Annotated in this window: 59 protein-coding genes (1 of these 59 only partly in view); 41 read left to right on the top strand and 18 right to left on the bottom strand. The window is 62.9% G+C overall.

The window, feature by feature from the left end; genetic code table 11:
- On the top strand, positions 1-261 hold the 3' portion of the coding sequence (locus M8523_RS15960; protein ID WP_282585880.1) for an ABC transporter substrate-binding protein. It extends 1,305 nt beyond the left edge of the window; the window shows 261 of its 1,566 coding nt (coding positions 1,306-1,566); its start codon lies off the left edge, out of view; the stop codon is at positions 259-261.
- A gap of 6 nt (positions 262-267) precedes the next feature.
- Here M8523_RS15960 and M8523_RS15955 read toward each other — a convergent pair whose 3' ends face one another.
- On the bottom strand, positions 268-624 hold the full coding sequence (locus M8523_RS15955; RefSeq protein WP_282585879.1) for a lysozyme inhibitor LprI family protein: 357 nt from the start codon (positions 622-624) through the stop codon (positions 268-270).
- A 29-nt stretch (positions 625-653) separates the two neighbouring features.
- Positions 654-2,033 carry a glutamate--cysteine ligase gene (locus M8523_RS15950; RefSeq protein WP_282585878.1) on the bottom strand — a complete coding sequence of 460 codons (1,380 nt, stop codon included), beginning with the start codon at positions 2,031-2,033 and terminating at the stop codon, positions 654-656.
- 175 nt (positions 2,034-2,208) lie between these two features.
- Between M8523_RS15950 and M8523_RS15945 the strand changes: the two genes are divergently transcribed.
- Complete coding sequence (locus M8523_RS15945; protein WP_282585877.1) at positions 2,209-2,490, top strand: hypothetical protein; 282 nt, start codon at positions 2,209-2,211, stop codon at positions 2,488-2,490.
- A 115-nt stretch (positions 2,491-2,605) separates the two neighbouring features.
- Entirely contained in the window at positions 2,606-2,761 is a 156-nt protein-coding gene (locus tag M8523_RS15940; protein WP_282585876.1) for a Flp family type IVb pilin, read from the top strand.
- 31 nt (positions 2,762-2,792) lie between these two features.
- On the opposite strand, the gene M8523_RS15935 is transcribed toward M8523_RS15940, so the two are convergent.
- Entirely contained in the window at positions 2,793-3,692 is a 900-nt protein-coding gene (locus M8523_RS15935) for a LysR family transcriptional regulator (RefSeq protein ID WP_282585875.1), read from the bottom strand.
- Positions 3,693-3,851: 159 nt separating this feature from the next.
- On the opposite strand from M8523_RS15935, the gene M8523_RS15930 reads away from it, so the two are divergent.
- From M8523_RS15930 to M8523_RS15785, 30 genes are all read left to right on the top strand, one after another.
- Positions 3,852-4,175 carry a DUF1127 domain-containing protein gene (locus M8523_RS15930; protein WP_282585874.1) on the top strand — a complete coding sequence of 108 codons (324 nt, stop codon included), beginning with the start codon at positions 3,852-3,854 and terminating at the stop codon, positions 4,173-4,175.
- Between the two features lie 125 nt (positions 4,176-4,300).
- Positions 4,301-5,290 (top strand): 4-hydroxy-3-methylbut-2-enyl diphosphate reductase, encoded by a 990-nt coding sequence (gene ispH / locus M8523_RS15925; RefSeq protein WP_282585873.1) that lies wholly within the window; start codon positions 4,301-4,303, stop codon positions 5,288-5,290.
- A gap of 117 nt (positions 5,291-5,407) precedes the next feature.
- Positions 5,408-6,373 carry a homoserine kinase gene (locus M8523_RS15920; RefSeq protein WP_282585872.1) on the top strand — a complete coding sequence of 322 codons (966 nt, stop codon included), beginning with the start codon at positions 5,408-5,410 and terminating at the stop codon, positions 6,371-6,373.
- Between the two features lie 9 nt (positions 6,374-6,382).
- On the top strand, positions 6,383-6,886 hold the full coding sequence (locus M8523_RS15915) for a ribonuclease H family protein (RefSeq protein WP_282585871.1): 504 nt from the start codon (positions 6,383-6,385) through the stop codon (positions 6,884-6,886).
- A 241-nt stretch (positions 6,887-7,127) separates the two neighbouring features.
- Positions 7,128-7,622, top strand: coding sequence for a hypothetical protein (locus tag M8523_RS15910; RefSeq protein ID WP_282585870.1), 495 nt, complete (start codon positions 7,128-7,130; stop codon positions 7,620-7,622).
- A gap of 546 nt (positions 7,623-8,168) precedes the next feature.
- On the top strand, positions 8,169-8,540 hold the full coding sequence (gene rpsL / locus M8523_RS15905) for a 30S ribosomal protein S12 (RefSeq protein WP_282585869.1): 372 nt from the start codon (positions 8,169-8,171) through the stop codon (positions 8,538-8,540).
- A gap of 19 nt (positions 8,541-8,559) precedes the next feature.
- The gene (rpsG, locus tag M8523_RS15900; RefSeq protein ID WP_282585868.1) at positions 8,560-9,030 is read left to right on the top strand and encodes a 30S ribosomal protein S7; all 471 of its coding nucleotides are present in this window, start codon (positions 8,560-8,562) and stop codon (positions 9,028-9,030) included.
- 18 nt (positions 9,031-9,048) lie between these two features.
- Complete coding sequence (gene fusA / locus M8523_RS15895; RefSeq protein ID WP_282585867.1) at positions 9,049-11,124, top strand: elongation factor G; 2,076 nt, start codon at positions 9,049-9,051, stop codon at positions 11,122-11,124.
- Positions 11,125-11,177: 53 nt separating this feature from the next.
- On the top strand, positions 11,178-12,368 hold the full coding sequence (gene tuf, locus M8523_RS15890) for an elongation factor Tu (RefSeq protein WP_282585866.1): 1,191 nt from the start codon (positions 11,178-11,180) through the stop codon (positions 12,366-12,368).
- 57 nt (positions 12,369-12,425) lie between these two features.
- Positions 12,426-12,734, top strand: a complete 309-nt coding sequence (rpsJ, locus tag M8523_RS15885; RefSeq protein WP_131118053.1) for a 30S ribosomal protein S10 — start codon at positions 12,426-12,428, stop codon at positions 12,732-12,734.
- 55 nt (positions 12,735-12,789) lie between these two features.
- Positions 12,790-13,512 (top strand): 50S ribosomal protein L3, encoded by a 723-nt coding sequence (gene rplC, locus M8523_RS15880; RefSeq protein WP_282585865.1) that lies wholly within the window; start codon positions 12,790-12,792, stop codon positions 13,510-13,512.
- A 5-nt stretch (positions 13,513-13,517) separates the two neighbouring features.
- The gene (gene rplD, locus M8523_RS15875; RefSeq protein ID WP_282585864.1) at positions 13,518-14,138 is read left to right on the top strand and encodes a 50S ribosomal protein L4; all 621 of its coding nucleotides are present in this window, start codon (positions 13,518-13,520) and stop codon (positions 14,136-14,138) included.
- The gene (locus tag M8523_RS15870) at positions 14,135-14,431 is read left to right on the top strand and encodes a 50S ribosomal protein L23 (RefSeq protein ID WP_282585863.1); all 297 of its coding nucleotides are present in this window, start codon (positions 14,135-14,137) and stop codon (positions 14,429-14,431) included. Before rplD ends, M8523_RS15870 begins: the two co-directional genes overlap by 4 nt.
- Positions 14,432-14,453: 22 nt before the next feature.
- Positions 14,454-15,290 carry a 50S ribosomal protein L2 gene (gene rplB / locus M8523_RS15865; protein ID WP_282585862.1) on the top strand — a complete coding sequence of 279 codons (837 nt, stop codon included), beginning with the start codon at positions 14,454-14,456 and terminating at the stop codon, positions 15,288-15,290.
- Between the two features lie 3 nt (positions 15,291-15,293).
- Entirely contained in the window at positions 15,294-15,572 is a 279-nt protein-coding gene (rpsS, locus tag M8523_RS15860) for a 30S ribosomal protein S19 (protein WP_282585861.1), read from the top strand.
- Between the two features lie 3 nt (positions 15,573-15,575).
- Positions 15,576-15,959, top strand: a complete 384-nt coding sequence (gene rplV / locus M8523_RS15855; RefSeq protein WP_282585860.1) for a 50S ribosomal protein L22 — start codon at positions 15,576-15,578, stop codon at positions 15,957-15,959.
- A 10-nt stretch (positions 15,960-15,969) separates the two neighbouring features.
- Positions 15,970-16,701 carry a 30S ribosomal protein S3 gene (gene rpsC / locus M8523_RS15850; RefSeq protein ID WP_282585859.1) on the top strand — a complete coding sequence of 244 codons (732 nt, stop codon included), beginning with the start codon at positions 15,970-15,972 and terminating at the stop codon, positions 16,699-16,701.
- 31 nt (positions 16,702-16,732) lie between these two features.
- A complete protein-coding gene (gene rplP / locus M8523_RS15845) occupies positions 16,733-17,146 on the top strand; it encodes a 50S ribosomal protein L16 (RefSeq protein WP_282585858.1) in 414 nt (137 codons plus the stop codon).
- 12 nt (positions 17,147-17,158) lie between these two features.
- A complete protein-coding gene (gene rpmC / locus M8523_RS15840) occupies positions 17,159-17,371 on the top strand; it encodes a 50S ribosomal protein L29 (protein WP_282585857.1) in 213 nt (70 codons plus the stop codon).
- A 4-nt stretch (positions 17,372-17,375) separates the two neighbouring features.
- Positions 17,376-17,636 (top strand): 30S ribosomal protein S17, encoded by a 261-nt coding sequence (gene rpsQ / locus M8523_RS15835; protein WP_282585856.1) that lies wholly within the window; start codon positions 17,376-17,378, stop codon positions 17,634-17,636.
- 270 nt (positions 17,637-17,906) lie between these two features.
- Positions 17,907-18,275 (top strand): 50S ribosomal protein L14, encoded by a 369-nt coding sequence (gene rplN / locus M8523_RS15830; protein WP_282585855.1) that lies wholly within the window; start codon positions 17,907-17,909, stop codon positions 18,273-18,275.
- Positions 18,275-18,589: a 50S ribosomal protein L24 gene (gene rplX / locus M8523_RS15825; protein WP_282585854.1), complete on the top strand. Its 315-nt coding sequence runs from the start codon at positions 18,275-18,277 to the stop codon at positions 18,587-18,589. The genes rplN and rplX overlap by 1 nt, the downstream gene beginning before the upstream one ends.
- Positions 18,582-19,238, top strand: a complete 657-nt coding sequence (gene rplE / locus M8523_RS15820) for a 50S ribosomal protein L5 (protein ID WP_282585853.1) — start codon at positions 18,582-18,584, stop codon at positions 19,236-19,238. Before rplX ends, rplE begins: the two co-directional genes overlap by 8 nt.
- Positions 19,239-19,278: 40 nt before the next feature.
- Complete coding sequence (gene rpsN, locus M8523_RS15815) at positions 19,279-19,584, top strand: 30S ribosomal protein S14 (protein WP_282585852.1); 306 nt, start codon at positions 19,279-19,281, stop codon at positions 19,582-19,584.
- Between the two features lie 12 nt (positions 19,585-19,596).
- Entirely contained in the window at positions 19,597-19,995 is a 399-nt protein-coding gene (gene rpsH / locus M8523_RS15810) for a 30S ribosomal protein S8 (protein WP_282585851.1), read from the top strand.
- 24 nt (positions 19,996-20,019) lie between these two features.
- Positions 20,020-20,553, top strand: a complete 534-nt coding sequence (rplF, locus tag M8523_RS15805) for a 50S ribosomal protein L6 (protein ID WP_282585850.1) — start codon at positions 20,020-20,022, stop codon at positions 20,551-20,553.
- 10 nt (positions 20,554-20,563) lie between these two features.
- The gene (rplR, locus tag M8523_RS15800; protein WP_282585849.1) at positions 20,564-20,917 is read left to right on the top strand and encodes a 50S ribosomal protein L18; all 354 of its coding nucleotides are present in this window, start codon (positions 20,564-20,566) and stop codon (positions 20,915-20,917) included.
- A 341-nt stretch (positions 20,918-21,258) separates the two neighbouring features.
- Positions 21,259-21,471 (top strand): cold-shock protein, encoded by a 213-nt coding sequence (locus M8523_RS15795; RefSeq protein ID WP_282585848.1) that lies wholly within the window; start codon positions 21,259-21,261, stop codon positions 21,469-21,471.
- Between the two features lie 118 nt (positions 21,472-21,589).
- Positions 21,590-21,883, top strand: coding sequence for a 30S ribosomal protein S21 (gene rpsU / locus M8523_RS15790; RefSeq protein ID WP_282585847.1), 294 nt, complete (start codon positions 21,590-21,592; stop codon positions 21,881-21,883).
- Positions 21,884-22,022: 139 nt separating this feature from the next.
- Positions 22,023-22,148 (top strand): hypothetical protein, encoded by a 126-nt coding sequence (locus tag M8523_RS15785; RefSeq protein WP_282585846.1) that lies wholly within the window; start codon positions 22,023-22,025, stop codon positions 22,146-22,148.
- A 235-nt stretch (positions 22,149-22,383) separates the two neighbouring features.
- Here M8523_RS15785 and M8523_RS15780 read toward each other — a convergent pair whose 3' ends face one another.
- The 4 genes from M8523_RS15780 to M8523_RS15765 all read right to left on the bottom strand — a co-directional run bounded on the left by M8523_RS15780 (position 22,384) and on the right by M8523_RS15765 (position 28,516).
- Complete coding sequence (locus M8523_RS15780; protein WP_282585845.1) at positions 22,384-23,160, bottom strand: SDR family NAD(P)-dependent oxidoreductase; 777 nt, start codon at positions 23,158-23,160, stop codon at positions 22,384-22,386.
- A gap of 76 nt (positions 23,161-23,236) precedes the next feature.
- Complete coding sequence (locus M8523_RS15775) at positions 23,237-26,335, bottom strand: efflux RND transporter permease subunit (protein ID WP_282585844.1); 3,099 nt, start codon at positions 26,333-26,335, stop codon at positions 23,237-23,239.
- 13 nt (positions 26,336-26,348) lie between these two features.
- The gene (locus M8523_RS15770) at positions 26,349-27,419 is read right to left on the bottom strand and encodes an efflux RND transporter periplasmic adaptor subunit (RefSeq protein WP_282585843.1); all 1,071 of its coding nucleotides are present in this window, start codon (positions 27,417-27,419) and stop codon (positions 26,349-26,351) included.
- Entirely contained in the window at positions 27,416-28,516 is a 1,101-nt protein-coding gene (locus M8523_RS15765; protein WP_282585842.1) for an efflux RND transporter periplasmic adaptor subunit, read from the bottom strand. The genes M8523_RS15770 and M8523_RS15765 overlap by 4 nt, the downstream gene beginning before the upstream one ends.
- Before the next feature lie 100 nt (positions 28,517-28,616).
- Here M8523_RS15765 and M8523_RS15760 point away from each other — a divergent pair, with 100 nt between their 5' ends.
- Positions 28,617-29,186, top strand: coding sequence for a TetR/AcrR family transcriptional regulator (locus M8523_RS15760; protein WP_282585841.1), 570 nt, complete (start codon positions 28,617-28,619; stop codon positions 29,184-29,186).
- Between the two features lie 94 nt (positions 29,187-29,280).
- Complete coding sequence (locus M8523_RS15755; RefSeq protein WP_282585840.1) at positions 29,281-29,772, top strand: hypothetical protein; 492 nt, start codon at positions 29,281-29,283, stop codon at positions 29,770-29,772.
- Positions 29,773-29,788: 16 nt separating this feature from the next.
- On the opposite strand, the gene M8523_RS15750 is transcribed toward M8523_RS15755, so the two are convergent.
- The 3 genes from M8523_RS15750 to M8523_RS15740 all read right to left on the bottom strand — a co-directional run bounded on the left by M8523_RS15750 (position 29,789) and on the right by M8523_RS15740 (position 34,557).
- The gene (locus M8523_RS15750) at positions 29,789-31,393 is read right to left on the bottom strand and encodes a gamma-glutamyltransferase family protein (RefSeq protein WP_282585839.1); all 1,605 of its coding nucleotides are present in this window, start codon (positions 31,391-31,393) and stop codon (positions 29,789-29,791) included.
- Positions 31,394-31,731: 338 nt separating this feature from the next.
- Complete coding sequence (locus M8523_RS15745; protein ID WP_282585838.1) at positions 31,732-32,130, bottom strand: GFA family protein; 399 nt, start codon at positions 32,128-32,130, stop codon at positions 31,732-31,734.
- Positions 32,131-32,142: 12 nt separating this feature from the next.
- Positions 32,143-34,557, bottom strand: coding sequence for a GcvT family protein (locus tag M8523_RS15740; RefSeq protein WP_282585837.1), 2,415 nt, complete (start codon positions 34,555-34,557; stop codon positions 32,143-32,145).
- A 270-nt stretch (positions 34,558-34,827) separates the two neighbouring features.
- Here M8523_RS15740 and M8523_RS15735 point away from each other — a divergent pair, with 270 nt between their 5' ends.
- Entirely contained in the window at positions 34,828-35,127 is a 300-nt protein-coding gene (locus M8523_RS15735) for a hypothetical protein (protein ID WP_282585836.1), read from the top strand.
- A gap of 7 nt (positions 35,128-35,134) precedes the next feature.
- On the opposite strand, the gene M8523_RS15730 is transcribed toward M8523_RS15735, so the two are convergent.
- A complete protein-coding gene (locus M8523_RS15730; RefSeq protein WP_282585835.1) occupies positions 35,135-36,526 on the bottom strand; it encodes an RsmB/NOP family class I SAM-dependent RNA methyltransferase in 1,392 nt (463 codons plus the stop codon).
- A 212-nt stretch (positions 36,527-36,738) separates the two neighbouring features.
- On the opposite strand from M8523_RS15730, the gene M8523_RS15725 reads away from it, so the two are divergent.
- Positions 36,739-36,978 carry a DUF1674 domain-containing protein gene (locus tag M8523_RS15725; RefSeq protein WP_282586031.1) on the top strand — a complete coding sequence of 80 codons (240 nt, stop codon included), beginning with the start codon at positions 36,739-36,741 and terminating at the stop codon, positions 36,976-36,978.
- Positions 36,979-37,051: 73 nt separating this feature from the next.
- Here the strand turns inward: M8523_RS15725 and M8523_RS15720 are convergent, their stop codons facing one another.
- The 5 genes from M8523_RS15720 to acs all read right to left on the bottom strand — a co-directional run bounded on the left by M8523_RS15720 (position 37,052) and on the right by acs (position 41,748).
- Entirely contained in the window at positions 37,052-37,945 is an 894-nt protein-coding gene (locus M8523_RS15720) for a hypothetical protein (RefSeq protein ID WP_282585834.1), read from the bottom strand.
- Positions 37,942-38,337, bottom strand: coding sequence for a phage holin family protein (locus M8523_RS15715; protein WP_282585833.1), 396 nt, complete (start codon positions 38,335-38,337; stop codon positions 37,942-37,944). Before M8523_RS15715 ends, M8523_RS15720 begins: the two co-directional genes overlap by 4 nt.
- A 12-nt stretch (positions 38,338-38,349) precedes the next feature.
- Entirely contained in the window at positions 38,350-38,988 is a 639-nt protein-coding gene (locus tag M8523_RS15710) for a hypothetical protein (RefSeq protein WP_282585832.1), read from the bottom strand.
- 80 nt (positions 38,989-39,068) lie between these two features.
- Entirely contained in the window at positions 39,069-39,584 is a 516-nt protein-coding gene (locus M8523_RS15705; protein WP_428350734.1) for a L,D-transpeptidase, read from the bottom strand.
- A 205-nt stretch (positions 39,585-39,789) separates the two neighbouring features.
- A complete protein-coding gene (gene acs / locus M8523_RS15700) occupies positions 39,790-41,748 on the bottom strand; it encodes an acetate--CoA ligase (protein WP_282585830.1) in 1,959 nt (652 codons plus the stop codon).
- 333 nt (positions 41,749-42,081) lie between these two features.
- Between acs and M8523_RS15695 the strand changes: the two genes are divergently transcribed.
- The 4 genes from M8523_RS15695 to M8523_RS15680 are packed head-to-tail and all read left to right on the top strand — an operon-like array spanning position 42,082 to position 46,064.
- Entirely contained in the window at positions 42,082-43,221 is a 1,140-nt protein-coding gene (locus M8523_RS15695) for an ABC transporter substrate-binding protein (protein WP_282585829.1), read from the top strand.
- A gap of 1 nt (position 43,222) precedes the next feature.
- Positions 43,223-44,140: a hypothetical protein gene (locus M8523_RS15690; RefSeq protein ID WP_282585828.1), complete on the top strand. Its 918-nt coding sequence runs from the start codon at positions 43,223-43,225 to the stop codon at positions 44,138-44,140.
- A complete protein-coding gene (locus M8523_RS15685) occupies positions 44,128-45,030 on the top strand; it encodes an ABC transporter permease (RefSeq protein WP_282585827.1) in 903 nt (300 codons plus the stop codon). The genes M8523_RS15690 and M8523_RS15685 overlap by 13 nt, the downstream gene beginning before the upstream one ends.
- Positions 45,027-46,064 (top strand): ABC transporter ATP-binding protein, encoded by a 1,038-nt coding sequence (locus M8523_RS15680; RefSeq protein WP_282585826.1) that lies wholly within the window; start codon positions 45,027-45,029, stop codon positions 46,062-46,064. The genes M8523_RS15685 and M8523_RS15680 overlap by 4 nt, the downstream gene beginning before the upstream one ends.
- Before the next feature lie 138 nt (positions 46,065-46,202).
- Here M8523_RS15680 and M8523_RS15675 read toward each other — a convergent pair whose 3' ends face one another.
- The gene (locus M8523_RS15675; protein ID WP_282585825.1) at positions 46,203-52,631 is read right to left on the bottom strand and encodes a hypothetical protein; all 6,429 of its coding nucleotides are present in this window, start codon (positions 52,629-52,631) and stop codon (positions 46,203-46,205) included.
- A gap of 272 nt (positions 52,632-52,903) precedes the next feature.
- Positions 52,904-55,867 (bottom strand): autotransporter domain-containing protein, encoded by a 2,964-nt coding sequence (locus M8523_RS15670; RefSeq protein ID WP_282586030.1) that lies wholly within the window; start codon positions 55,865-55,867, stop codon positions 52,904-52,906.
- Between the last annotated feature and the right edge of the window lie 308 nt (positions 55,868-56,175).

The following is a 56,175-nucleotide window of genomic DNA, read 5'->3' as shown; positions in this document are numbered from 1 at the left end:
GCCGCCTGGAACGAGACCTCCTGGAAGCGTCCGGACTTCGACAAGATCCTGCTGGCGGCCCGAACCGAGGACGACGTGGTCAAGCGCAAGGCCATGTATTTCGAGCTTCAGAAGATGATCTCAGACGACGGGGGCGCCGTGATCCCCATGTTCATCGACTATCTCGAAGGCGGCGGTTCCCGGGTGAAGGGGATGAAGCCGCATCCGTTGTTCGATCTCATGGGTCAGCGGATCGGCGAGAAGGTCTGGCTCGCGTTCTGAAGTGCATCAGAACGGACCGCGTGCCGCCACAGCATCGATCACTTTCTGCAGCCGCTCGATGCGTGCCGCGTAGGTCGTCCGCAAGCACGTTGTGTCGTCCTTGCAGGTGTGGCGATGTTCGAGCCAGGTCGACTGGCCATCCTGAAGGTCGCCACGGACGCCCATGCCGGCGAGACCCATGGCGACCTTGTAGAGCGTCACCATGCGGGCATCGTCCTGAACGAGCTTGATGTCGGCGCAGATGGCCTTCTCGTCGACCGTCGCGGCCTTGGCGCAATCGATGAAGCCATCGGGGGCCGCGACGGCCTGGGTCAGCCCGCCGAGCAGGAAGCCGGCCGCGAACAGATGCTGGATGAAGCGCATGGGGCCACCTGGAAAGTGTCGGGAGGAAGTCAGAAGATACAGTGATCGAACACCGGCCCGACGCTGCCGTTCCAGGCGCCGCGATAGAGCGCGAGAAGCTCCTCCGCCTGGGTCCGGCCATCGACGATCCGATCGAGCGGGTCGAGGAAACCCGTCTCGTCGCGGCCCTGGAGATCGCACCGGCCACGGCGGGCGAGACCGGCGCGGGCCAAGCCGAGCAACTCGCGCGCGATGGCGCGTGCCGGTATGCCGCGGACGACCGCATCGAGCCCGAGGCGCGGTACGTCGTCACGCAAGGTCTGGCGATCGGCGGCGGTCCAGTCCTTGACGATCTCGGCCGCTCCATCGAGGGCCTCGTCGTCATAGAGAAGTCCGACGAACAGGGCCGGGAGCGCGTTGATCATGGCCTGAGGTCCAACATCCTCGCCTCGCATCTCGAGGTAGCGTTTGAGGCGCACCTCGGGGAAGATGGTCGACAGATGATTGGCCCAGTCCGACAAGGTCGCGCGTTCGCCGGGCAGGGCGGTCAGGCGTCCGTCGAGAAGATCACGAAAGCTCAAGCCCGCGACGTCGTGATAGGTCTCGCCGCGCTTGACGAAATACATGGGCACGTCGAGCGCATAATCGACATAGCGCTCGAACCCGAACCCATCTTCGAACGCGAACGGCATCATCCCGGCTCGTGCGTTGTCGGTGTCGCGCCAGATCTCCGATCGTGCCGATAGGAAGCCGTTCGGGCGGCCGTCGGTGAAAGGCGAATTTGCAAAGATCGCGGCCGTGATCGGCTGCACGGCGATCGACACGCGGAGCTTTCGCACCATGTCGGCTTCACTGCTGAAATCGAGGTTGGCCTGCACGGTCGCGGTGCGGAACATCATGTCGAGGCCACGGCTGCCGACCTTCGGCATGTAATTCGCCATGATGCGGTAGCGCCCCTTGGGCATCACGGGCGTCTCAGCGAGCGACCATTGCGGCGACATGCCGAGCGTTAGAAACCGGATGCCGAGCGGTTCACCCACGCTGCGGACGTCTTCGAGATGGGTCGCGAGTTCCGCGGCCGTCTCATGGATGCTGTCCACCGGAGCCCCGGAGAGTTCGAACTGGCCACCAGGTTCGAGCGAGATGGCTCCCCCGCCGACGGCATCGAACAAACCGATCGTCTGACCGGCCTCAATGATCGGTTCCCACCCAGACCGGGCCTGCAGTCCCGCGAGGAGGTCGGCGATACCGCCGCGGCCCGCCCCATCGCCCCTATACGGGACGGGCTGTCGGGTGGCCGATCGGAACGGCACCTTTTCGTGCTCTGTCCCGACACGAAATCGCGCGGGCGGCTTACAGCCCTGCTCGAACCATCGCACGAGCTCGTCACGCGACTCGATCGGCGTCAGATCATTGACGTCACGGGCCATTCTACACTTTCACCGCTCGATTGACGCCGCCTCCGAAATCCGTCGCGGTCTCGTGGCGCGCCTTTAGATAGGCACTGGGAAGAAAAGTGGCAACGACCCTTGCTTCCGGAAACGGTTCACCTACCGTTCATAGGGGCGTCGAGACAGTGAGGAACCGCTCGGCGTCGCGTTCCGCATGGCTGTATCGCGGGACGTCGGCCGGCGCGGCCGTCATGGTTCTGGGGAGACAATTATGGTTTCGATTCGTAAATCGCTTATCCTGGCTTGTGCCGTATCGGTGCTTGGCCTCGGCTCCGCTTTCGCTCAGACCGATCCGAATGCAGCCCCAGCCGCCCCTGCGGCAGGCGCCGCCGCGGCTCCTGCGGCTGATGCGGGTGCAGACGCGACCGCCGCGCCCAAAAAGATGATGAAGAAGAAGCACATGTCGAAGAAGATGATGAAAAAGAAGACCATGTAAGCTGAGTCGACCTGGAGGCCCGTTCCATCTGGAACGGGCCTTTTTGCTTTGCCTGTGTTAACGGAAGCGTCGGACTTGGCTGCTAGACTGCGCCCAGACGGGGGTCAGCGGCGTGATGAAACGATTTCTCGCAGACCGGACAGGCGCGACAAGTCTCGAATATGCCATGATCGCGGCCGTGATCTCGATCGTCATTGTCGCGGCGAGCACTGAAATCGGCATCAAACTCAACGCGAAATTCTTCGGCCCCGTCGTGGGCGGGCTGAACTGAGCGGATCCCCGTGGGTGAGTGCCCGGCAGATTCAGGCGTAGGCCAGGTCAGGCACGTCGCTCGACTGCGCACCCGACATATTATCGAGGCTGGAGACGATCAGCGCCGCGAGGGCGTCGGCCAAGGGTGAGGATTCGACCGTGTTCCTCAAGAGAGCGATCTTGCAGGAGGGAAGCGCGGGAAATCCGTCTGAAGGGCCGAGTACCCGCATGCCGGGCCGGAGTGCGCTTTCGGGCAGGACCGAGACGGCCAGTCCGGCCAGGACCGCGGCACCCACGGCCGTCGAGTTCCAGCTTGCGTAGAGCACCCGGAATGGCTTGCCGACGTCTTCGAGCCGCAGCGTCGCGGCATGTCGCCAGGTACAGTCGAGACGCCCGAGTGCCAGCGGCAGCGGCGTCGACTCATGCACGGAGTGCCGGGACGAGGTGACCCAGAGCAATCGCTCGGTGCGGATGATGCTGACGCGCCCCCGGCTCTCGACATGGGTGATGATCGCGAGGTCGAGATCGGCGGCCGCGATTCGGCTGACGAGCATCGGGGTAGGTTCGCACACGACCGTGACCTCGACGCGAGGGTTCAAATCGGAGAACCGCACCAGGATTTCTGGAAGGTAGCGATCGGCGTAATCATCCGGCAGGCCAAGCCGCACGTGTCCGGCAAGCTCCTGGTCTGCGAAACTCGCCAAGGCTTCGCCGTTGAGCCGAACGATGCGCCGGGCATAATCGGCGAGCCGGATCCCGTCCTCGGTCAGTTTCGAGGCCCGTCCATCCCGAGCGAAGATCGCACGGCCGATCCGTTCTTCCAGTTTCTTCATCTGCATGGAAACCGCCGATTGGGTTTTGTGGACGGCCTCGGCGGCGCGCGTGAACGAGCCTGTGTCGACGATCGCCACAAAGGTGCGAAGCTGGTCCATGTCGAGAAGGGTGGCCATCTGTGCCCTGCCGTCATTATCGATGTGAGTCGTTGATATCAGCTATCGTGAACATTCGCTATTTTGATGGTTCCTGTTGGCTTAGATCAAGCTGGGCGCCACGCACAGCCTTCCCGCACCGGGCAGGCGATCGGCGCCCGCAATCCAGGAGTTCGTCTCATGGCTCGCCCCGCCACAGTTCTGGGGATATTGGTTCGTCCCTTCGCCTCTCTCATGACCGCTAGCAAGCTGGTTGGAACGATCCTGTCGCGCCGTCTCGTGATGGGCCAGCTGGGCCAAATGGACGACCGGATGCTCAAGGACATCGGCCTCACCCGCCATGATGTGTGGTCGGCCATGGCAGAACCGCTTTTCCGTGATCCCACGGTCGGGCTTGTCGCGCGCGCGCGGGAGAGCCGGCTGGCCACCAAGGCGAATTTACGTGAGAAACTCGCGCACGCGCGCCTGGTCGAGACCTGGGAGCGCGAAAACCGCGCCGCGTGAGGAACGGGCCGGCCGCATGCGCGACCGGCCTGCTTTCACGCCCTGCCGTGCCCATAGTCGTGCTCAAGCTTGACCGCCGGACCGCATTCCAGCACAAGTCGTCGCAATTGACAGAGTGTTGGACCATGACAAAACCGCCGCTGCATATTTTGCTTTGCGCCCCGCGCGGCTTCTGCGCGGGCGTCATCCGGGCGATCGATGCGGTGGAGCAGGCTCTGTCGATCTATGGTCCGCCCGTCTACGTGCGGCACGAGATCGTGCACAACAAGTATGTCGTCGAGAGCCTCAAGAAGAAGGGCGCGATCTTCGTCGAGGAATTAAACGAGATTCCCGACACGGAAGCGCCGGTCATCTTCTCCGCCCATGGGGTACCGAAGTCGGTTCCGTCCGAGGCGGCGGACCGCAAGATGTTTGCGATCGACGCAACCTGCCCACTGGTGACAAAGGTGCACCGTGAGGCCGAACTGCACTATCGTCGTGGCCATCGCGTGCTTCTGGTCGGTCATGCCGGCCATCCCGAGGTCGTGGGGACGCTGGGTCAACTTCCGGCTGGGGCCGTGATCCTGGTCGAAAACCTCGAAGACGTTCATCGCCTGGCCGATGAAAGAGGCGATGAGTTGCGGCAGCAACCGCTCGCCTTCGTCACCCAGACGACGCTGTCGGTCGACGACACGCAGGGCATCGTCGACGCGCTGAAGTTGCGCTTTCCGGCCATCGTCAGCCCGCACAAGGAAGACATCTGCTACGCGACCACCAACCGACAGGAAGCCGTGAAGCAGATCGCCCACAAGGTGGACGCGTTGCTGGTCGTGGGGTCTGCCAATTCCTCGAACTCACAGCGCCTGAAAGAGGTTAGCGAGCGGGAAGGCTGCAAGAACAGCCAGCTCGTGCTGCGGGCGAGCGACATCGACTGGGCGCCGCTCGGTGACATCAAGACGATCGGCATCACGGCCGGCGCTTCGGCGCCGGAAGTTCTGGTCGAGGAAATCATCGACGCCTTCGCGGAGCGCTACGAGATCGACGTTGAAACGGTGTCGACCGTCCAGGAGAACATGTTCTTCCCGCTGCCGCGCGAATTGCGGCCCTTGACGCAGGGTACCCCGGCGCTGGCGTGAGTAGGCTGTCCCACTCTGCATCCGCTTGGATTGAATCGGCAGCGTTGATGTTTCCTAAGATCGAGCGGGCCCGATCGTGGCTTCGGCCACGCAAGGCTGTGTAGGGCGGGACCGGCCATGGCTGTCTACACCGACGTGTCCGCCGCGGACCTGACCGCGTTTCTCGAAGCCTATGACCTCGGCACGCTTCTGTCCTTCAAGGGGATCGCCGAGGGTGTCGAGAATTCAAACTTCCTGCTGCAGACGAGCCGTGGCGCGTTCATCCTCACGCTTTACGAGAAGCGGGTTGATGCCGAAGACCTGCCCTTCTTCATCGGCCTGTTGGGTCATCTCTCGGCCAAGGGGCTGAATTGCCCGCAGCCGGTGCGTAACCGGTCGGGCGATGTGCTCGGTCGCCTGTGCGGCCGGCCTGCGGCGATCGTCACCTTTCTCGACGGGATCTGGATCGCCAATCCCCAGGCCCGGCACTGCCAAGCGCTCGGCGAGGTTCTGGCGCGCCTGCACCTGGCGGGCGCGGATTTTCCCATGCGCCGCGCCAATGCCTTGTCGGTGGACGGCTGGAAACGGCTTTCCGCACAGGCCGCACCGCGGGCCCATGAAGTGGCCGCCGGGCTTGCGGCGGAAATCGAGACAGACCTCGCCGACCTTTCGGCACGCTGGCCACGTGACTTGCCGGCGGGTGTGATCCACGCGGATCTGTTCCCGGACAACGTGTTCTTTCTCGGCGAGACCCTCTCCGGACTCATCGACTTCTATTTCGCCTGCACGGACGCATTTGCGTACGACTTGTCGATCTGCCTGAACGCCTGGTGTTTTAGCGCGGCCGGAGCCTTTGACGCGGCCAAGAGCGAGGCGCTGCTCGCGGGCTATCAGTCGATTCGGCCGCTGACTCTCGCAGAGCGGCAGGCCCTGCCGGTGCTGGCGCATGGGTCGGCTCTGCGTTTCATGCTCACCCGGCTGGTCGATTGGCTCAATGTGCCGCCCGGCGCGCTGGTGAGGCCGAAAGACCCGCGCGAGTATCTCGGAAAGATGCGGTTTCACCGCACCGTCGAAGACTCGCGAATCTACGGCCTGCCGGGTTAAAAGCCTCCGATGACCTGGATCGCCTATACGGACGGTGCCTGCGCACCCACGAACCCCGGACCCTGTGCCTGGGGCCTCTACCTCATCCCGCCCGGGAGCCAGAGCGGGACCGAACACCATGGTTTCATCGGGCATGGCACCAACCAGATCGCCGAATTGACGGCGGCGATCGAGGGCCTTTCCCGTGTTCCGGCCGGAGCCCCGGTCGAACTCGTGTCCGACAGCCAGTATGTGCTGAAAGGCCTGACGGAGTGGCGTAAGGGCTGGGAACGCAAGGGGTTTCGCAATGCCAAGGGCGAGCCGGTGGCGAACCTGCCCCTGTGGAAGCAACTCTTCGCCCTGGCCGACGCCCGCAAGGTGACGGCCCGCTGGGTGCGGGGCCATAACGGCGACCTGCACAACGAGCGCGTGGATGGGCTCGCCAACAAGGCCCTACGCGAAGCGCGCGAGGGCGGAGGCCCGAAGGTGCCTGCACCAGGCCTATTGGCGGGGCGGCAAGGAACGCTGCTCTGAGGCCAGGAAGAGCGTGCACTGTCGCGCTCGTTGAGTTTCACGACCTGCGTTTTGATGCGCCCCACAAGCGTCTGCCGGTAGTCCGGCTTGCGCGCGGTTTCGCCCTGATTGACCCCGATGCCGACCGCCAAGACATTAAGGATAATTAAAAACCGGAATCCGGTCGAACCGTTTACAGCCTCGCCGGTTGATTGCACCATACGGATACGACCACTTCACGGGTCTTGTTACGGATGGATGGATGACGGGTTTCTTCGCACCTCAGCGTGAGACAGTCGACAACGATGACTTCCGGTCATCCGTCGGCAGCGACCGGCTACCCGAAGAGATCCTGCTGCCGATCATCGCCGGAGCCTACGCCCGAGGCGTCGCCGACACATTGGAGCTGCTTGGCATCCCGGCGCTCTTCTTCGACGGCGACGGCCGTGTCTTGCACGCCAACAGCGCCTCGAATCCATTTGTAGACGGGCCGCTGCGGTTGCGGACGCACCATCTGATCGCTCGCGACGCGGCCGACAATCATGCTCTTTCAGAGCTTATTGCTGTCGCATTGAAGCCCTCTTCAAGCCTGACCCCGACACTTCTGCCGAAGGCTGGCCTGACGATCTATGCTTTGCCATTGCCGGATCATCTTCGCACGGCTGGGCAAATGGTTCGGGCCATACTTCTGATTTCAAACGCCGACGATTCCGCAGTCGCCATGTTGGCCCGGCGAATGGCGACGTTCCGGATCTGACACGAGATCGCCAGCTCCAATGCCGGCCGGATTTCTATTCCCATAAACTGAGCACGACGCATGAGCCGAGTGCTTCACTGGCTGACGGCCGATCTCTACCTTCATGGGGGCAAATGGGAGCCGTGATCGGCTCCCGGCTATAGCGCCATGATCGCAACCCAGACCCAAGCGGACGCGAAAGCCACAGAAAACCGTTGACGACGCTTCAATCTCACATTAATAACCGCGTCACATTCGACGGGCTGTAGGCATCTCTCGATCCGGAACGACGCGTTCCCGACCTAAAGAACCTAAACGCTGTCGGCGTCTCCTGCGACTGAGTAAGGTCACCTCCGGCTTCAGAGTCGGAGCATGAGGCAAGAACAAGGAACCGCAAGGGGCCTTGGTCCTCTGCATTGCGGCGCGTCCGGTCTTAAACGGCCGGGAGCGCGGTTTTGCTTTGTGTTGTCGTCACATCAAGGCTTGGCCGGCTTTGGTGTGTTGATGTTTGGGCCAGGGGTTTCGGCCCCGAACCGGGGCGAAACACCCCTCAACAGGGCGGAATTGATGCCGACGATCAGCCAGTTGATCCGCAACCCGCGGGTCGCATCCGTGGTGCGGAATAAAGTTCCCGCGCTGCAGCAGAGCCCGCAGAAGCGTGGGGTTTGCACACGTGTTTATACGACGACCCCGAAGAAGCCGAACTCGGCGCTTCGTAAGGTTGCCAAGGTTCGTCTGACGAACGGCTTCGAAGTGATCGGTTACATTCCGGGTGAAGGCCACAACCTTCAGGAACACTCGGTGGTCATGATCCGCGGTGGCCGCGTGAAGGATTTGCCGGGCGTGCGCTATCACATTCTCCGCGGCGTGCTCGACACGCAGGGCGTGAAGAACCGGAAGCAGCGCCGCTCCAAGTACGGCGCGAAGCGTCCGAAGTAACGAATTTCAGGAACCGACCATGTCCCGTCGCCATAGCGCAGAAAAGCGAGAGATCATCCCGGACGCCAAGTTCGGTGATGTGATTCTCACAAAGTTCATGAACTCGATCATGTACGACGGGAAGAAGTCCGTCGCCGAGCAGATCGTCTACGGTGCTTTCGAGCAGATCGAGACGAAGCTGCGTGTCGAGCCTTTGCCGATCTTCCAGCAGGCGCTCGAGAATGTCGCGCCGGCCATCGAGGTTCGGTCGCGGCGCGTCGGAGGCGCGACCTACCAGGTTCCGGTCGAGGTTCGTCCCGAGCGTCGCCAGGCTCTGGCGATCCGCTGGCTGATCACGGCGGCCCGGGCCCGCAACGACAAGACAATGGTCGACCGTCTTTCGAACGAGTTGATCGACGCGTCAAACAACCGCGGCAACGCGGTCAAGAAGCGTGAAGATACACATCGCATGGCGGAGGCGAATCGCGCCTTCTCGCACTACCGCTGGTAAAGCACCAAGGATCTCCCCATGCCTCGCACCCATAAAATCGAGGACTACCGCAACTTCGGCATCATGGCCCACATCGACGCGGGCAAGACTACGACGACCGAGCGGATCCTCTATTATTCCGGCAAGTCGCATAAGATCGGCGAAGTCCATGATGGCGCTGCCACCATGGATTGGATGGAGCAGGAGCAGGAACGCGGCATCACGATCACCTCGGCTGCCACGACGACTTTCTGGAACGACCATCGCCTGAACATCATCGACACGCCCGGTCACGTGGATTTCACGATCGAGGTGGAGCGCTCGCTCCGCGTGCTCGACGGCTGCGTTTGCGTGCTTGACGGCAACCAGGGTGTTGAGCCGCAGACCGAGACCGTTTGGCGCCAGGCCGATAAGTATCACGTGCCCCGCATCGTGTTCGTCAACAAGATGGATAAGATCGGCGCCGACTTCTACAAATGCGTCGATGACATCAAGACCCGCGTCGGCGGCCGGGCGATCTGCATTCAATTGCCGATCGGTTCCGAGTCCGACTTCAAGGGCATCATTGACCTCGTCCGCATGAAGGCTGTCGTTTGGGACAACGAGAACCTCGGCGCGACCTTCCATGACGAAGAGATCCCGGCTGACCTCAAGGAGAAGGCGGACGAATATCGTCTTGCGCTGCTCGAAGCCGCCGTGGAACTCGACGACGACGTCATGTCCGCCTATCTCGACGGCACCGAGCCGGACGAGAAGACCCTCAAGCGCCTGATCCGGAAGGCCGTGCGTTATATCACCTTCATTCCGGTGCTGTGCGGAACCGCGTTCAAGAACAAGGGCGTGCAGCCGCTCCTCGACGCCGTCGTGGATTTCCTGCCGTCGCCGCTCGATCGCGAAGCCATCAAGGGTATCGACGTCAAGACCGAAGAGGAAGTCGTGCGCCTGCCGGGTGACGACGAGCCTTTCTCGATGCTCGCCTTCAAGATCATGGATGATCCCTTCGTTGGCACGATAACGTTCTGCCGCGTCTATTCGGGCATGGTCGAGACCGGCACGACGGTCATGAATTCGACCAAGGACAAGAAGGAACGCGTCGGTCGTATGCTTCTCATGCACGCGAACAACCGCGAGGACATCAAGGAAGCCTATACGGGCGACATCGTCGCGCTGGCCGGCCTCAAGGATACCCGCACGGGTGACACGCTCTGCGACATGCAGAAGCAAGTCATTCTCGAGCGCATGGAATTTCCTGAGCCTGTCATCGAAATCGCGATCGAGCCGAAGTCTAAGGCAGACCAGGAGAAGCTAGGCGTCGCTCTGTCGAAGTTGGCCGCGGAGGATCCGTCCTTCCGCGTGTCGACCGATCAGGAATCCGGCCAGACCATCCTCAAGGGAATGGGCGAGCTCCACCTCGACATTAAGGTCGACATTCTGCGCCGTACCTACAAGGTCGACGCCAATATCGGCGCCCCGCAGGTGGCCTATCGCGAGAAGCTGACGCGCCGTGTCGAGCAGGACTACACCCACAAGAAGCAGACCGGTGGTACGGGTCAATTTGCGCGGGTGAAGATCATTTTCGAGCCGAACGAGGCCGGAAAAGGCAATCTGTTCGAGTCGAAGATCGTCGGCGGCGCGGTGCCGAAGGAATACATCCCCGGCGTCGAGAAGGGCATCAACAGCGTGATGGGGTCCGGCATCCTGGCGGGTTTCCCGGTGGTCGACACCAAAGCGACTCTCATCGACGGCGCGTTCCATGACGTCGACTCGTCAGTGCTCGCCTTCGAAATCGCGTCCCGGGCAGCCTTCCGAGAAGCTCTGCAGAAGGGCGGGTCCGTTCTTTTGGAGCCCATCATGAAGGTCGAGGTCGTGACGCCGGAGGATTACACGGGTTCGGTCATCGGCGACCTGAACTCGCGTCGTGGGCAGATCCAGGGCCAGGACATGCGCGGCAACGCGAATGTCATCAACGCCATGGTGCCGCTCGCCAATATGTTCGGCTATGTGAACACGCTCCGGTCGTTCAGCCAGGGTCGTGCCACTTTCACGATGCAGTTCGATCACTACGAGCAGGTCCCGGCGGGTGAAGCCGCCAAAGTTCAGGCGAAATACGCCTGAACCTCTTCCAATCCACCCAGTTGAGCCTGACCAAGGTTTAAGAGGAGCCATCGATGGCTAAGGAAAAATTCTCCCGCAATAAGCCGCATTGCAACATCGGCACCATCGGTCACGTCGACCATGGCAAGACGTCGCTGACGGCCGCCATCACCAAGGTGCTGGCCGAGTCGGGCGGCGCCACGTTCACGGCCTATGATCAGATCGACAAGGCGCCGGAAGAGAAGGCGCGCGGCATCACGATCTCGACGGCTCACGTCGAGTACGAGACCAAGAATCGCCATTATGCCCACGTCGACTGCCCTGGCCACGCCGATTATGTAAAGAACATGATCACGGGCGCTGCGCAGATGGACGGCGCGATCCTGGTCGTGTCCGCCGCCGATGGCCCGATGCCGCAGACCCGCGAGCACATCCTGCTCGCCCGGCAGGTCGGCGTGCCGGCCCTGGTCGTGTTCCTGAACAAGGTCGACATGGTCGATGACGAGGAGCTCCTTGAGCTCGTCGAACTTGAAGTACGCGAGCTTCTGTCGAAGTACGAGTTCCCCGGCGACGATATTCCGATCACCAAGGGCTCGGCTCTCTGCGCTCTTGAGAACAAGCAGCCTGAGATCGGCCATGACGCCGTCCTCAAGCTGATGGAAACCGTCGACGCCTACATTCCGCAGCCGGAGCGCCCGAAGGATCAGCCCTTCCTGATGCCGGTGGAAGACGTGTTCTCGATCTCGGGTCGCGGCACGGTGGTCACGGGCCGTATCGAGCGCGGCATCATCAAGGTCGGTGAGGAAATCGAGATCGTCGGCATCCGTCCGACCGTCAAGAGCACCGTCACGGGCGTCGAGATGTTCCGCAAGCTGCTCGATCAGGGTGAGGCGGGCGACAACGTCGGCTGCCTGCTGCGCGGCACCAAGCGTGAAGACGTCGAGCGCGGCCAGATTCTGTGCAAGCCCGGCTCTGTGAAGCCGCACACCAAGTTCAAGGCCGAGGCTTACATTCTCACCAAGGACGAGGGTGGCCGTCACACGCCGTTCTTCACCAACTACCGTCCGCAGTTCTACTTCCGGACCACGGACGTGACCGGGATCGTGACGCTGCCGGAAGGCACCGAGATGGTGATGCCGGGCGACAACATTTCGATGGACGTGGCACTCATCGTGCCGATCGCGATGGAAGAGAAGCTCCGCTTCGCCATCCGCGAAGGCGGCCGCACCGTCGGTGCCGGCGTCGTTGCATCGATCATCGAATAAGAGGCGATCGAGGGAGCGGGAGTTGCTCCCGCTCCACCTTGATCAAAGGATGAAAAAATGAACGGTCAAAACATCCGCATCCGCCTCAAAGCCTTCGATCATCGCGTCCTGGACGCGTCGACGAAGGAAATCGTGTCGACCGCGCGTCGCACGGGAGCCCAGGTTCGCGGACCCATTCCGCTGCCGACCCGGATCGAGAAGTTCACGGTCAACCGTTCGCCACACGTGGACAAGAAGTCGCGTGAGCAGTTCGAGATCCGAACCCACAAGCGCGTGCTCGACATCGTCGATCCGACCCCGCAAACGGTCGACGCGCTGATGAAATTGGATTTGGCTGCCGGCGTGGACGTCGAGATCAAGCTCTGATCCCTGATTTGGACCGACACCTCTCATAGCGATGTGTCTTGAAGGATTTCTGACAATGCGGTCAGGTGTTATCGCCCAGAAGGTCGGCATGACCCGCATCTTTACGGATGCAGGCGAGCATGTTCCGGTTACCGTGCTGAAGCTCGAAGGCTGCCAGGTCGTCGCGCATCGCACGGAAGAGACGAACGGATATACGGCGCTGCAGCTAGGCTTCGGCAAGGCCAAGGTCAAGAATGTGTCGAAGGCCGAGCGTGGCCATTTCGCTGTTGCCAGCGTCGAGCCGAAGATGACGGTCGCGGAATTCCGTGTTTCGCCCGATCAGATGATTCCGGTCGGCGCCGAGATCACGGCCGACCATTTCGTCGAAGGCCAGTTCGTCGATGTCACCGGCACGGCGACCGGTAAGGGTTTTGCGGGCCCTATGAAGCGTTGGAACTTCGGCGGCTTGCGGGCGACGCACGGCGTGTCGCTGTCGCATCGCTCCCATGGTTCGACCGGCGGCCGTCAGGATCCGGGCAAGACCTTCAAGAACAAGAAGATGGCCGGACATCTCGGGACCGACCGGATCACGACGCTCAACCTGCGGGTCGTCAAGGCCGATGTCGAGCGTGGCCTTTTGCTCGTCGAGGGCGCCGTTCCGGGCGTTGCCGGCGGCACCATCTTCGTGCGCGACGCGATCAAGCGTCCGATGCACAAGGACGCCCCCAAGCCGGGCAAGTTCAAGACGGCGTCGAGTGCTGCCGCGGCCTCCGATGAACCCATGACCGCGGAAGGCTGAGAGCGATGAATATCGATATGACCTCCCTCGATGGACAGTCGGCCGGTACGGTCGAATTGTCCGATGCGATCTTTGGGCTCGAGCCGCGCCCGGATCTGATCGCCCGCATGGTGCGCTACCAGTTGGCCAAGCGTCGTGACGTGGCGCACGAGACCATGGGCCGCGCGGACGTGTGGCGCACCGGCAAGAAGATGTACAAGCAGAAGGGCACGGGTTCGGCTCGTCACGGCTCGGCGCGCGTTCCGCAGTTCCGGGGCGGCGGCAAGGCTCACGGCCCCGTTGCGCGGTCCTTCGCGCATGACCTTCCAAAGAAGGTGCGGGCGCTCGCGCTGAAGCACGCCCTTTCGGCCAAGGCCCGAAGCGGCGAGATCATCGTGTGGGACAAGGCCTCGCTTGACGAGGGCAAGACGAAGCTCCTGAAGGAGCGGTTTGGCGTTCTGGGGCTGACCAACGCCCTGATCATCGACGGCGCGGAACTGCAGCAGAACTTCTCGCTCGCGGCGCGCAACATTCCGCAGATCGATGTGCTGCCGGTGCAGGGCATCAACGTTTACGACATTCTGCGTCGCCAGAAGCTGGTTCTCACCCGGGCTGCCGTGGACGCTTTGGAGGCACGCTTCAAATGAGCCACGCACTGACCCATTATGACGTCATCGTCGCCCCGGTCATCACCGAGAAGGCGACTCTGGCGTCCGAACTGAACCGCATGACCTTCAAGGTGCACAAGGACGCGACCAAGCCGCAGATCAAGGCGGCGATCGAGGCCTTGTTCAACGTCAAAGTCGAAGGCGTCAACACGCTCGTCCGCAAGGGCAAAACGAAATTCTTCCGTGGCCGCCGGGGTACCCAGGGCGACGTGAAAAAAGCGATCGTGCGCTTGGCCGAAGGCCACTCGATCGACGTCACCACGGGCCTCTGAGGAGAGGGCAAGGAACGCTGTCATGGCACTGAAAACATTTAAGCCAGTCACGCCAAGCCTGCGCCAGCTGGTGATGGTTGACCGGTCCGGTCTCTACAAGGGCAAGCCGCTCAAGACCCTCACCGAGGGCAAGTCGGAGGCCGGCGGCCGTAACAATACGGGTCGGGTCACGGTCCGGTTCCGGGGCGGCGGTCATAAGCAGACCTATCGCATCATTGATTTCAAGCGGCGCAAGCTCGACATCCCGGCGACGGTTGAGCGGCTGGAATACGATCCGAACCGCACGTCCTTCATCGCCCTCATCAAGTATGAGGATGGCGAGCAGGCCTACATCATCGCGCCACAGCGCCTGAATGTCGGTGACAAGGTCGTGGCCGGCGCTCAGGTCGACGTGAAGCCAGGCAATGCCATGCCGCTAGCGGCAATTCCGGTCGGCACGATCGTGCACAACGTCGAGATGAAGATCGGCAAGGGTGGTTCGATCGCCCGGTCGGCCGGCACCTATGTGCAGATTGTCGGACGCGACCAGGGCTATGTCAGCATCCGGCAGGCGTCCGGCGAGACGCGTCTCATTCACGGCCAGTGCTTTGCCACGATCGGTGCGGTCTCGAACCCCGATCACATGAACATCAGCCACGGTAAGGCGGGCCGGTCGCGCTGGCTCGGGCGTCGTCCGCATAACCGCGGCGTCACCATGAACCCGATCGACCATCCGCACGGTGGTGGTGAAGGACGCACATCGGGCGGCCGTCACCCCGTGACCCCGTGGGGCAAGCCGACCAAGGGTAAGAAGACGCGCACCAACAAGCGGACGACGACATTCATCGTGCAGTCCCGTCACAGCCGCAAGAAGGGCTAATCCATGTCACGCTCGATCTGGAAGGGTCCGTTCGTCGACGGGTATCTGCTGAAGAAAGCCGATACGTCGCGCGCTTCGGGCCGCAGTGAAGTCATCAAGATCTGGAGCCGTCGTTCGACGGTTCTGCCGCAATTCGTGGGTCTCACGTTCGGCGTCCATAACGGTCACAAGCACATTCCCGTGCAGGTGAACGAGGACATGATCGGTCACAAGTTCGGCGAGTTCGCGCCGACGCGAACGTTCCACGGTCATACCGCGGATAAGAAGTCGAAGAGGGGCTAGAGCATGGGCAAGCAGAAAGCACCCCGGACGCTCGGCGAGACGGAAGCCAAGGCGGTGGCGCGGATGATCCGCATCAGCCCGCAGAAGCTCAACCTTTTGGCGCAGCTCATTCGCGGCAAGAAGGTCGACACGGCCCTGGCTGACCTCCAGTTCTCCCGCAAGCGGATCGCGCTCGACGTGAGGAAGACGCTCGAGAGCGCCATCGCCAATGCCGAGAACAACCATGACCTCGATGTCGACGATCTCGTCGTCGCCGAGGCCTATGTGGGCAAGGCGCTCGTCATGAAGCGCTTCAGCCCCCGCGCCCGCGGCCGGGCGGGTCGGATCGAGAAGCCGTTCTCGAACCTGACCATCATCGTGCGCGAAGTCGCGCAAGAAGCGGCCTGAGGACAGGATCATGGGTCAGAAAGTCAATCCGATCGGCCTGCGTCTCGGCATCAACCGGACCTGGGACTCGCGTTGGTTCGCGAACAAGAACGAATATGCCAAGCTGCTTCATGAGGACATGAAGATCCGCGAAGTGCTGATGGGCGCCCTGAAGCAGGCGGCTGTCTCGAAGATCGTCATCGAGCGTCCGCATAAGAAGTGCCGCGTCACGATCCAGTCGGCACGTCCGGGTGTGGTGATCGGCAAAAAGGGCGCCGACATCGACAAGCTCCGCAAGATGGTGTCGAAGCTCACGACCTCGGAAGTGGTGATCAACATCACGGAAGTGCGTAAGCCCGAGATCGACGCGACGCTGGTCGCCGACTCGATCGCGCAGCAGCTCGAACGCCGCGTCGCGTTCCGTCGCGCCATGAAGCGGGCCGTGCAGTCGGCCATGCGGCTCGGCGCGCAGGGGATTCGCATCAATTGCTCGGGTCGCTTGGGCGGCGCTGAAATCGCTCGCCTCGAATGGTATCGCGAAGGTCGGGTGCCATTGCACACGATGCGCGCCGATATCGACTACGGCGTGGCGACGGCGAATACGGCCTACGGCACCTGCGGCATCAAAGTGTGGATCTTCAAAGGTGAGATCCTCGAGCACGATCCGATGGCCCAGGACAAGCGGATGGCTGAACTCGACCAAGCGGGTGGCGGTGGCGGTGAGCGCCGTCGGCGTGATCGCGACAATCGCAGCGCGGCCTGACCGCAGCGCATAAGAACAGAGAAACAAACCCATGCTGCAACCCAAGCGAACAGTCTTCCGAAAGGCGTTCAAAGGCCGCATCAAAGGCGCGGCCAAGGGCGGCTTCGAGCTCAACTTTGGCCAGTTTGGCCTGAAGGCGCTTGAGCCGGAGCGCGTCACGGCACGTCAGATCGAGGCGGCCCGACGTGCTTTGACCCGTCACATGAAGCGCGCAGGACGTGTGTGGATTCGGATCTTCCCGGATCTGCCGGTTTCGAAGAAGCCGACCGAAGTCCGCATGGGTAAAGGCAAGGGCGCCCCTGAGTTCTGGGCGGCCCGGGTCCATCCCGGCCGCATCATGTTTGAACTTGATGGCGTGCCGGTGGAAACAGCCCGCGAAGCGCTGCTGCTCGCGGCCGCGAAGCTGCCGATCAAGACCAAGTTCATCCAACGTATCGCCGAATAAAGGAGACAGGTGATGAAATCCACGCAGCGCCTGTCCGACATCAAGGTGATGACGGAAGACCAGCTTTCGGAAGAAGTCCTGAAGCTGAAGAAGGAACAGTTCAATCTCCGCTTCCAGCGCGCCACAGGCCAGCTGGAAAACAGCTCTCGCGTTCGGGTGGTTCGCCGCGATATCGCGCGGGCGAAAACCTTCGCTGCGCAGAAGCGCAGCGTGAAGAACGGGTGAAGCGATGCCGAAGCGAATTTTGCAGGGCGTTGTCGTCAGCGACAAGCAAGAGAAGACAGTGGTCGTGAAGGTCGAGCGCCGCTTCACGCATCCGCTTCTGAAGAAGACCGTCCGCCGCACCAAGAACTACCATGCGCATGACGAGAATCGGGTGTTCAAGGTCGGCGATATGGTGTCGATCGAGGAAACGCGTCCGATTTCGAAATTGAAGCGCTGGGCGGTTTTGCCGTCTGCGGCTGGCGGATCGAGCGAGACACAGGCGTAAAACTCGTGTAAGAGGCAGGCCTTCAGCCTGCTTTCAGGTCAATTTGTCCCTCCTTTGCGAGAGCAGGGGAGGGCGTGTTGCTTGTGAAAGGTGAGGTCGAGGCTCTGCCCCACGACCGCATTCGGCACCTTGCGGTGCCACCTTCCCCGTTCGCGGCGGAAGGAGGGGCGGAATTCCTAGGTCGGGTGACCGGCGCGGGACAACAATCATCTGAGTTTCCCTCCGCCGCCTCGCTGCGGTGGGGTCCGGGAATATTGAAAGGCAAATGCCATGATTCAGATGCAGACAAACCTGGACGTCGCGGATAATTCCGGCGCGCGCCGCGTTATGTGCATCAAGGTGCTGGGTGGTTCCAAGCGGAAGTACGCCGGCGTGGGTGACATCATCGTCGTCTCCATCAAGGAGGCTATTCCACGCGGTCGCGTGAAGAAGGGTGATGTGATGAAGGCCGTGGTGGTGCGAACCGCCAAGGACATCAAGCGTCCCGACGGGACCGTGATCCGTTTCGACACGAATGCGGCCGTGCTGGTGAACAACCAGTCGGAGCCCGTGGGAACCCGCATCTTCGGACCGGTGCCGCGTGAACTGCGCGCCAAGAACCACATGAAGATCATCTCGCTCGCCCCGGAGGTGCTGTAATGGCCGCCAAGATCAAGAAGGGCGACAAGGTCGTCGTGCTGGCTGGTCGCGACAAGGGTCGCGATGGCGAAGTGCTGGAAGTCTTCCCCAAGGAAGAACGGGCTCGCGTCGGCGGCATCAACATGGTGAAGCGCCATACGAAGCAGAGCCAGACGGAGCAGGGCGGCATCATTTCGAAGGAAGCCCCGATCCATCTTTCGAACCTCGCGCTGGCCGATAAGAACGGCAAGCCTGTTCGTGTTGGGTTCAAGATATTGGAAGATGGCCGCAAGGTTCGTGTTGCGAAGAAGTCGGGAGAGTTGATCGATGGCTGAGGCTCAAACCGCCAAGCGCGCGAGTTCTGCGCCCGCGCCCGGTAAGATCGCTCGTGGTTCGGTCGGCCAGTTCGACACGTCGATCGCTGCCGCGCCGCCGGAAGGCTACACGCCGCGCCTAAAGAAGCTCTATCTCGATGAGATTCGCCAGAAGCTGATCGAGGAGTTCGGCTACAAGAACGCGCTCGCCGTCCCGAAGATCGAAAAGATCGTACTGAACATGGGCGTTGGCGAAGCTGTGAGCGACACCAAGAAGGTGTCGACCGCAGCCGCTGACCTTGCCCTGATCGCCGGTCAGAAGCCCGTCATCACGCATGCCCGCAAGGCGATCTCGACCTTCAAGGTGCGTGAGAACATGCCGCTCGGTGCGAAGGTCACCTTGCGACATACCCGCATGTATGAGTTCCTCGACCGGCTGACGACGATTGCTCTGCCTCGCGTCCGAGACTTTCGTGGGCTGAACCCGAAGAGCTTCGATGGCCGCGGCAATTATGCGATGGGCATCAAGGAACACATCATTTTCCCTGAGATCGACTACGACAAGACGGAGTCGGTGATCGGGATGGACGTGATCATCTGCACCACGGCGAAAACCGACGACGAAGCGCGTGCGCTTCTGCGTGCATTCAACTTCCCGTTCCGGCAGTGAGCTTCACCGAAGTTCAGACGCGGACACCAAGGAAAGACTGATGGCAAAGAAAAGCTCGATCGAAAAGAACAACAACCGCAAGGCACTGGTGGCGCGGTTGGCGCCCAAGCGCGATGCCCTGAAGAAGACCGCCGCAGACCAGAGCCTGTCGATGGAAGAGCGTTTCGAGGCCCGCCTGAAGCTCGCGGAAATGCCGCGGAATTCTGCGGTGACTCGGATCCGCAACCGTTGCGAGGTCTCGGGTCGCTCGCGTTCGGTCTACCGTAAGATGAAGATGTCGCGCATCGCGTTGCGGGAGTTGGGCAACAAGGGCCTGATCCCCGGTCTCGTGAAGTCCAGCTGGTAAGGGAGCGCAGCCATGTCGGTGAATGATCCCCTGGGCGATATGCTCACCCGCATCCGCAATGCCGGAATGCGCAAGAAGGGCAAGGTGTCGACTCCCGGCTCCAAGCTTCGTGCCAACGTGCTCGACGTGCTGGAGCAGGAAGGCTACATCCGTGGCTATTCGCAGACCGACCTCGGAAATGGGCGGACCGAATTCGATATCGAGTTGAAGTATTTCGACGGCCAGCCGGTCATCAAGGATATTCAGCGCGTCTCCAAGCCCGGCCGTCGCGTCTATTCGGCCGTCGATCAGATGCCGCGCGTTGCCAACGGCCTCGGCATTACCATCATGTCGACGCCCAAGGGCGTCATGGCCGATCACGTCGCCCGCGAGAACAACGTCGGCGGTGAAGTCCTCTGCAAGGTCTTCTGACCACGGCCGATAAGGAATTGAACAATGTCTCGAGTCGGTAAGAAGGCCGTGCCGGTGCCGAAAGGCGTCACGGCCAAGGTCGAAGGCCAGAAGGTATCGGTCAAGGGCGCGAAGGGCGAATTGTCCTTCGTGGTCCATGACGATGTGTCTGTCGAATTCGCCAATGATGAAATCAAGGTCGATCCGCGCTTTGAAACCAAGCGCGCTCAAGCCCTTTGGGGCACGTCCCGGGCGATGATCAACAACATCGTGACGGGTGTGAGCGCGGGGTTCCAGAAGCGCCTCGAAATCACGGGCGTGGGCTACAAGGCGGCTGTCGCGGGTAAGAACCTGCAGCTGTCCCTTGGCTATAGCCATGATATTACGTTCCCGATCCCCGATGGGATTGCGATCGTGGCTCCGCGCCCGACCGAACTCGCCATCAGCGGGATCGACAAACGCGCCGTCGGCCAGTTGGCCGCGGAAATCCGCTCGCTGCGTCCGCCGGAGCCCTACAAAGGCAAGGGTGTCAAATACGCTGGCGAGTTCATCTTCCGCAAGGAAGGCAAGAAGAAGTAAGGAGGCCGTCATGACGAAATTGGATCCGGCGGCCCGACGCGCAAACCGCGTCCGCCGCGCCATCAAGGCGACAGGCCGATTGCGCCTTTCGGTGCACCGTTCCTCGAAGCAGATTTACGCGCAGATCATCGACGACGCCAAGGGTGAAACGCTGGTGTCCGCCTCCTCGTTGGAGAAGGCAAATCGAGAGCAGCTCAGGACTGGTGCGAATATCGAGGCGGCGAAAACTGTGGGCGAGCAGCTTGCAAAGAAAGCGGTCGAAAAGGGGATTGCCGAGGTCGTATTCGATCGCGGCCAATACATGTACCACGGTCGCATCAAGGCCTTGGCCGAGGGCGCACGTGAGGGTGGACTGAAGTTCTAGCAGGCGTTCTCTGCGGAGACCTTCAGACGAGGCTGCTTTTGTTATCCAGGAAGCCCGCGACTTCGGTCTGCGGGCTTCTTTCGTTTCGCCGGCCAACGCGTCGACGGCGAGGGTGGCATTGCTTGCAAGGAAGCCGAAGCCAAAATGGACGTCATTGGCGTCTTGATTTCTCCTCGATTCGCGCTTACGTGTTACATATCGATTCTAGGCTGAACGTTCAGGCCTTCGCGTTTCAAACCTAGTTTGTACGCTTGCTATGACCTCCTCCGACTTATCGACATAGCCCTAGCTGGGAGAATATCCCGGTTAGATCTTTAACCTATGCCAACAAGGAGTTCGTCATGAGCACCGGCACAGTCAAGTGGTTCAACCCGACCAAGGGTTTTGGTTTCATTGAGTCGTCCGAGGGCGGCCAGGACGTTTTCGTCCATATCAGCGCTGTCGAGCGGGCCGGCATGGCTACCCTGAACGAGGGCCAGAAGGTCAGCTACGAACTCGTCGCCGACAAGCGCACGGGTAAGAAGTCGGCGGATCAGCTTCAAGCATTGTCGTGATTCTTTCCCTGTCCGTCACTGATGCAGTGGCGGCGGGGTATGTGTTTCACTAGAATGCAATAGAGGGAGCTGGGAGTGATCCCAGCTCTTTTTTAGTTCAGACCACCTTGGAGATCTCGTGCAAGTTCTTGTTCGTGACAACAACGTCGATCAGGCCCTGAAGGCGCTTAAGCGCAAGATGCAACGCGAGGGCGTGTTGCGTGAGCTGAAGCGTCGGCGTGCCTATGAGAAGCCTTCGGAAAAGCGCGTCCGTGAAGCTGCCGAAGCGGTCCGTCGTGCTCGCAAACTGGCCCGCAAGCAGGCTGAACGTGAAGGTCTGGTGCCGGCGCGCAAGCGTCCTGAGCGCCCTGCTTTTCCGGGTCGTGGCCCGTCGACCCCGATGGCAGCCTCTTCCCCGTTTGGTAGCCGTTAGACGTTCTGAAGTCGCGACCTGGCTTGCACCGACCGCGCTGCGTCGGCATCGGTGCACCATAATTCCACGCGGTCGTGCTTTCCGTTCTGACGGTTTGGCGACTGCGAGGCTCCGTATCAAGCATTGAGGGAGGAACCCGGTGTCCAAGGAGCAACGCAGCAACAAGGAAAAGAAGAAGCCGAAGAAGGACAAGCCTAAGGCCGAAGCGGCGGTGTCGCCTTTCGCTAAGGGGCAGACGGGTCAGAGCACCTCTAAGAAGGGCTGAGATCCGGCTTTCTGGCGAACGGCTCTTGAGCAGCCAGCAGGATCCGGGCGGCTCGATTCACGAGGTTGCGAAGTTTTAGGCATCTCTCTCGCGAGAATGGCCTCAATTTATAATTGAGTTATCGGCGGGCCTATGCAAGGGCATAAACCCGCGATCCTTACGGCTCCCCGCGTTGCGCGCGGGCAGCGTTTTGTGTCGATCGGGTTGGCGCCCTGCAGGGCCGGGCCCTTCAACCTCATTTCACCGCGATCCCCGCCGTCAGGCCGCCATCGATCAGATAGTCGCCACCCGTGCAGAAGCCGGCGCGTGGCCCGGCCAAAAAGGCGATCATCTCGGCCACCTCCTCGGCTTCGGCGATGCGGCCGAGAGGATGCGCGTCTCCGAAGCGGCGGAACACCGCGTCGAGATCGGCATCGTCCCCGTCGAAATGCTTCGCCGCGACCGCCAACATGGGGGTTCGTACCGATCCGGGGCTGACCGAATTCACACGAATCTTGTCCTGCGCGTGGTCGAGCGCCATGGCGCGCGTGAGGGCATGGATGGCGCCCTTGGTGGCCGCATAGGCAGCAACCCCTTTCTGGCACGCGTGTCCTTGGACAGACGCCAGATTGACGATGGATCCTCCGCCGCGCTTCCGCATCTCCGGGATCCCGAAATGCCCCGTGAGATAGATCGAGCCGACATTGACGCTGAAGCAGCGTGTCCATGTTGCGATATCCGTGTCCTCGACCGTTCCGAACGGATGGATCGCGGCCGCATTGACCAGGATGTCGAGGCCGCCGAAACGCTCAACCGCCCGTTGAACGCAGAATGCGACCTCGTCTGGCACGGACATATCGGCCCGCTGAACTTCCACGGGAGGAACTGTCGCCCGCAGCGCTTCGTTTGCCGTCTCGTCGATCCCGCATGCGAGCACGTTTGCACCGGCCTCGATCAGCCGTCGCGCGGTTGCTGCCGCGACCCCGGATGTGCCGGTGATCAGCGCAACTTTGCCTTCCATGTCACGTGGCATTCACTTGCTCCTTGGGTCGAACTACATCCGGCATGAAGGCGGGACGCCCATTTGGCAAGACCGGCCGACGCCCACGTCACGGCGCCGGATGCGCGGCGGCGGCCAGTGGGGCATCGACCCGCGGGCGAGCGCCGCGCGGTGGTGCCTTGACCCGGAACCAAGTCACATAGAGGGCGGGCAGGAAGAACAACGTGAGGAAAGTGGCGGCCACGATTCCACCGATCATCGCGTAGGCCATGGGACCCCAGAAAACCTGCGGGGCGATCGGGGCCATGCCGAAGCTGGCCGCCGCCGCCGTCAGCAGAATGGGTCGCATGCGGTGCTGCGTTGCTTCCACGACCGCCGTCCATTGATCCTTGCCTTCCGCCAGCACCTCGTCGATCTGCGCGATCAGGATGATCGAGTTGCGGATGATGATGCCAATGAGCGCCAGGATGCCCAGGATGGCGACAAAGCCCATCGGTTTGCCGGACAGAAGAAGGGCGGCCACGACGCCGATGAGTCCGAGCGGCGCCACGCTGACCACCAGAAATAGTTTCTGGAAGCTCTGCAGCTGCACCATGATGAAGAACGCCATGGTGAGCAGCATGATCGGAGCTACGGCCACGATCGGTCCCTGACCTTTGGCGCTTTCCTCGACCGCGCCGCCGGTCACGAGCTTGAAGCCATTCGGCAGCTTGGCCGCGAACTCGTTGATGGCGGGTTCGAGCTGTTGCACCGCTGTGGCGGGCTGGGTCACGTCGTGCATGGCGGCCCGAACCGTGATTGTCGGCAGGCGGTCGCGGCGCCAGACGATCGGGGGTTCGAGATCATAGTGGAATGTCGCAAACGAGAGGATCGGGACCACCTTGCCGGTGCTGGTCGAGATCTGGAGGCTCTGCAGCGTCTCGATCCGGTTGCGCTCGCTGGCCTGGGCACGTCCGACCACGTCGATCAGATAGATGCTGTCGCGGATCTGGGTGATCGACGAACCGCCCACGATGCCGTTGAGCACCGTCGCCACATCTGACGAAGTGATGCCGAGCTGGCGGGCTTTGTCCTGAGCGATGTCGAGCCGGATCACCTTACCGGGCTCGTTCCAGTCGAAGGTCGGGGATTCGAGGTGTGGGTTGCCGCTCATGAGCTTGGCGAGGTCGAGGGCTTTTGCGCGGAGCAGCGGGATGTCGGGTCCGCTCAAGCGATATTGCACGGGACGCCCGACCGGCGGACCGAGATCGAGGGGGTGGATGAAGACATCCGTACCGACGAAATCATCCGCGGCGATCTTCTGCAGCCGCGTGAGAACGCGGCCGCGCGCCTCAATGGATTTTGCAACGACGACCATCTGGCCGAAGAACGGATTGGCGAGCTGTTGGTCGAGCGGCAGATAGAAGCGGATCGCTCCCTCGCCAACGTAGGAGCTCCAGCTTGAAATGTCCGGATCGGACGCGAGATTCGCCTCGAACCGATCCATCTGGGCCTTGGTCTCGAAAATGGAGCTGTTCTGCGGCAGCGTCATGTCGACGAGCAGCTCAGGCCGGTCGGCGGCGGGGAAAAATTGCTGCTGCACGTGGGTCATTCCGACGATCGCGGCCGCCAGCAGAGCGAGACAGCCGAGGATCGTGACCCATCGCAATCGCATGGCCCCGATCAGCATGGCCGCGAAGACCCGCGCCACCAGGCTGGGCTTGCTATGGTCATGATGCTTCATGGTCTTTGGCAGCAGCTTCACGCCGATCAGCGGCGCGAACAGCACGGCCACGACCCAGCTGATGAGAAGCGATGCCGCGATGACCACGAACAGTGAGTAGGTGTACTCGCCCGCGCTGGACCCGTTGAAGCCGATCGGGATGAAGCCCGCGACTGTGACGAGTGTCCCGGTCAGCATCGGGATCGCGGTCGACGTGAACGCGAAGGTTGCCGCCTTGGTGAGCGTGTCGCCCGCTTCGAGCCGCGTCACCATCATCTCGACCGTGATCATCGCGTCGTCGACCAAAAGGCCGAGCGCGATAATCAGTGCGCCGAGCGAGATGCGCTGCAACGAGATACCGAAATAATGCATCACCACGAAGGTGACGGCGAGCACGAGCGGAATCGAGAACGAGACCACGAGGCCAGCCCGGATGCCGAGGCTGATGAAGCTCACGACGAGCACGATGAGCACAGCTTCGAGCAGGGCTTCCGTAAAGCCGCCCACCGCCTCCTCGACGATCCTCGGCTGATCTGAAACGAGGTGAATGCCCACCCCGATGGGCAGCGTGCCCTCGATCTCGCGCATCTTCGCCTTCAAGTCTTCGCCGAATTGCAGCACGTTGCCTGAGGCGATCATGGCGATGCCAAGCCCAATGGCGGGCTTGCCGTCGACACGGAACAAGGGGTCCGGTGGGTCCTTGTAACCCCGCGTGATGGTGGCGACGTCGCTCAGGGGAAAAAACCGATCGTTGACCCGGAAGTTCAGTCCCTCGAGGGCCTGCTCGGACTTGAACCCCCCACTGACCCTCAAGGAAATCCGCTCGGGACCGGATTGGACAACGCCGGACGGGGTCACGGCATTCTGGTTCTGCAAGGTCTCGATCAGCGATTGCGTGTTCAAACCCAGCCCGGCGAGCTTGCGGGTCGAAAAGTCGAGGAAGACGACCTCGTCCTGCGCGCCGATCACCGTCACCTTGCCGATGCTCGGAACGGTCAGGATCTCGGAGCGGACCTGTTCGACATAGTCCCGCAACTGACGTTGGCTGAGGCCGTCGGCCGTGAACGCATAGATGTTGCCGTAGACGTCGCCGAATTCGTCGTCGAAGCCGGGCGGTTTGACGCCGCTCGGCATTGTGTTTTGGATGTCCTGGATGTGTTTGCGAATCTGGTAGAACTGCCAAGGCACATCCTTGGGCTTGGTCGTATCCTTCAAGTTGACCATTATAGTGGTCTGACCGGGCGTGGTGTAGCTCTTCGTGTAGTCGATCGAATCGATCTGCTTGATCTCTTTCTCGATCCGTTCGGTGACCTGGTTCAGCATTTCGTCGACGGTCGCGCCGGGCCAATTCTGCACGATCACCATGGTCTTGATGGTGAATGGCGGATCTTCTTCTCGGCCCAGGCTTTTGTAGGCCATGAAGCCCGCGATCGCCGACACGATCATCAGGAACCAGACGAAGGACCTGTGATTCAAGGCCCATTCCGACACATTGAAGGACTTCACGCGGATCCTCCTCCTATTGCTCGGTGAGTTTGATGGGCTGTCCCTCGGACAGCGAGTGGACACCGGCGACGATCACGCGATCGCCGGTCTCCAGTCCGGATGTCACGGTGACGCGATCAGGGTCCCGGTCCCCCAACGTGACCGAATGAAGCTGGGCGTGACCGTCGGCGGCGATCCACACGCTGGTCTTGCCGTCCTGCTCCAGAATTGCGCCCGCGGGCAGTTCGATCCGGGGCTTTTGACCCGCGCTGACGGCGATCTGCACGGTCGTGCCGAGCCGGAAGGACTCCGGCGGATCGTCGAGCGTGAGACGGATGCGGCGTGTGCGGGTCGCTGCGTCGGACTGCGGCGCGATCTCTCGGACAGTGGCCCACCCGGCGATGTCGGGATTGACCAGGAGCGAGACCTGAAATCGCGCATCTCGCGCAAAAAGCGCGACGCGCTCGTCGGGGACGTCGAACACGGCGTCGCGAGGGTCTGGCCGGGCGATCGTCACAGCGGTTTGGCTTTGAGCCACCACCTGTCCGACCTCGGCCGACCAGGAGGCCACCACCCCGTCATAATCGCTCTTCAGCACCGTATAGCCGAGCTGTTCCTGCGCTTTCTGCAGGGCCGCCGTGACTTGATTGACCCGCGCCTGCGCACTGTCACGCGCCGCTGTGGCGGAATCCAACTGCGCCTGGCTGGCGCTGCCGGTCTTGATCAGTTCCTGCTGCCGACCGAAAGTCGCGGCGGCGTTGGCCAGAACCGCCCGGGCATTCGCGAAGTCGGCTTGCGCGGAGACCACGGCGAGGCGGGGCACGGTCGGGTCGAGGGTCGCCAATTGCTGGCCCTTGCTGACCCGATCACCCACATTGACGTCGCGCGAGATCATGCGGCCGGTCATCTGAAACCCGAGTTGCGCCTGGTAGCGGGGCTCCACGCTGCCCGTGAGACGCGTCGCCGGCGCAATGGTCGGCGCGACCACGAGGCTGAGCACCGGCCTGATTGGTGGTGGCAGGTCCTGCTTCTTGTCGCACCCAGCAAGCGACAGCGCTGCGAAGAGAACGATCGCGGATCCTGCGCGCAGGTCCATGTCGATCATGGCGCGCGCTCCTGCACGGGATCGACGGTTTGACCGGGATAAAGCAGCTGAACGCCGGCTGTCACCACGCGCTGCCGGCTCGAAAGTCCGTCGGCCAGAAACACGGATCCGGTCATGTAGCCGCGCACCGTAACGGTTTTCAGCGACACTCTGTTCTGATCGTCAAGCACCCAGACGGCGGGCTTGCGGTCGATCTCGAAGAGTGCGCTCCAAGGCAGCACGACGGACATTTTTGCTTCCCAATGAGCCCGCCCCACGATGACGGCGCCGAGTGTCATCTCCGGTGGGGTCGTGTCGAGGCCGATCTTCACCGTCACCGTGCCGGTCCCGGGATCGACAAGGGGGGAGATCTCCCGCACCGATCCGGTACAGTGGATCTCAGGGTTCGCCTGCAAGGCGATATCGACGGACTTGTCGCTGGGCGGGGCTGTGAGCAGCGTCTCCGGAATTTCGAAGACCGCGTCACGGGGGCCGTCCTGCGCCAGCACGAAGGCGGTCTGCCCCGATTGCACGACCTGACCCGCCTCGATGTCGCGCGAGACGATAATGCCGGATTGGCCCGCCTTGAGTTCCGTGTAGCTTTGCTGCTCGCGGGCGGTGTTCAGGGCCGCCTGTGCTGCATTGACCTGGGCGCGAGCGGTATTCAGTGTCTCCTGCGCCTGATCGAAGCTTGCGCGCGTCGTGTAGCCGCTGGAGAGCAGGCTCTGCTGGCGGCCAAAGGTGAGTTCCGCCTGCTGCAATTGCGCCTTGACGGAGTCGAGGGCGGCGGTCGCGTTGTCGACGTCGGCCTGCTGTTCGACGGGATCGAGGGAGGCGAGTACGTCGTCGGGCCCGACATGCTGCCCGACTTCCACCCGGCGCGTCGTCACTTTGCCGTTCACCCGAAATGCGATGTTGGTCTGGATCCGGGGTTGGATGGTTCCTGTCAGAGCAAGATCGGGGGAAACCCGTTGTTCCACAGGAACGGCGGCTCGAACACGGACCAGGTCCGCCCCCGATCCGTCGGCCGAGGCCGCCCTGGTCAAAGTGCAGAACGCCGCCAGCACCGCGCCCATGTGCTTCAGCACGGCGCAGGGCCGTCCAAAACTTCTGCTCACGGGTCCCTCCTTGTGCATCCCGCAGGCGCATTCGCAATTGTCAGCAGGGTCATATCGCGATACAATAAAACCGTCTAGTTGGTTTTTTTAAGGATGGCTAATGCAAGCGCGGAGCCTTGTCACGCTCGAAAAGATCGTTGCGGCGGCAGAAGCTCTGATCGCCCGCCGTGGGATCGGCAGCCTCACCATGGACGCCGTCGCGGCCGAAGCCGGCCTGAGCAAAGGCGGCGTCTTGCATCATTTCCGCACCAAGGAAGAGCTCGTCACGAACCTGGCGCTTCGCAAGCTGAAAGCCGTTGAAGCTGGCATCAATCGTGAAGCCCAAGTGCTCGGCGGACAACCGGGCAGCACTTTGCTTGGCATGGTCGAGCATGCGTCCAAACAATTCGGCCTGGACGAGGGGTTTTCGCGAGCCCTGCTGGTGGCGGCGGTCGAGAACTCCTCGTCGCTTGAACAGTTTCAGGCGATGTTCCACAGCGTGCTCGAGGACGTTCAACGCGAGAGCGCCGATCCGCCATTCGGGATGGCCTTGCTGTTTGCCGTCATCGGCATCCAGGTGTCGCAAACGCTCGGGTTTTCGCAACTCGCGCCGGAACAGGCTCAGACGATCTTCGCTGCCCTGCGGACAGCCGCACAGCCATTGGGCCGCACGGACGAGTGTCAGCCTTAGCCGACCGGACCGTCATCGCCGGGCGATCCCCGGTGGCGAACCGCTTCCGCTGTACCGGCAGAGGGCCGGTCAGCTCTTTGGGGGGATGAATGTGATGTCAGCGATGATTGTTCGAACACTCTCCGCGGGATGTCTGGCGGCACTGGCCTGCCTGGCGCAGTCGGCCTCAGCGCAGGCCGCCGGTCCCTTCGCCAATCTTCCCGGCGCCTGGTCGGGCGGCGGCACGATCTCCATGACCGACGGTCACAACGAGCGTATCCGCTGTAAAGCGGTCTACGAGGTGGCTTCGGGCGGGCTCGCCCTGCATCAGGGTCTTCGATGCGCGAGTGACAGCTATAAGTTTGAAATCACAAGCAACCTGCAAGCGGAAAACGGGCAATTGTCCGGGACGTGGAGCGAGGAGACCCGGCAGGTCACCGGCGACGTGACCGGCCAGGTCAATGGCAACGACATCTCCACATTCGTGAGTGGGCTCGGGTTTTCGGCCCGTCTCAACGTGACCACCCGGGGCAACGCGCAGGCCGTGTCCATCACCCCGGAGGGCACGGACATCCGTGCTGTTCGCATCGAACTCAGGCGGCACTGACGCCTTGCGTCTCTGATCAGAAGCCTTCGGGTCCACCATCGGACCTCGGGTCGTGTGTGGCTTCCAGACGGCCGCCCGGAAGCCGCAAGACCGCGCCCGCGTGGCCAAAGGCTTCCGCATAGGGCTCGGGCCGGATCGTGACAGCGTGGCCGGCTCGTTCGAGAGCCGCGACGACCGAAGGGTCGAAGCGATCTTCGAGATGCGTTGCGGTCGAGTCCGCCCCCCAGGTGCGGCCCCACAGGAAGCGGGGTGCGTCGACCGCATCGGCCAACCCCATGCCGAGCCGGTAGCGCGAGAACACCTGCGCCTGGAACTGCGGCTGCCCGTCACCGCCCATCGTGCCGTAGGACAGGACGCGGCCATCATCGAAGGCGGCGAGCGGCGGGTTCAGCGTGTGGAACGGATAGCGTCCCGGCATGAGCGCATGCGGCGAGCGCTCGTCGAGCGAGAAGGCGACGCCGCGGTTCTTCATGAGAATGCCGGTCCGCGGCAGCACGCATCCGGAGCCATATTCCCAGTAGATCGACTGGATGAACGACACCGCGAGGCCGGAGGCGTCGATGGCCCCCATCCAGATCGTATCGCCATGCCCGAATTTGACAGGCAGCAGCATCGAGCGGTTCGTCTTGATGCGCGCCGCTTCGCGCTCGATCGCCTGCGGCGTGAGCCAATCGGCGGGATCGCCCGCGTAAAAGCGCGGGTCCATGCAGACGTGATCGCGGATCGCGAGGCCGATCTTCGAGGCTTCGATCAATCCGTGAAGATGCTCGAACGTCTCCCCGCGCTTGACGGCGAGCCGCTCGAACAGCCCGAGGATCAGCAACGAAGCCAGCCCTTGCGTGGGCGGCGCGGTATTGTAGACCGTGCAGTCGGCGAGGCGGATGCTGAGCGGTTTCTGCCAGCGCGCCTCGAAGCGGCTGAAATCCTCACGCGTCAAGGAGCTGCCGATGCGCTCCAGGTCGGCCGCCATCTCGCGAGAGATGTCGCCGCGATAGAAGTCGCGCAAGCCCGCGTGGGTGAGCTGTTCGAGGGTGGCCGCGAGGGCAGGCTGCCGTCGCAACGTGCCGGCCGCCGGTGTTTTGCCGTCGACGAGGAAATGCTCCGCAAAGCCTGGTGCCGCCTCCAAGGCCGCGCGCTCGTTCGGCACACCGCAGGCCTCGGAACGCGATACCGGCACACCTTCGCGCGCCTGGGTGATCGCCGGCCCAAGCAGGCGGTCGACCGGCAGCGTGCCGCCGAGTGAGGTCGAAAGGTCGAGAGCCGTGCGCCAACCGTCGACCGTGCCGGGCACCGTCAGGGCGGCATCCGGGCCACGCGCCGGGATCTTGTCGAGATCCTTGTCGTGGTAGCGCTTGATCGTCGCGGCCTGCGCGGCAGGGCCGCCGGCCAGGATCGTCCGGACGGTTCCGAGACCGCCGCCGCGTCCCGCCTCGCCGATCGTCCAGAATCCGTCGCCGCCGAGCCCGTTCATGTGGGGGTAGACCACCGCGATCGAGGCCGCCATGGCGACCATCGCCTCGATGGCATTGCCGCCCTCGATCAGCACATCGCGCCCGACCTGCGCCGTAAGCGTGTGCGGGGCCGCGACGGCCGCGTGCGAAAAACTCGGGGTTTCAGTCATGCTAGGCTCCGGCGGATGAATCGCGGCCCGGGTACCGGTCCCAGGCAATGGATTCGGCGAGATCATAACGCAAAGTGGCTGCAACAGCGCGAGTGGACCGCGCTTGAACTCGATCGCGGGCGATTGGGTCTCTCAGGATCTTCGCGGAGCTTCGTGTAACATATGACGCAATGGAGAGTGTTATGCCGCGTCAGGCTCAGGATGCCACACGGCCTTCCCGGCGTATGGCAAGCTATCTACAACGGATGCAAAAGCGGATGATGCGCTGTTGTTGCGCGTCAATCGTGCGCTTGCCTTATCCCTGAGCATCGTCTGAGGCTTCACCCCCGGCTTGACCTTCATCGGTCATCCGCCGCAATCCGCGGATCGAGGTTGCACCATGGGGCTCGCCGCTCTGCGTAGACCTCCACGGTCGGGTCGGGAAAGTCAGGATCGGTAAACGCGCCGACCGGCACCGAAATCATGCCGGGCCGCGCGTCAATGTCGTAGAACACCGTTGCGCCGCAGGAGGGGCAGAACCGAAAGCGGTTCTGCCTGCCGGAAACAGCGATGCGGACAAAGGTTTGGAACGGGCCTTCAGTTCGCACTTGGTCCGCCAGAAAGGTCACATTAACGGAAAAAGCGCTGCCGGTGCGCGCCTTGCAGGCAAAACAATGACAAACGGAGATGCGCACCGGTTCACCCGTGCAATGCGCGCGCAACTCCCCGCAGGAGCAATGGGCGAGCCGCTCCGTCATGCCACTCTCCCGCTAAGCCCGCATGCGTGCCCCGTCCGGATCGAAGGGTGCCCCCTCGACCCGCGCGGCGGCGCGGCGTTCGCCCAGGATCTCGATTTCGAAGCCGGTGATCTCCTTGGCGAGCGCCTTGGGAACATAGCCCATGGCGAGAGAGCGGCCGACGCTATGGCCATAGCCGCCCGAAGTCACCCATCCAACGACTTTGCCGTCGTGCCAGACGGGCTCGTCGCCAAGCGCATCGGCATCTGTCGTCTCGATTGCGAAGTTGACAAGCCGCAAGGGCCCGCCGCCCTCGGCTCGGATGCGCCCCACAGCCTCGCGCCCCACGAAATCCGCCTTTTTCATCGCCACGAAGCGCTCGAGCCCGGCCTCGTCCGGTCCATAGGTCGGCCGGAACTCGCGCGCCCAGGTGCCGAAGCCTTTCTCCAGACGCATCGCATGCAGCGCCCGGCCGCCGAAAAGCTTCAGGCCGTAGTCCTTCCCGGCTTCGGTCAGGAGATCGTAGAGGCTGCGCTGATACTCGGCCTTCACCCAGATCTCGTAGCCGAGGTCGCCGGTGAAGCTGACCCGGCCCACGAAGGCCGGCAGTGTGCCCACGTCCATCTGGCGGAAGCTCATGAACGGGAAAGCCGCGGTCGACAGTTCGTCGGAGACGAGCATTTGCAGCAGAGCGCGCGACTTGGGGCCGGCAAGGGCGAGGCCGGTGTATTCCATGGCGCAGGCCCGGACCGTGCAGCCGCTCTCGGGCAGGTAGTTCTCGAACCAGCGCAGGTAATAGGTCTCGGCCGCATAGGTGCCGACGATGAAGAACTTGTCCTTGGCCCAACGCCCGATGGTGAAATCACCGATGAGCTTGCCGTTTTGGTTCAGCATCGGCGTCAAAGCCATTTTGCCGATCGCGGGGATGCGATTGGCCATGACCTTGTCCAGGAAGGCTTCGGCCTTCGGGCCGGTCACCTCGAACTTCCCATAGTTCGTGGTCTCGATCATGCCGACGCCCTCGCGCACGGCCTTGACCTCGGCCGCCACATAATCGTGCGTATCGGGCCGCTTGAACGTGAAATCCTCGTAGGCGAGGTCTTTCGACGGTGCGAACCAGAGCGGATGCTCCAGGCCGCAATAGTCGCCCCAGACCGCGTGCCTGTCATTGAGCCGGTCATAGATCGGCGATGTGCGATAGGAGCGACCGGCCGGCAGTTCCTCGTTGGGGTAGCGGATGCGAAAGCGGCGGGAATAGTTCTCGCGCACCTTCACATTGGTGTAGGCGAGCGTCGTCCAGTCGCCGAAGCGCGCGACATCCATGCCCCAGATGTCGAAACCGGGGTCGCCTTGAGTCATCCAATTGGCGAGCGCCAATCCGACGCCACCGCCCTGGCTGAACCCGGCCATCACGGCGCAGGCGCACCAGAAATTCTTGAGGCCCTTGATCGGCCCGATGAGCGGGTTGCCGTCCGGCGCGAAGGTGAAGGGGCCGTTGACGATCTTCTTGATGCCGACCTTGTTGAAGGCCGGGAAATGCGCGAAGCCGACTTCGAGCTCCGGCGCGATGCGTTCGAGATCGTTCGGCAAAAGGTTCTGGCCGAAATCCCACGGCGTCGTTTTCTCGGACCACGGCACGCAGGCCTTCTCGTAGGTCCCGAGCAACATGCCGTGCCGCTCCTGCCGGGTGTAGATCTCGCCCTCGAAATCGACGCAGTGCAGGTGCTCCTGGGTGCCGACGAGTTCGGGCATGTCCTCGGTGATGATGTAATGGTGCTCCATGGCGAGCACGGGCAGCTCGATGCCGACCATGCGGCCCACCTCGCGGGCCCAGAGACCGCCGGCATTCACCACATGCTCGGCATGGATCGTGCCCTTCTCGGTGATGACGTCCCATGACCCGTCCGGGTGCTGCTGCAGGTCGGTGACGCGACACTGCCGCTCGATGGTGGCACCGCCGATCTGGGCCGATTTGGCATAGGCGTGCGTTACGCCATAGGGGTCGACGTGACCCTCGACCGGGTCATAGAGCCCGCCCACGAAATATTTCTTGTCCATCATCGGGAAATGCTTTTCGGCCTCGTCGACCGAGATGAGTTCCAGATCCATGCCGAGGTAGCGGCCCCGCGCCTTGACCATCTTGAGCCAGTTCATGCGCTCCTGCGTGCCGGCCAGCATGATGCCGCCCGTGAGATGCATGCCGCAGCTCTGGCCGGAGATCGCCTCCAATTCCTTGTAGAGCTCGATCGTATATTGCTGCAGCTTGGCGACGTTCGGGTCGCCGTTGATCGTGTGCATCCCACCGGCCGCATGCCAGGTGGACCCCGCCGTGAGCTCGGCGCGCTCGACCAGCATCACGTCGCGCCAACCCGCCTTCGTGAGGTGGTAGAGAACGCTTGCGCCCACCACGCCGCCACCGATCACAACCACCTGGGCTTGGGATTTCATGCTCACCCTCGTCAGGCCTTCTCCCGCGACGCGGGAAAAGGAAACAAAGCTTCAACATCCGTCTTCACGTCGCCATCGGCTTTTCGCCTTGCGACGAATTTTGTGGGCTTCCGGCCCGCCGCACGCGACCGGCAGCGGCATGAAGGCCACAAGGATCCCCTTATAGATGCCGAACCCGATGCCGTCTCCACCCTCGATTCTGACGAGGCGTGAAGACTTTCGACACTGTTTTGCGCCACATCAGCGCGACTTGCGTCTCAGGAGAGCGGAATGATTCACAATCTGCAGGCGCTTCTGGCGACCATCTACGGGAGTGTCGCGGCCCATCTCGACCGGTGGGACGGCTGGGCCGTTGTCATCGCGTCCCTGCTGTTCGGCCTTCAGCGCGCACCGCTGTGGATGCCGGTCGTGGTCGCGCTCGTGATCGATCCCCTGCTTTACGGCTGGGTGGCCGGTCTGCTGCATGGTCGCATCGGAGGTGTCGAGGGACTCGGGTTATTCACCCTCACACAGATCGTCGTCGGCTATGGCGGCTACGCGGTCGGGCGATTGATCGCCCGCCTGCGCTAAGCCGAACTCAATGCCGCCGCAAAAGACGGGCGGCGTAGAAGCCGTCCATGCCTTCGAGGCCAGGCGCAGCGCTCGGATTGAAATAGGGCAGCGTCCGCAATTCACTCTTCGCCGTGAGCCAGCTGCTTTCCCCGGCGATCTCGTCAGCCCGGATCGGGTCGAGATTGATGTCAGGATTGCGACGCAGGAGCGCGGCGATCTGCGCTTCGCCCTCCTCGGGTTCGATCGAGCAGACGCAATAGACCATGCGGCCGCCCGGCCGGAGCAGCGACACCGCGCGGTCGAGCATCTTGGCTTGCAAGGCCGCCAGCGTCGAGATGTCAGAGATTCGCTTGGTCCAACCGACATCGGGGTGCCGCCGCATGGTCCCCGTGGCGGAACATGGCGCATCCAGCAGGATGGCATCGAACGGCGCCGCCTCATAGGTGGTGATATCCGCCACCTTGGTTTCCGCGCTGAGATTCAACCGTTCCATATTGATGGCGAGACGCTTGAGACGTTCGGCTGAACGGTCGACCGCCACGACCTGCGCACCAGTCATCGCGAGTTGCGCCGTCTTGCCGCCTGGCGCTGCGCATAGATCGGCGACGCGCTCGCCCCATTCCGCACCGAGCAACCGGGCCGGCAGGGCTGCGGCGGCATCCTGCACCCACCACGCACCGTCCTCATAGCCGGGCAATTCCGGCACAGGCGTATGACCGCGCAGGCGGATCGACTTCATGGCCAAGACGTCGCCATCGAGCCTCTCCGCCCAGCCTTCCGGGTCGCTCTTCACCGTAATGTCGAGGCGGGGCTCCACACGGTTGGCAGCCGCGATCTGAGCAACGCCGCCGTCTCCATAGGTCAGCCTCCAACGTGCCGCGAGCCAGGCCGGCGTGTCGATGAGTGGGTCCGTATCCGTCAGCGTTTCACGCAAACGGGCGAGGTTGCGCGCAACCGCATTGGCAAGCGAGGCGAAGGGCAGGCTTTGAGGGTCGTGCCGCACCGCCTGCACGCACAGATTGACGGCGGCATGATCGGGAACGTCGAGGAACAGCAGTTGCGCGGCCGTGGTGATCAGAGTCCATTCGAGGGGTCCCGATTTCCGGGGCAAGCCCCGCTCAAGCAGGGACGCGAGTGCCTTGCGGATCGTTCCCAATCGTCGAAGCGAGACCATGACGATTGAGCGCACGAGTGCGCGGTCCCGAGGTTCGAGGCCCGCCAGGCGCGGATGCACCGGCTCGCCAGAGAAGAACTCGTCCACGCCGTGTCCGCTGCCGATCACATCAGCCAGAACCGATGCCGCCGCGAGGCGGGCCGGCAATCCGGGCGGAAGGGTGGGGGGGACGTCCTGAGCCTTTTTGGACCAGGGTTTGGCACGGCTGGCTGGGCGTTGTGGGGTCACTGGACTCTTGGACATCGCTATATCGATCACAGAATTTTGGAAGTTCACCGCCGAGCTGAAAGTGTCTTGCCCCGAAGACATGGCCAGCCGAAAAGATACGACCCGAGATGTGGACGTTACCGCTTAGACGGCCTAATTTAGGCGTCATCAAGGGAAAGTAACGAATCTCCCCAGCATCGCTCATGACGTCGGTTCAGGGCAAGTCATCAATCGAAAGACGAGTGAAAATGTCCACGGAGATTTCCAACGGCCGCGACCGGCCCTCCGCGTTGCCGAATGTCGAAACCACGGAGAAACCTGTTACGCGTCCGCTTCCGGAGGCGGCTCAACGGGCTCTCGCCGAGGCCGCGGCCCGGAGGCGTGCGACGAATGTGGCTATAGCGAAAGAAGAAATGGGCGGACGGGGCGGTCTCGATCCGGTCAGATTCGGGGATTGGGAAGTCAAAGGCCTGGTCAGCGATTTCTGACGACGATTAACGAAAGAAGGCGTTGCGCTGTTATCCGCGCAACGCCTGCAACGACTTCAAGCTGCGAAGTGTTTTACGAATGCCGGGGCAGGCTGTCGGCTGCTTGGTGGGCGGCAGAATACGTGGCGGATTTCACTTGTCCGCCAATGTCATGCACAAGGTCGGACAGGTTGTCGGTCGACACGCCATGCTCTGCAACAGTCGATTTGACCTGATCGAACGTCTGGTCAGCCGTTGCTTTCAGCTGAGAAAGCTGCTGCCGGGCCGCTGCCGCTGCACTTTGCCGCATCGACTCACTGGCATCTCCCATCAGCTGGGCCTCGACGTCGGTCGACGGCAGCGCTGCTCCCACGGCGGCGCCCACTGCCACCCCAAGGGCGGCGAGCACCAATGGCTGCTCGTCGAACAGCCGAGCCAGAGACGACGTAGGATGTTTGAGGTTCAAGGAAGTATTCATCAATGGTCTCACTGGCTGGCGAAGATCTGCCGATGTTGAGGCTCGGCCATACCCCAAGTTGGCATTGCGGAGATTGTTCATTTCAGTTGACGTTCGGGTCGTTCTGGTCCGGGTAGAGATATCTGGTGACCCGCTATCTGACCGGGCCGCGGTCGCCTCGCCCCGGTTTGTTGCACCGTAGTTGACCGTGGGTGGAACGTTCCCGCGAACCGACACTCGGGTCGACGCGCGACCCTTCGTTGAGTTTGGGGTTGAAAGCCGGCCAAAACCGAGGAGCATTGCTGCTCCGAGGCCGATCAGAACCGCTGGGATCGGGTTCGCACGCGCGGTTTGCCAAACCCGATCCATCAGCGCCGTCGAATCGAAAGTGGCGTGAGCCATGACTTCATCGACGACGTTGCTCGGCTTCAAGTTCTCACGAAGTTGATCCAAGGTGTTGACGAGACCCGCGCGCTCGTTCTCGGCCTCTTCAGCCACTTCTGCAGATGTCTGATCAGTAAACAGACTCATGACACCTGTTCCTTGATGATCTGAGCATCTTTGCCAAGCTGATTGATCGAGCGCTTCGGTGCGAGCCCAGAGGTCGAAAGATGGCTCACTGCGAAGTAAACGGCGAGTCCGCCGACCACCGCCGAAACCAATCCTACGCTGAAAAACGCCACAAAGGGCTGCAGTCCGAAGTAGATCAGAAGATGAACAACGCCGAGAACAAACAGTACAAGCGCGGTCAACAGAAGAACCGACGAGGCCGCGATGATGGCCAAGGCCCGGATGGCCTCGGCCAGTTTTTCGCCAAGTTCGGTACGGACCAATCGGATTTCAGTCTCGATCAGCCGCGCCATGTGGGCCATGGCATCGGCGATGAGACTGGGCGTGGACGGACGTCCTGAGAGATCGGTCATGGTGATCCCCGCTCAGGTCTGGGTGTCGCGCGCCACCACCTCATGGGCCGGTTCGCTTTTGAAGAAACGAGCCAGAACGAAGCCAGCCAGGACCGAGCCCGCGAAGAAAGCCACCGGCTGCTTGCGCGCGAAGGTCGTCACCGACGCGACGACGTCGCCAAGGTTGCTCGCGCGAAGATCGCCGGCGATCCGATCGACCGAACCGGCCGCATCGCGCACCAGCTTGGCCATATTGGGATTCTGCGGCTCGAGATCGCTTGCTGCATTTTGCGCGGCACGCGAGATCCCGCTCAGCTTATCGGCCCCGATTGCCTTTTGCTGATCGATAATGTCCGCGATGCGGTTGCGCGCCTCATCGGCCATCGACGAGATGACGGTCTTGGCCTCGTCGACATGTGCGCTTGCCTGGCTTTTCAGGTCGGCTGCCAGGTTCGTGGCAGTCTCCCGCAAATCCTTGCCGTTCGCCTGCAGGTTCTCCTTGACGTCGGAGAGGCTATCCTTCGCGGTCGACAGGTGGGATCTGATACTGTCTGATGCGTCCGAAGCGGACCCCTTGATCGAGTCGCCGTAGCTCTGAGCGGTCGAAGCGGCCTTGTCGCGAAGGTCCCCGGCTTTCGCAGCCCAATCGTTGGTCGATGATGTCTCGCTCATACCTCTTCCCCTGGTTACCGAGCTTCGGCGAGACAACCTGCGGCAAGGGATTTGAGTTCCGTGAGGACGCGAACTCCAAGTTACTGAAGCATCACCACAGGTGTTCCCACGGCAACGCGGTCGAACAGATCAACGATGTCGCGATTGTGCATGCGGATGCAGCCGAATGAAGCGGCTCGGCCGATCGAGTCCGGCCGGTTGGTGCCATGGATGGCATATTCATCGCCGCTCAACGTGAGGGCCCGCGCGCCCATTGGGTTGCTCGGCGAACCGCCGGGGATGTAGTCGGGGAGCCATGGCTCGGCGCGCTTGACCTCGGGCGGTGGAGCCCAGGCCGGCGCGACATATTTGCCGTCGACCGTCACGACCCCGCGCCATTGTTTGCCCATCTTGCCGACCGCGACCGGATAGCGAAGCGCTTCCCCATTCTCGACCACGAGATAGAGGCTTCGCTGGCGCTGGCTCACCACGATGGTTCCCGGCGGATAGCCGGGCAGGGCGGCCAGTTCATAGGCGCCGGCCGGCAACACCGTGGTCAGGAAGGCGCCGAGCGTCGCCAAGGCGATCAGGCCGGCCAACACGATCTCGGTCCACATCAGGCGGGTCCGAACCACCGGACGGTAGGTAAACCCCATCTGCCGCACTCCTCACCGGCTTCATGCCGATGAGGCTTTCTCGATCCGTGAGGCTCAACGCCCTCTTACCGGATGGCCTCAAATGCGCGACGATCCAGAAGATCGCCACCGCAGGGTTAACAGAGGCCTGCGGTTCATGATTGATGTTCCGTTGCCGTGATCCGGCTCAGCGCGACATCGTCTCCCGGCGCTTGGTCACGAGATCCTCGACGACCGACGGGTCGGCAAGGGTCGAGATGTCACCGAGCGCATGGAATTCGTTTTCGGCGATCTTGCGCAGGATGCGCCGCATGATCTTGCCCGATCGGGTCTTGGGCAGGCCGGGGGCGAACAGGATCACGTCGGGTGTCGCGATGGGGCCGATCTCCTTGCGGACATGGGCCGACAAGGCCTTGCGCAAGTCGTCGCTGCCCGAGGTGCCTTGCATCAACGTCACATAGGCGAAAATGCCTTGACCCTTGACGTCATGCGGGAAGCCCACGACGGCGGCTTCCGACACTGTTTCGTGGGCCACGAGCGCACTCTCGATCTCGGCCGTCCCCATGCGGTGACCGGAGACGTTCAGCACGTCGTCGATGCGCCCCGTGATCCAATAGTAGCCATCCTGGTCGCGCCGGCAGCCGTCGCCCGTGAAATAGGTGCCCGGAAAGGTCGCGAAATAAGTGTCCTCGAAGCGTTTGTGGTCGCCATAGACGGTGCGCATCTGGCCCGGCCAGGAATCGGCGATCACCAGCGCCCCTTCGCAGGCTCCGTCGAGCACGCGGCCCTCGGTGTCGACGATCTGCGGCTTCACGCCGAAGAACGGCAGGGTCGCGGAACCCGCTTTGAGCGTCATGGCGCCGGGCAGGGGCGTGATCATGTGGCCGCCGGTCTCGGTCTGCCACCAGGTGTCGACGATGGGACAGCGGCTGTCGCCCACCACCCGGTAGTACCATTCCCAGGCTTCCGGATTGATCGGCTCGCCGACCGTGCCGAGCAGCCGCAGCGAGGACCGGTTCGTCCGCTTCACCGGTGCTTCACCGGCGCCCATCAGCGACCGAATGGCGGTCGGTGCCGTGTAGAACAGCGTCACCTTGTGCTTGTCGACCACCTCCCAGAAACGCGACACGCTCGGATAGGTCGGCACCCCCTCGAACATCAGCGTGGTGGCTCCATTCGCCAGCGGGCCATACACGATATAGCTATGGCCCGTGACCCAGCCTATGTCGGCGGTGCACCAATAAACGTCGTCTTCGTGCAGGTCGAAGACATATTGATGCGTCATGGCGGCATAGACGAGATAGCCACCGGTCGTGTGCAGCACGCCCTTGGGGGCACCGGTCGAGCCCGAGGTGAACAGGATGAAGAGCGGGTCCTCGGCGCCCATCTCTTCGCAGGGGCAGTCGCTGGCCGCTTTGGCCCGGGCGGTCGTATAGTCGACGTCGCGCGGGTGAGACGTGATCTTGTCACCGAGCCCACCCGTGTTGCGCACCACGATCACAGTCTCAACGGCAGGGCATCCCTGGATGGCCTCGTCCACGGTGCGCTTCAGCGGCACGCGCTTGCCGCCGCGGAGGCCTTCGTCCGCCGTGATCACGACGTTTGAGTCGCAGCCGAGAATTCGGCTCCTGAGACTGTCGGCCGAGAAGCCGCCGAACACCACGGAATGAAGTGCGCCGATGCGTGCGCAGGCGAGCATCGCGAAAGCTGCCTCGGGGATCATCGGCATGTAGATCGTGACGCGGTCACCCTTCCGAACGCCGCGCGCCTTCAGCACATTGGCAAACCGGCAAACCTCGCCGTGCAACTCGCGATAGGTGATCGACCGCGAATTCGTCGGATCGTCGCCTTCCCAGATGATCGCCACTTGGTCGCCACGCGTGGCGAGATGCCGGTCGACGCAATTATAGGCCACGTTGGTGGTGCCGTCGGCAAACCACTTGATGCTGACTTGGCCCAGCGTGAAATCCGTGTCCTTCACCTCGGTGTAGGGTTTGATCCAATCGATCCGTTTGCCGTGCTCGCTCCAGAAGGCCTCAGGGTCGCGGATCGAGGCGTCGTACCAGGACCGATAGGTCGCGGCGTCGATCAAAGCGTTGTTTTTGAACGACGCGGAAGCCTCGTGGACGTGCCCAACAGTCGACATGTGTTCCTCCCGGGAGTCCTTGCCGGCCCCGCTTCTTGTGGTCGGCGTGATGGTAGCGCGGGAGGGTGGCGGGGGACAATGGGTCGACAGGACCGCGATCGAAGGTGCAGGAATTTGTCGCCCCGCCCGACCAAAGATCATCGAGTCCCGTGTGCCGATCGCTTGAAGCGCCCGCGTCGGCGCGCTTCAAGCGATCGCCGTGCCTGAACGTCACACACTTGTAATCGAACCTCTGCAAAACCCTTGCGCTTGCTGGGCAGCCGGCTCGGGCGATCGGGATCGCGCGGCTACGGAGCCTCGCCCCCATAGCGGGCAGCAGGGGAGCTTTGGACCATGGCATTTCATCGGCATTTATCGTCCTCACCACAGACCACGCGCCGCGAATTCGTCGCCGGCGCAGGAGCCTTGGGCGCCGCCGCCTTCGGGGGGCTTCCCTTGTTCGGTGCCGCGCAGGCACATGCGGCCACCATGGCGGATTGGGCGGCGGCTCCCGACGTGGAAAAGGCCAAGATCGAAGGCCAGCAATTCGTCAGCTATGGCATGCCCGACAGCTGGGCCAACTACGGTGAAGTGCTGCAGAAGTTGGCGCAGCATTACGGTTTCAAGCTCGACCATTCCGACACCGACATGAATTCCCTCGAGGAGGTCACGAAGTTCGAGGCGGAAAAGAACAATCCCGTGGCGATCTGCGCCGATATCGGGATCCTGTTCGGTAAGGTGGCCGAGCAGAAGGGTGTGGTGCCTCCCTATATGCCGCCGAATGCCGCCAAATTGCCGGCCGGCCTGAAGGGTGAAAAGGGCGGCTGGGTGGCGACCTTCACGGGTGTCCCGTCCATGGTGGTGAACACCAATGTGATCAAGAACGTGCCGACTTCCTGGGCGGACCTCGCGAAGCCCGAGTATAAGGGCCAGGTCGAGGTGATCGATGCGGCCGGCGGCGCCGGGACCGCGATTGCGACCTATATCGCCTGGGCCTACGCGTTCGGCGGCAACGAGAACAATCTCGCTCCGGCTGCGGCTTTCACCAAATCCATGATCCCGCAATTCGCGACGTCGGCGGCCAATGCCCAGACCTTGGAAAAGGGCGAGGTTCCGATCCAGATCAAGTATGATTTCAACTGCATCGCGGCCGCCAAGCAGCTGCAATCCAAGGGCATCGCGGCCAAAGTGGTCGTGCCGGAGTCGATCTACGCGCCGTCCGCGCTGATGCTCAACACCTACAACTTCCCCAAGATGAATATCGCCAAGCTGATGCTCGACTTCGTTCTCAGTGACGAAGGACAGGCGGCCTTCGCCAAATTCGGCGCGCGCCCGATCCGCTGGGTGCTGGGCGACCTCAAGTTGCCGGACGACGCCAAGGCGAATTGGCTGCCCGACGCGGACTATGCCAAGGTTCACGTGCTTCCGGACTGGTCGAAGGTCGACCTGCAGAAGGTCGCCGAGACGTGGCGCGACGAGGTGGCCGGCGGCTAAGGTGAGCCACCACGCCCAGGCCACAGGATCAGGGCGCTACACCGCAGCGGCGCGAACCCTGTCGATCGGCGAACGCGCGAAAGCGTTGTTCGTCGATTGGTCGCTCGCGCTGCCGCTGATCGTCATGGCGTCCCTGCTGCTGATCGCACCCGCCCTCTCGATGGTCTGGTCGAGCTTCGCGGGCGAGGACGGCCATTTCACCCTGGCCAATTGGGCGAAGACCTTCAGTTCGGCGGCGTCGCAGCACGCGATGGAAAACTCGCTTCTGCTCGCCGCCACGGTGGCGACGCTGTCGACCTTGTTCGGTACGCCGCTCTCCTGGATGATATCCCGCATGGCGCGCTGGAGCCGTTCGTTTCACCTCGGCATCCTCAACGTGGCCGCGAATTTCTCGGGCATCGGCCTGGGCTTCGCCTATGTGGCGGCACTCGGCACCTACGGGATGGTGACGCTGGCGTTCCAGAACGTCGGCCTCGGCTTCACGGGGCTGCCGCAGAGTTCGTTCACCGGCCTCGTGCTGGCCTATTGCTACAGCAACGTCCCGCTTTTCGTGCTCCTCTCCCTGCCGGTGATGAGCCTGCTCCGGGACGAATGGTGGGAGGCCGCGCAGACATCCGCCGCGACCCGCTGGCAGTTCTGGCGCTACATCGGCGCTCCGGTGCTGATGCCCTTCATCCTGGCCGACTGGCTGCTGATCTTCACATGGTCGGCCGGCATGTATGGCCTGCCGGTCGCTCTCGTGGGCGAGAAGCCCGGCGCCTTCCGGCTCGTCACGGTCGAGATGTACCGTTCGCTCTATGGATCGTTCTTCGGTGATCACCGCATGCCGGTCTATGCCGTGCTGTTGATGTGTCTCGCCGCCGTGAGTCTGCTCACCAATCGATGGATCATGCGCCGGGGGACACGATGGTTGACCTGACGCGCGCCCAGGAGAGTCCCGCTTTCCCTGCGGTGGCGCGTCCCACGGTCGCCTGGGGGCGGCCGAAGCCGGGGTTCTTCGGCCTGCTGCTGCTCTCCGTGACGGTCTTCTACATCTTCCTGCCGATGATCGCGGTCTTTCTCTATGGGCTCGCGACCACCTGGACCAACCATGTGACGCCGGACGGCTATACCCTGGCGCATTGGCGCGATTCGCTCGCCGATGGCCGGTTCCGGGTGGTGCTCGGGCGAAGTCTCGCGCTGGCGATCGGGACGGCTGTCCTCGATCTCCTCTTGGTAACGCCGGCGGTCTACTGGCAGCGCGTCCGCAACCCGCGCATCCGGCCCGTGATCGAGATCCTGGCCGCCATCCCGTTCTCGGTGCCCTATGCCGTGATCGCCTTCGGGCTCCTGCCGCTCAGCGGCACCTATGCGCCCTCGCTGCAAGGCACGCTCTGGCTGCTGCTGCCTGCCCATGCGGCCGTGGCCTTCTCGTTCGCCTATTGGGCGATCGACAGTTCGATGGCGGCCAGCAATGTCGTGGGGCTCAGCGAAGCCGCGCGCACCTGCGGCGCCAATGTCGCGACGACGCTCACGCGTGTGATCCTGCCGAACATTATGCCGGGGCTCGCGAGCGGCGCCGTCCTGGCCTTCGGGGTCAGTTTCAACGAAGTGGCGCTCGTGCAGATCCTGTGTGGCAACCGTTTCGAGACGGTGCCGCTCTACACGCTCAATCTCCTGAAAAGCACCGACGCCGATTTCAACAGTCTCGCCGTCATGACGGGCATCACCTTCGCGATCACGCTGGTGCTGTCGGTCCTCGTGGTCTCCCTCAACAAGGGGCGCGCCGCGGCCGGAGGCACGACCGACGCCAAGGGAGCACCCGCGTGAGCACGATCACGATCGAGCATGTCTCCAAGCGCTATGGCGACAAGCTGGCCCTCGACGACGTCAGCCTCAATGTTCATTCGGGCGAGTTGATCGCGCTGCTCGGGAGCTCGGGCTGTGGTAAGACCACCTTGTTGCGGGCCATCGCGGGCCTGATCGACCCGAGCGCCGGCCGGATCCTGTTCGACGGGCGCGACGTGACGGCGGTGCCGACCCGGATGCGGCCGATCGGCATGGTGTTCCAAAGCTATTCGCTGTTCCCCAATATGACGGTCCGGCAGAACATCGCCTTTCCGCTCAAGGTGCGGGGCCAGTCCACGGCCGCCATCGCCCGGCGCGTCGACGAATTGCTCGCGCTGATCGGCCTCGGCGAATGGGCCGATCGGCACCCGAGCCAGTTGTCGGGCGGCCAGCAGCAACGCACCGCGCTCGCCCGGGCGCTGGCGCCCGATCCGGCGGTGCTGTTGCTCGACGAACCTTTGTCGGCCCTCGATGCCGTCGTGCGCCTGCACCTGCGCGACGAGATCCGCCGCATTCAACAGAGCATCCGCACCACGGCGCTGCTGGTCACTCACGATCAATCCGAGGCGCTCGCGGTGGCGGATCGCGTGGTGGTCATGCGGCAGGGCCGCATCGAGCAGCTCGCCACACCCGCAAGCCTCTACGAGACCCCGACCACGGCCTTCAGCGCCTCCTTCATCGGCAATCGCAACGCGCTGAACCTGCCGGTGCGCGACGGCCGCATCCGCCTCTGCGGCACGATCGAGATCGCCACGGCCCTCACCACGCCGCGCGCCCTCGTGTTCGTCCGCTCGGAGGACGTGCGGCGCAGCAACGACGCCTCGGGGCAGGCCGCCACGATCGAGAACCGCATCTTCGAAGGCTCCACCACGCGGTTCTATCTCACCATCCCGACCGACGACGGCCCCCTGCACGTCAAGGCCGACTGGCCCAGCCGCGAAACCGACGAACTGCGCTCGGGCGACACCATCAACGTCGTCATCGACCCGCGCGACGCGCACGTGTTTCCGGGGTGATGGGATCGCCCTCCGGATAGAGTGCGGGTTCAGGTCGCGACGATCGGTGAAGCGCAGCGGTCGATCTCAAGTCAGCTGAGACAAGCCGTCCTCAGTCTTCCATCTGACATCGGTCGCTCCTCGTCGGAGCGACCGATGTCAGAAGCGATACTGCAATTTGGCACTGCCGGTCTGGCTGATGAACGAACGCGACAGCTGGGTCCGATATTCGGCAGTGAGCTGAAAGCTCTCCGCCGTCGTGAGTTGCACGCCCAAGCCGATCTCCGCAAGTTTGTCCGGCACATGGGAGATGGTCCGGAAATAGTCCCCACTTCCGTCGTCCTGGAATTTCGCCAGGCTGCTCACGGTGTTGTTCGGCACGAACGTGATGCCCACCGTACCAAAGGGGCGCAGCGTCCAGCTTTGGACGTCGATCCGGCCGCCGATCTCCATCGTCGGGCTGACGACCAGGAAGGTCTTGTCCAGGCGCTTCATGTCGAGATTGAAACCATCCGCTCCAAATTCCGAGTAGCCCAAGATGGTGTTATGGATGATGTCGAGATCGAGATACGGCTTGACGTACCAGTCCTTGAACAGGAACTGATAGGCGGTGCGCAGACGCCCCGCCGCTGTCAGGGCGGAGATGTCGCCTTGTGCGATCAGGCGTTCGTCGTCGAGATCGATCGACCGCCTACTGTTGATCGCCCCGTAGTTGAGATCGCCCGACAAAGCGAACATCCATGCCCCGACCTGGTGCTTCAACGCTCCGGCGATTTCGCCCCCTTGTTCGGCGGCACTGCCCGTCTTGTCGGCACTGATGCGATCCGAGGTCACATAGCCGAGGGACGCACCGAAGAACCAGTCACGCACGAACTCGTGCTGCATCCCGACACGATAGTCCACGCCGCTGATGTGATAGCCGTCCTCATCGGCGGTGTTCGACTGGTGTGCAGTTGATCCCTGCACGCGACCCCAGACGCAATCGCCTTCGCGCAGCAGGGTCGATCCATAGACGAAGGCCGGGCAACTCATAACGGCGCCCAAGGCCGCCTTCGCCTGGGTCAACGCGGAATCGACGCTGTCGAGAGTCTCTCCTGGGTCGAGTTGTTCCAAATCAGCTTTGTAATCATCGAGCGACCGGACCTTGGCAAAATCGGCGAAGAGCCGCGCGATGCCAAGGTCGTCTTGGGAGATCGGGTTACTGCCTGTCCGAACAGCGAGACTGTTCCACTGCTTCTGCAGGACATCGGCGGTGTGTTCGGCATTCCCGCTCAGGGAAACCCCATTCGGATGGACGAAATTGGCGCTCGGCTGGAGGGCGAGCGCGTTGGCACCCTGGTTGGTCACGCTCCAGCTGATCGGCGCCACCTCCGACGACGCGAGGCTAGGCGCCGGCACGGAAAGCCTTGTGGCGGCAACATCCGCGCCTCGCCTGTCGAAGATGCTATTCGTCGCCGCACCAAATATGCGGCCTTCCGCGGTGAGAAACGTGTAACTGCCCGGCAGCAGACTGTTGATCACATTCGGTTGGACGGTTCCGCCTCTCACAGTGGCCGTCCCGCTCACGTTCAGCACGTCCGCTGCGGGAGCTCCACTATCGGCGGAGACATCGACCAGGATCCGGCCGTCGTTCTGAACGAAGCTCCCATTGAGCTTCGTGGAGCCGAGGGTGCCGACGCCCGCAATGTCGAGCGTAGCGGTGTTGTAAAGAGTGCCCGCGCCAAGCTGGATTTTCCCATTGGCCTGGGTGATCAGCGACGCGCCGCTGCCCGCGCCGTCGACTCCGTTGAAGAAGAATTCGGCTTGTCGGGTGGCGGCTCCGGTGACGATGTCGCCTAGGACAGTGCCGCGATTGAAGATCCTATCGTCCCCTGAGCCAATGATTGCCTGCCCGGAGACGGCGCTGACCGCCGTACCCGGCTCGATCGTGATCGTGTTGTTCAGGCCACCGCCATCGACACGGATGCCCGCACCCGTCCCGCTGCCGCCCTTGATCGTTCCGTTGACGTCGATGTCGATGCTTCCGCCCAGCCGGGTGGGGTCGAGACTGCCATCGGTCCGTTGCGCGCCGCTCTGCGCGAAGATCGCGTAGGAGTCCTTGCCGGTCGCGGTGACGCTCCCGCGCACATTGACGGTGATCGCCTGCCCGCTACCCGTGCCGATTCGCTGCTGGGCTTGAACGCCATCGAGGCTCGTCAGATTGCCGCCGCCGGTGTCGAACCATGCTCCGCCCCCACCCCCGAGGCTCTGAGCGAAAATGCCATGAGCCCTGTCTCCGGTCGTGGCGATGGTCAAGCTTGAGGTGGCGTCCTGCATGCCGATCTTGATCTCACCGCCATTCCCGGTCGAACCGCTCGTGTTCGTTTTGGTCGTGATGAAGGGCCAGAAGCCGCTTGTCGTTTGCGTGACGGTCGGCGGCGTGTATGAAATTGCCCCGGTCCCGGCTCCCGCGTAGCCGCCGCCGCCGCCGATCGATTGCGCGAACACGGCCGTGGCCCCCGCGCCGCTCGTCGTGACGCTCGCGCCGTCGCCAAACGTCACGTTGACGGCGCCGCCATCTCCCCGCGAATTGCCGTTGCCGCCGAGGGTTGTGTCGCGCCGGATCTGTGACAGGGACGACACATAGGCACCAAACCCGCCGCCGCCGCCGATCGATTGGGCGAAAATCCCCATGGCGCCGAGCCCGGTCGTCTCGATCGTGTTTGTGTCCACAACCGTGACGGCGCCGCCCGATCCCGTGTTCAAGCCGTCGCTTCCGGCCCGGGTTCCGCCGCCAATGCTCACGTAAGCGTTGGTCGGCGGAATGATCGAAGTGCCGGTCCGCCCATTCGTGCCGCCTTCGGTTCCCAGTGCCCCGAGGCCGAGGGCCTTCAACAGGTCGCTAGCGGCGTTCACGGCGTCGAGTTGGGCCTGGGATGTCACGAGCAGGTCGGCCGAGACCGGGGAGGCCTGGTCGAGGAAGAAGGCGCCCCCGCCGCCCCCTATGCTCTGCGCCACAATGGCGTGCGCCTCCCGGCCGGCCGTCGTGATCGTGCCCGAGTTTTGCATCGTCACGGCGCCGCCGTCCCCCCTGGCGCCGCCCGATCCTCCGACGTTGACCCCCGCCGAGACGGAGGCCACCGCATCGGTGTTGGCGGCGCCACCGCCAAGGCCGCCGCCGCCACCGATCGACTGCGCGATGGTTCCGAATGCCCCGCCACCCTCGGTCGTGATACCGCCCTTGTTGTTCACCGTGACGGCGCCGCCGTTTCCGCCATTCCCCCCTGATCCGCCGATTGCAACGTTGATATTGTACCAGTTGGTGCCGTTCGTCGTGCCGCCACCGCCGATCCCGCCGCCACCGCCGACGCTCTGGGCCAGGATGCCGTAAGCACTGTTGCCGCTCGTCTGAAGCGTGCCGGCATTCATGACGTCGACGACGCCTCCATCGCCTCCACCGCCGCCGCTGCCACCCACGCCAACGTTCACGGAGGTCTGCCTCATCGTCGTGTCGGGGGTTTTCCCGATCAGGGATTTCAGCCCATCTTTCACGGCATCCGAGAATGACTTCTGAATATAGTTCAAGGCGCCAGTCTTGGCCGATTCGGCAAGGCTCTGGATCACGATGAGTGGAAGGCCGATCTCGGGCAGGGGAGGCTCGCCCTTTTTGGCCCGCTCTATATTCTCCTTCCTGATCTTCTCGTTTTGCGCGACGTTATTCTTTGCGCTAGTCCAACCAGCCTTGATGATGCTCAGGGCGTCCTTCGCATAGCTCAAGCGTTGCTGGGCGGTGCTCTTCTTATCGAGAAATCCAGCTTGCGCCGCGTCCAACTTCGGATTGCCGAATTGTTTCGACAAGCGCTTGTTGATCGAGAAGATCTCGTCTGCGACCTGCAGGACCGCGTCCGTCGCGTCCTTGGCGCTCCCCGGGAACGATACGGCTTTCTTTCCGCCGGTCATCGCGCCGCCGACGCCGCCACCGCCCCCGACGCTCTGGGCGAAGATCGCGGTCGAGCCTGCGCCGGAGGTCGTGATGGTGGCCCCTTCGACGTTGGTCACCTTAACGGCACCGCCGCTTCCGCCCTTGCCGCCGCTGCCACCGATCGACAGGTTGCCGGCGAACTCCCCCGCGCCGCTGCTGGAATAGCCGCCGCCTTCGCCGCCGCCACCGCCGATCGACTGTGCGAGAATGCCCCGCGAGTCATGGTTTGACGTGACGACAGTCGATCGGTTCTCGACCGTGACGGCGTCACCCTTGCCGCCGTCGCCGCCCGTGCCGCCAACGGCAACCTTGGCCGCCCATGTGTCGGCGACCGGCAAGGCGTCCGAGATCAGGTCGCTCAATAGGCTATCCGGAGTGGAGACACCTTTCTTGGTTTTGGCGGTTGCGGTCCCGCCAGTGCCGCCGCCGCCGCCGATGCTGGCGGCCTCGATTCCGGTCGAGAAAGCGCCTGTCGTTTCGACGACACTGTTGTTGACCACCTTGACGGTGCTGCCGCTGCCTCCGCCTCCGCCCTCGCCCCCGATGCCGATCGCCACGGCGAAGTTTTTGTAGAAGCCGGTGACATCGGAGGTCGAGGCCGCAGAGCCGCCGGCGCCGCCGCCGGCTCCGATGCTGGTCGCGAGAATGCCGTAGGATCGCTGACCGCCCGTCGTGATCGCGGCATCGTTGTCGACCGTGACGACCTTGCCGGACCCACCCTTCCCACCGGTTCCCCCGACCGAGAAGGTGAAGCTGAAGCTCGGAGAGCCCGGGGGCGAGGCAGCCAGCGCCGATGCGGCCGCATTGCCGCCCTGGCCGCCACCGCCGCCCACACTGCGCGCCACGATGCCGTAGGAATCGTCCCCTGACGTCTTCAGGCGAGACGTGTTGTCCACCGAAACTATGCCGCCGTCGCCGCCGTCGCCCCCCGCCCCTCCGACCGCGTATGAAGCGGAAACAAACAGGCCCACGGACCCTGCGCGGGCCGAGCCACCGACGCCGCCGCCTCCGCCGACGCTTTGGGCCAGGAGCGCACCCGCCGAGTTGCCCGCCGTCGTGATGGAGGGCCCGGACGTATCGCTGGCGGCTCGGCCGGCCGGCCGGATCGTTACGTCACCCCCGTTCCCGCCGCCGCCGCCGTTGCCGCCCGCCGCCGTGCCGAGCCCGAAGGAAAGAACGGACGTCGAGGCGCCGCCCGCGCCACCGCCGCCGCCCACACTTTGGGCCTCCAGACCGATGGCGGCGTCCTTTTCGGTGACGATCGAGCCTTCATTGGTCGCGGCAACCTTGCCGCCGTTGCCGCCGGCCCCGCCGCGACCGCCTCGGCCCGCCGGAAAGAAGGCGGAGGTGGCACTGCCGGCGCTTCCACCGCCTCGGACAGACCCTGGCGCGATGTTGATCTTCTGGAAAGGGTCGAAGGCTTCGCCTCCGCCCAGGCTCTGCGCCAGAACGCCGACCGAACCCTTGCCGTGCGTGACAACCGATCCTTTTTGGATCACATCCACCTTGCCACCGTTGCCCGCCGCCCCACCGTCTCCGCCAGACCGCCCCTGAAATCCGACGACGCCGTTGCCGCCGACGCCGCCCAACGACATAGCCGCGAGTCCGATGGAATTGTCTCCGCTCGTCTCAATGGATCCGGTCTGGACGGCGGTCACGAGCCCGCCATCATTACCTTTGCCGCCCGCTCCCCCGCCGCCCTGACCCGAGTAGTCGGTTCCCCTGGCGGCGCCGAGTTGGTTCCCGCCTCGTCCGCCGATGGATTGCAGGACGACGCCGGCGGAGGCCGAACCCGCCGTTGTGATCTTGCCTTGACCGGTGAAGGTCACCGCGCCTCCCAGGCCGGCGCCGGGCAGGAGACTGCGATAGCTGATCCCGTCGAGACCCGCGCCGCCGATCGATTGCGCGATCACGCCTGGCGCCGAACTCCCGTTGGTGGAGACCGCGGCAGTGTTGCCGAGCGTCACCGAAACGCTGCCGCCGTTCGCACCCGGATATTTCGACTGATCGGCGGCGTTGATCCCCAATTCCCAGGGCAGACCGGTGCGGTTTTCGCCGGTCTGCCCGGCCTCCGATCTTGCCCAGACACCAGCGAAACTGTCCCCGCTTGTGTTCACATTGGATTGTAGGCCAAGCGTCACCGTGCCGCCCCGACCACCATTTCCGATATATCCGCAGAAGCCGCACTGACCCGTGGCCCCCACGGATCCGCTCCCTCCGATCGAAAAGATCGTCAGGAGCGACGTCGGCACCTTCAGATTGGCGGCGCCGACGATATCTCCCGTCTGCGTCAGCGAAACATCGCCGCCCCTCCCGCCGTCTTTGCCCGGCGTATAATACGAGCCGCCCATGACGCTGAAATAGGTTCCGAGCGCGCCTTTGCCGCCTTGAGACAAGATCTGAACGATGCTCGAAGGGGCGGGCTGTCCGACGTTCGACTTCGCATTCGTCTGACTGATGGCGCTGCCGTCGGCGCCAGGGGTCGAATCGGGAACCTTATCGTTGGCCCGGGCGCCGCCGCCTGTGCCATCGGCTCCCTTGCTGATGATGCGAAAGGATCCATCGTCGGCGGTTGCGACCCCGCCTTGCGCCACCACGAGCGCGAGGACACTTGCGCCGCAAAGCACCCCTCTACGGGTCCTCGATAGGGCTCTCGATGGATGGATGCGGTGCATTCACGTCATTCCGTGCGGCGTGGATCGAGAGAGTCCCCAATGGAACAGCCCGGGCGATGGCCGGTGCTTTGTGGGTCTCCGGCAGAGGTCTCATCGGATGACCCGATGAAACGACACAGATGCTGAGGCTCTCCGGCCTAACCCGGCGACGTTGCAGCGGGCGTTACCTTCGAAGGCGCGGGACGCGGCTTGGATCCGTCGGACCGTCGACGAGGCCGCTTCGATCAAGGTGAAGCGGCCTCCGGATCAGGCTCGGCAAATGAGCCGTGGCGGTTCAGAACCGATATCCGAGCCGGATGGTGCCTGTTTCGGAGCGGTATCGATGGGCGAAGTCGCCGCCGATCTCGACCTTGACCTCCAGGCCGTGGATCTCCTGGACGTCGGCCCCGAGCTTGACGTTGGCCAGCACGTTGGGGATGCGGATCAGGTTTTTCATAGGCATCCGACAGCGGCGCGCCGGTCAGCACGGAGCGCACCGCATAATTGCTGTCCGACACCAGGCTGACGCCGGCCGACCCGTAGGGGCGGGCGGTCCAGTTCTCGCCGATGTTGACGCGGCCGCCGATCTCCAGGGTCGGGATGAAGGTTGCCAGGAACACGTTGCTGCCCATCACATGCAGGCCGAGCGGGCCGCCGTCCTTCTCGGTGAAGGCCGGTGTGTGCAGGTAGGAGAGGTCGAGGTCGGCGTAGGGCTTGGCGTACCAGGGGCCGAAGTCGAACGTGTAGGCGGCCCGGAGGCGGCCGGAGACGTGGTCGAGGCGGCTGTCGGAATGCGCCACCTCGCCGTCGAGCGGCCCCGTGGAGCGGGTGTTCCTGTACCAGCCGCTGCCGCCTTCGAGGGCCGCGGCGAAGAGCCAGGGTCCGAGCTGCCGCTTGAGCGCCAAGCCGCCGCTCACCCCCTGGCCGTCGGACGAGGAGCCGCCGTCGCGCGAACGATTGGAGCTCTCCTCGTAGCCGATCGACATGCCCAGGAACGTGTTTGCCGCGATCTGCCTCTGGGCGCCGACCTGCATGATGCCGCCCGTCTGCCGATAGCCCTCGTCGTCGGCATCCGCGAAGCGGTCGGTGCGGGAGCCGTAGAGCCGGCCCCAGGCGCATTCGGTTTCCACAGTCAGGCTGCCGTCGCCCGCGAAGACCGGGCAGCTCATCAGGTTGGTCTTGAACTTGGCGCTGCTGTCGGCCTGCTTGACCGGCGCGGCGCCGTAGCCCTCGGTGTTGAAGTCTTCGAGCAGGCCCGCATAGGTCTTCGGGTCCATGACGGTGGCGAGCTTCGCCAGGGCGCCGTCCGTGTCGCCGACCTTGTTCTGCGCCCAGAGCTCGTTCAGCATGTCGCCGGCGCGCTGCTGGTCTCCATTCAGGGCGACGCCCGCCGGCGTGAAATCGGCCTGGGCCACGTAGAGGTTGGCGGTACGACCGTCTCCAACCGTCTTGATCCCATAGGCCACGGCGAGGGTCTTGGTGATGCTGTCGGGCGAGAGGGAAAGCGACTGCGTCGTGGCGATGACGGGCAGTTCGGTCGGCGCCAGGGTGATGGGCGTGACGTCGATCTTGCCGCGCACGTCCGCGTTTGTCGCGATCAGCTCGGATGCCTTGCTGTTCACAAAGTCGGCGTTCAAGGCCAGCGTGCCGTTCCGGCTCTGATAGTAGTTCCCGGAAATCGTCAGAGCACCGAAGCCATTCTGGTCCCCTGGACGCAAGATCCCGTTCTCGTTCCTGACATAGCCCGCGACGGATCCCGATCCGCCCATTGTGGCTCCATTGAATATTTGAAAGCGGTCGGCACGAAACGTGCCCTTCGAGTCGAACAGCATCGTGCCGTCCAGGATATCCACCAGAGATCTGCTGTCTTGCACCGTCGACTGGATATCGAGGGTACCGGCCCCGATTTTTTCGACACTGCCGGTTCCCGAGAACGTGTTGTTCGCGAGCGTCAGCGTCGTCCCCTGGTCAACTTCAAAATTGGCGACCAACCTCGTTATATCCTGGCCTGCATCATCAATTCTGTCGGGGGCCTGCTTGTAGGGTGCGGTGATGATGTCGCGCTGCATCGTCATGGTGGTCGTCGTGTTCAGCGTTCCGCCACGAAACGTCAATGCGCCCGCTTGCGCGCCAAGATTGTTATCCTGACTGATACGAACAGTGCCGTCATCGAGCCGCGTGCCGCCCTGGTAGCTGTTGTCGCCGGCAAGTGTCAGAGTCCGATCGCCCATCTTGAGCATGGAGCCGACGCCGGTGATCTTGCCCGCATAGGTGCGGTCGCGGACTTCGATATTGGCGACGTAGGGCTGATCGAGCTGCGCCTGGGTACCCGCCTCCAGCGCATCTGTGTTCAGCGCATATTTGGCGATCATCTCATGCGCTTTTGTGGTGGGGTGAAACGCATCCCAAAACAAATATTGGGACACGTTGCGCGGCGAGCAGCCGTTAACATACCCCCCTGCGGAGCGGGTATTTGCGCTTAAATAGCCGGTATTCGCTGTGTCATCGTAACAATTCTTGCGTCCTTCGGTAAATCCGAAAGATTGAGGATTAGCCTGCACCTCGTTTAGAAGAGCCGCAGCATCGACGACGACGATGCGTGACTGCGAAGGACTGCTCGCAAATTGATCTCCAAGATTGTAGAGATCTTCTTTCAGCCTATAGTTTGTCGACTCGATATGGCTGTGAAGATCGTTTCGATCGTTTGCATCGGCGCTGCTGAATTTTGGTGTCTGACTTACGTCCGGCACTGTCAGCACATAGTAGGTCGCACCGGTGACGGACGTGGACGAATTCGCTTTGAACGCATCGTTGATCGTTTGCAAAAGCGAGGGCACTGTCCGGACTTGTGCGTCGGCCTTGTTCAGATCCTTGGGAACATTGCCGAAAATAAGGCCAGACTTATCTTCCATCTGCTGTCGGTAGTTGTTGCCGCCGATCCAAAGCGTCACCAATGGTCTTTGCCCGAATGCCGACGAAGATCCGGATTTAATGGCGGGGATCAGATCGCTCGATATCTGTTCGTTTAGCGTTTTAATTCCCACACTGGACAGATTGTTGTCGACGTAATCACCAACGACGGCCCCGCCATACGCCAGATTGCGCGAGGGATCGTAGGTGCCGGCGACCGCTCTCTGAATGTATTCAAGCCACACTGGCCCATTCGAAAATCGTCCAGAATCATAGTCAGTGGCGTTAACGGGAAAGATGATTTGCTTTCCTAGCCCGGATTATGCAGGCCAATAAGCATTGAGGTGGATTTTCTCTACCGGACCGTGCCGTTTGTCCGATTTTGCGCCTCTGGCGACGCGCCTCCTCGTTCCGGCGGAAGGCCGGATTTGGGGGGTGGAGAGGTTTGCGGGTTGATGGGACGGGCTCGATGGACGGGGCAGATTGCCCCGCCTGTCAGGTGACGAGACGGGGTATGCGGGCGAGAGCGGCCGGCATGATGGCCTGCGCCGGACAAGAGCTCGGCAGGTGGATCTTGATCATCGTCTTCCATTCGACGACGCGAGCG

The organism is Lichenifustis flavocetrariae (genome assembly GCF_026130545.1).
In the GTDB taxonomy this organism is placed as follows: Bacteria; Pseudomonadota; Alphaproteobacteria; order Rhizobiales; family Beijerinckiaceae; genus Lichenihabitans; species Lichenihabitans flavocetrariae.
This window is presented reverse-complemented; position numbering and strand designations above follow the sequence as displayed.

Bases quoted from the DNA above. Each gene is read 5' to 3' on its own strand.
- rpsN (WP_282585852.1), top strand. From the start codon at position 19,279: ATGGCAAAGAAAAGCTCGATCGAAAAGAACAACAACCGCAAGGCACTG.
- M8523_RS15755 (WP_282585840.1), top strand. From the start codon at position 29,281: ATGTCAGCGATGATTGTTCGAACACTCTCCGCGGGATGTCTGGCGGCA.
- rplF (WP_282585850.1), top strand. From the start codon at position 20,020: ATGTCTCGAGTCGGTAAGAAGGCCGTGCCGGTGCCGAAAGGCGTCACG.
- rplX (WP_282585854.1), top strand. From the start codon at position 18,275: ATGGCCGCCAAGATCAAGAAGGGCGACAAGGTCGTCGTGCTGGCTGGT.
- M8523_RS15750 (WP_282585839.1), bottom strand. From the start codon at position 31,393: ATGACTGAAACCCCGAGTTTTTCGCACGCGGCCGTCGCGGCCCCGCAC.
- fusA (WP_282585867.1), top strand. From the start codon at position 9,049: ATGCCTCGCACCCATAAAATCGAGGACTACCGCAACTTCGGCATCATG.
- acs (WP_282585830.1), bottom strand. From the start codon at position 41,748: ATGTCGACTGTTGGGCACGTCCACGAGGCTTCCGCGTCGTTCAAAAAC.
- M8523_RS15685 (WP_282585827.1), top strand. From the start codon at position 44,128: ATGGTTGACCTGACGCGCGCCCAGGAGAGTCCCGCTTTCCCTGCGGTG.
- M8523_RS15720 (WP_282585834.1), bottom strand. From the start codon at position 37,945: ATGAGTCTGTTTACTGATCAGACATCTGCAGAAGTGGCTGAAGAGGCC.
- M8523_RS15950 (WP_282585878.1), bottom strand. From the start codon at position 2,033: ATGGCCCGTGACGTCAATGATCTGACGCCGATCGAGTCGCGTGACGAG.
- M8523_RS15710 (WP_282585832.1), bottom strand. From the start codon at position 38,988: ATGAGCGAGACATCATCGACCAACGATTGGGCTGCGAAAGCCGGGGAC.
- rpsJ (WP_131118053.1), top strand. From the start codon at position 12,426: ATGAACGGTCAAAACATCCGCATCCGCCTCAAAGCCTTCGATCATCGC.
- rplP (WP_282585858.1), top strand. From the start codon at position 16,733: ATGCTGCAACCCAAGCGAACAGTCTTCCGAAAGGCGTTCAAAGGCCGC.
- rplB (WP_282585862.1), top strand. From the start codon at position 14,454: ATGGCACTGAAAACATTTAAGCCAGTCACGCCAAGCCTGCGCCAGCTG.
- rpsC (WP_282585859.1), top strand. From the start codon at position 15,970: ATGGGTCAGAAAGTCAATCCGATCGGCCTGCGTCTCGGCATCAACCGG.
- M8523_RS15760 (WP_282585841.1), top strand. From the start codon at position 28,617: ATGCAAGCGCGGAGCCTTGTCACGCTCGAAAAGATCGTTGCGGCGGCA.
- M8523_RS15945 (WP_282585877.1), top strand. From the start codon at position 2,209: ATGGCTGTATCGCGGGACGTCGGCCGGCGCGGCCGTCATGGTTCTGGG.
- M8523_RS15740 (WP_282585837.1), bottom strand. From the start codon at position 34,557: ATGAAATCCCAAGCCCAGGTGGTTGTGATCGGTGGCGGCGTGGTGGGC.
- rpsH (WP_282585851.1), top strand. From the start codon at position 19,597: ATGTCGGTGAATGATCCCCTGGGCGATATGCTCACCCGCATCCGCAAT.
- rpsS (WP_282585861.1), top strand. From the start codon at position 15,294: ATGTCACGCTCGATCTGGAAGGGTCCGTTCGTCGACGGGTATCTGCTG.
- rpsL (WP_282585869.1), top strand. From the start codon at position 8,169: ATGCCGACGATCAGCCAGTTGATCCGCAACCCGCGGGTCGCATCCGTG.
- rplC (WP_282585865.1), top strand. From the start codon at position 12,790: ATGCGGTCAGGTGTTATCGCCCAGAAGGTCGGCATGACCCGCATCTTT.
- M8523_RS15915 (WP_282585871.1), top strand. From the start codon at position 6,383: ATGACCTGGATCGCCTATACGGACGGTGCCTGCGCACCCACGAACCCC.
- rplR (WP_282585849.1), top strand. From the start codon at position 20,564: ATGACGAAATTGGATCCGGCGGCCCGACGCGCAAACCGCGTCCGCCGC.
- rpsQ (WP_282585856.1), top strand. From the start codon at position 17,376: ATGCCGAAGCGAATTTTGCAGGGCGTTGTCGTCAGCGACAAGCAAGAG.
- rplV (WP_282585860.1), top strand. From the start codon at position 15,576: ATGGGCAAGCAGAAAGCACCCCGGACGCTCGGCGAGACGGAAGCCAAG.
- M8523_RS15735 (WP_282585836.1), top strand. From the start codon at position 34,828: ATGATTCACAATCTGCAGGCGCTTCTGGCGACCATCTACGGGAGTGTC.
- M8523_RS15935 (WP_282585875.1), bottom strand. From the start codon at position 3,692: ATGGCCACCCTTCTCGACATGGACCAGCTTCGCACCTTTGTGGCGATC.
- M8523_RS15870 (WP_282585863.1), top strand. From the start codon at position 14,135: ATGAGCCACGCACTGACCCATTATGACGTCATCGTCGCCCCGGTCATC.
- rpmC (WP_282585857.1), top strand. From the start codon at position 17,159: ATGAAATCCACGCAGCGCCTGTCCGACATCAAGGTGATGACGGAAGAC.
- M8523_RS15955 (WP_282585879.1), bottom strand. From the start codon at position 624: ATGCGCTTCATCCAGCATCTGTTCGCGGCCGGCTTCCTGCTCGGCGGG.
- ispH (WP_282585873.1), top strand. From the start codon at position 4,301: ATGACAAAACCGCCGCTGCATATTTTGCTTTGCGCCCCGCGCGGCTTC.
- M8523_RS15725 (WP_282586031.1), top strand. From the start codon at position 36,739: ATGTCCACGGAGATTTCCAACGGCCGCGACCGGCCCTCCGCGTTGCCG.
- M8523_RS15695 (WP_282585829.1), top strand. From the start codon at position 42,082: ATGGCATTTCATCGGCATTTATCGTCCTCACCACAGACCACGCGCCGC.
- M8523_RS15795 (WP_282585848.1), top strand. From the start codon at position 21,259: ATGAGCACCGGCACAGTCAAGTGGTTCAACCCGACCAAGGGTTTTGGT.
- tuf (WP_282585866.1), top strand. From the start codon at position 11,178: ATGGCTAAGGAAAAATTCTCCCGCAATAAGCCGCATTGCAACATCGGC.
- M8523_RS15730 (WP_282585835.1), bottom strand. From the start codon at position 36,526: ATGTCCAAGAGTCCAGTGACCCCACAACGCCCAGCCAGCCGTGCCAAA.
- M8523_RS15910 (WP_282585870.1), top strand. From the start codon at position 7,128: ATGACGGGTTTCTTCGCACCTCAGCGTGAGACAGTCGACAACGATGAC.
- M8523_RS15930 (WP_282585874.1), top strand. From the start codon at position 3,852: ATGGCTCGCCCCGCCACAGTTCTGGGGATATTGGTTCGTCCCTTCGCC.
- M8523_RS15940 (WP_282585876.1), top strand. From the start codon at position 2,606: ATGAAACGATTTCTCGCAGACCGGACAGGCGCGACAAGTCTCGAATAT.
- M8523_RS15745 (WP_282585838.1), bottom strand. From the start codon at position 32,130: ATGACGGAGCGGCTCGCCCATTGCTCCTGCGGGGAGTTGCGCGCGCAT.
- M8523_RS15715 (WP_282585833.1), bottom strand. From the start codon at position 38,337: ATGACCGATCTCTCAGGACGTCCGTCCACGCCCAGTCTCATCGCCGAT.
- rplD (WP_282585864.1), top strand. From the start codon at position 13,518: ATGAATATCGATATGACCTCCCTCGATGGACAGTCGGCCGGTACGGTC.
- M8523_RS15705 (WP_428350734.1), bottom strand. From the start codon at position 39,584: ATGTGGACCGAGATCGTGTTGGCCGGCCTGATCGCCTTGGCGACGCTC.
- M8523_RS15920 (WP_282585872.1), top strand. From the start codon at position 5,408: ATGGCTGTCTACACCGACGTGTCCGCCGCGGACCTGACCGCGTTTCTC.
- rplE (WP_282585853.1), top strand. From the start codon at position 18,582: ATGGCTGAGGCTCAAACCGCCAAGCGCGCGAGTTCTGCGCCCGCGCCC.
- M8523_RS15780 (WP_282585845.1), bottom strand. From the start codon at position 23,160: ATGCCACGTGACATGGAAGGCAAAGTTGCGCTGATCACCGGCACATCC.
- rplN (WP_282585855.1), top strand. From the start codon at position 17,907: ATGATTCAGATGCAGACAAACCTGGACGTCGCGGATAATTCCGGCGCG.
- M8523_RS15770 (WP_282585843.1), bottom strand. From the start codon at position 27,419: ATGATCGACATGGACCTGCGCGCAGGATCCGCGATCGTTCTCTTCGCA.
- rpsG (WP_282585868.1), top strand. From the start codon at position 8,560: ATGTCCCGTCGCCATAGCGCAGAAAAGCGAGAGATCATCCCGGACGCC.